We start from the raw sequence: 50,964 nt of genomic DNA on the forward strand, positions 1-50,964 counted from the left end.
CCGCGGGGGGGGGGGTCTCCTCCCCCGAACCCGGCGCGCGCCCCCCCCGCGCCCCCCCCCGGGGGGCGCCCCCCCCCCGGGGGGCCCCGCCCCGCGCGCCGTCACGCCCGGTCGACCTCGGCGCGCAGCGCGTTGTAGTCCGCGAAGGCCGCGTCGACCTCTGCGCGGGTCAGGCCGTAGCGGGCCAGGTCGTAGCTGTGCACGCGGCTGCCCCTGGGGCGGGCCACGGCCGCGGGCAGGCGGGCCGCCTCGGCCTCGGTCCAGGCGGCGCCGACGGCCGCGTAGAGCTTCGGGGCGCCCGCGGCCGGGTCGGAGCCCAGCCAGGAGTACGGCACGTCGACGAGGGACTCGCGGGGGATGCCGGCGCGGGAGGCGAGGCCGCGGGCGGCCGAGCGGGCCAGCAGCTCCAGCCAGGTGGCGCCGATCCGGTCCAGGTCGAGGGGGCGGGTGTTCACCGCCATGCCGTGCTCGACCAGGCTGCAGAACGAGGCCACCGCGGTGGCCGGATCGCGGTGCGTCCACACGATCGTGGCGTCCGGGAAGACCGCGCGCAGCGCGTCCAGGTTCTCCAGGTGCAGCGGCGACTTCAGCACCCAGCGGCGGCGCGGTCGGCCGTACTGGAGCACCTGGTAGATCTGCTTGAGGTAGCGGTAGTCGGCGCCGAAGTCATGGGCCTCGTGCCAGGGCAGGTACTCCGGGATCACCGCCTGGGACAGCGGCATCACCGTGTGCGGCAGCGCGAAGGTGCACTCCTCCGGGCCCTCGGGGCGCAGGTTGTGGATGTGGCGGAAGCGCGGGGAGAAGAGGTTGATGCCGCCGACCAGGCGGCGGGCGGTCGTGATCGCCTTCTCCCGCTCCTTGGGCGGAAGTTCGAGGTCGGGGGTGAGCAACTCCCAGAGCAGCGGGCAGCGGTGGTCCGCGGAGAGCGACAGGATGCCGTGGGTGAGCGTGGTGGCGGTGCGGGGCAGGCCCACCACGAACACCGGTCGCTCGACGGGCTCCCGCTCGATCTCGGGGTGCTCGGCGAGCAGCCGGCGGATCCGGGCCCGGTTGGCGAGATGCCGGCCGACGTGTCCGCGCGCGGACAGCCAGCCGACCGGGGTGAGATCCTCGGCTCCCGCCCAACATCGCAGCAGGTGGCGGAAGCCGTCGGTGAACGGCTCGTCGTCCGCCGTCGGCCCGGCCGCGTCGAGCAGCCGGTCGAAGGCCAGGTCCGGCGCGCGGCGGGCGCGGAAGGCGGGTCTCAGGAGCAGGTTGGCGAGCGTGAGGGGGAACGGGTCCATGGACACGGCAGCGGAACCCTTCGTGGGGGGACAGGGGAGGGGATACTGACTACCCCCTCCAACTGTCCAACCACACCGCCGAGTTGAGACATTTACCGGCCGGTAACGAGAGGCGTCGCAATCCGGCCGGACTACTCCTGCGCCACCACCGGCAGCTGCGCGCCGTCCCGCAGGAACAGCGGGATCCGGTCCAGCGGCGCGTCCACCGTCACCGCCGCACCGCCCTCGTACGACTCGCCCGTCCACGCGTCCGTCCACCGGGCGCCCGCCGGCAGATACGTCGTCCGGGCCGTGGCGCCCGCGGTCAGTACCGGCGCCACCAGGAGGTCCCGGCCGAAGAGATACGCGTCGTCGACCGTCCAGGCCGTTTGGTCCTCCGGGAACTCCAGGAACAGCGGCCGCAGCACCGGCAGGCCCTCCTCGTGGGCCTCCCGCATGACCTCGAGGACGTAAGGCCTCAGGCGCTCGCGCAGCATCAGGTACTTCTCCAGGATCGCGCCGGCCTCCGCGCCGTAGGACCACACCTCGTTCGGGCCGCCGGTCATGTCGGGGCCCAGTGGCATGCCCGGGTCGCGGAAGCCGTGCAGGCGCATCAGCGGGGAGAACGCGCCGAACTGGAACCAGCGGACCATCACCTCGCGGTACGCCGGGTCGTCCGGGTCGCCGCCGTGGAAGCCGCCGATGTCGGTGTTCCACCAGGGGATGCCGGAGAGCGCGGTGTTGAGGCCGGCCGCGATCTGGTGGCGCAGGGTCGTGAAGTCGGTGCCGATGTCGCCGGACCACAGGGCGGCGCCGTACCGCTGACTGCCCGCCCATGCCGAGCGGTTGAGGGTGACGACCTCCTCGCCCTCGGCCCGCAGGCCCTCGTGGAAGGTCCGGGAGTTCTCGGCGGGGTAGCTGTTGCCGACCTCCAGGCCCGGGCCCGCCCAGTAGCGCAGGTTCTCCTGGAAGCCCGGCTTCAGCTCGGGCTCGCAGGCGTCCAGCCAGAAGGCCGTGATGCCGTACGGGTCCAGGTAGTTCTCCTTGACCTTGGACCACACGAACTGCCGGGCGTCCGGGCTGGTGGCGTCGTAGAACGCCACCTGGACGGTCGACGCCACCTCCTTGTCCGGCCAGTCGGCGTGCGCCGTCGGGCCGTACTGGGTGCCGATGAAGTAGCCGCGCTGCTCCATCACGGGGTGGTTCTCGCTCAGCGGCGACACCGACGGCCAGACGCTCACCACCAGCTTGATGCCGAGCTCGTCCAGTTCGCGGACCATCGCGGCCGGGTCCGGCCACTCCTTGAGGTCGAACTTCCAGTCGCCCAGGTGGGTCCAGTGGAAGAAGTCGCAGACGATCGCCGAGATGGGCAGGCCCCGGCGCTTGTACTCCCGGGCCACGGCGAGGAGTTCGTCCTGGGTGCGGTAGCGCAGCTTGCACTGCCAGAAGCCCGCCGCCCACTCCGGCAGCATCGGCGAACGGCCGCTCACCGCGCTGTAGTTGCGCTGCCCGTCGGCCGGGGTGCCGACGGTGATCCAGTAGTCGAGCTGGCGGGCCGAGTCGGCCACCCAGCGGGTGCCGTTGCCGGCCAGCTCCACGCGGCCGATCGCCGGGTTGTTCCAGAGCAGGGTGTAGCCGCGGCTGGAGACCAGGACCGGGATGGAGACCTCGGCGTTGCGCTGGACCAGGTCCAGGACCAGGCCCTTCTGGTCCAGGCGCCCGTGCTGGTGCTGGCCCAGGCCGAACAGCTTCTCGCCCTCGTAGGCGGCGAAGCGCTGCTCCAGGCGGTGGTGGCCGTTGCCGACCGCGGTGTACAGGCGGGGGCCGGGCCACCAGAAGTGGGCGCGCTCCTCGGCCAGCACCTCCGAGCGGTCGTCGGTGCGCAGGAACCGGACCAGGCCCTCGGCGGACACCTCGACGGTCAGCCCGCCGACCGTCAACTGCCCTTCGCCGTCATCGACCTTGACGGTCGACCCGGTGGCGGGGGGCCCGTCGAGCAGGGCACCCGGCAGCCCCTCGAGGATCGGCCCGCCGAGCCGGGCACGCACCCGGACCGCGTCCGGCCCCCACGGCTCGATCCGCAGCGTCTCCTGACGTCCGCTCCACTCCAGGGCCCCGTCCCGCTCCCGGAACGTGCCGACGGTGGGGGAGGACTGCGCGAGGCTGACCTTGGGCTGCGGCGTGGCAGACGGGTTTTCGGCAGGCTGATTCACGTGCGCGCTCCTGGATGAGTGCAGACATGGGGGTGCCCCGGCTCGGCAGGACACGGTGAGATGGGAGAGCGGTTCAGGCCCCGGCCGGCGCCGGTCCCGTGCTCGCCCGTACCGTCAACTCGGGTGCGATCAGCACGACTTCGTCGCTGCCCCGGCCGTCCAGCTTGGCGACCAGGTGCTCCACGGCGTACCGGCCCATCTCCTGCGCGGGGATGGCGACCGAGGTCAGCCGCACCGAGGCCTGGACGGCGACCTGGTCCGGGCAGATCGCGACCACGGACACGTCCTCCGGCACGGCCCGGCCCTGCTGGCGCAGCAGCGCGAGCAGCGGCTCCACCGCGGACTCGTTCTGGACGACGAAGCCCGTGGTGCCCGGGCGCTCGTCGAAGACCCGGGCCAGCGTGGCGGCCATCGCGTCGTACCCGCCCTCGCACGGCCGGTGCAGCACCCTCAGGCCCAACTCCCGGGCCCGGGACCGGAGTCCGTCCAGGGTGCGCTCGGCGAAGCCGGTGTGCCGCTCGTAGACGGCCGGGGCCTCGCCGATGACAGCGATGTCACGGTGCCCGAGCTTCGCCAGGTGCTCCACACACAGTGCGCCGGTCGCCCCGAAATCGAGATCGACGCAGGTCAGCCCGGAGGTGGAGGCGGGCAGGCCGATGAGCACGGAGGGCTGGTCGGTCTGGCGCAGCAGCGGCAGCCGCTCGTCCTCCAGCTCCACGTCCATCAGGATCATGGCGTCGGCGAGTCCGCTGCCGGTGACCCGGCGCACCGCGTCCGGACCCTCCTCCCCGGTCAGCAGCAGGACGTCGTAGCCGTGCAGGCGAGCCGTGGTGGCGACCGCGATCGCGATCTCCATCATCACCGGCACGTACATGTCCGTACGCAGCGGGATCATCAGCGCGATGATGTTCGACCGGCTGCTGGCCAGGGCACGGGCGCCCGCGTTCGGGTGGTAGCCCAGCTCCCGGATGCTCTGCTCGACCCGCTGCCGGGTGGTGGTGGAGATGGACCGCTTGCCGCTGAGGACATAGCTCACCGTGCTCGCCGAGACTCCGGCGTGCTGGGCGACCTCGGCGAGGGTGACCATCCAGCTCTCCAAGCTTTGTGAAGCGCTTCGACAGTGCGCATTGCTGACAGGTGACGAGTGAGGGTGGTTCGACAGTAGCTTCAGTGCGGGTGGGTGTCCATAGGCTGTCGAAGCGCTTCGACAACGAATTGCTGAGGCGGCCTCGGCAACCTTTCCCGGGGCGGCGGCCACAAAGAGGTCGTACGGCCGTCTAAGGGCCGTACCCGAACCGTCCCCCGGAAGGCCCCTCCGATGCAACACCGCAGACCACGCCTGTCCAGGACGGCGAAGGCGCTGCTCGCCGCCTCGGTCGCGCTCACCGCCGCGGGCGTCACCGTGGCGCAGGCCGGCGAGCCGAGCAGGAAGTGCACCGCCTACGACACTGTCACGCTCGGCAAGTATTACCTGAGCAACAACCTCTGGGGGCAGGACAAGGGCACCGGCACCCAGTGCGTCTGGGGCAACTCCGCGGCGGGCTCCACGATCTCCTGAGGCACGTCGTACTCTTGGGCGAACGACGGCAAGGGCACCGACGCGGACGTCAAGTCGTACGCCGGCGCGGTCCTCGGCCGGCACTGGGGATGGAAGGTCGACAAGGCGACCACCTGACTGCCGATCCGGGTCGGCGACCGCAAGAAGGTCACCACCAAGTGGACCTTCTCGCTGAGCTCAAACCCCGGCACCCTGGACGTGGCCTACGACCCGATTCCGGCGCCGAGGTCTTCAAGGGCTCCGGGCGGCTGGACACCACGTCGCACTCCGTCGGCATCGGCTGAGAAGCGCGTCGGGGCGGTCGGCCCGTCAGCCGATCGGACCGCGAGGGCTGGTAGGTACGGCCCGTTTCGGGTACCAACGATCCAGTAGCACTGGTCGGTAACGAACGGTCCCAACCACCCCTTTCGTGGCGAGGTGAGCCTCAATGTCCGCCCCCACCACCAAGAAACCCACCGTCACCGAGCGGGAGGCCCGCCAGGTGGCGGAGGCCGCCCGGGAACAGGACTGGCGCAAGCCCAGTTTCGCCAAGGAACTGTTCCTCGGGCGCTTCCGGCTCGACCTCATCCACCCGCATCCGCTCCCGGCGGACGAGGACGTGCAGCGCGGCGAGGAGTTCCTGGCGCGGCTGCGCGAGTTCTGCGAGACGAAGATCGACTCGGCGCTCATCGAGCGCGAGGCACGCATCCCGGACGAGGTGATCGCCGGCCTCAAGGAACTCGGCGCCCTCGGCATGAAGATCGACACCAAGTACGGCGGCCTCGGCCTCACCCAGGTCTACTACAACCGGGCCCTCTCCCTGGTCGGCTCCGCGAACCCGGCGGTCGGCGCGCTGCTCTCCGCCCACCAGTCGATCGGCGTCCCGCAGCCGCTGAAGATCTTCGGCACCCAGGAGCAGAAGGACGCCTTCCTGCCGCGCTGCGCCCGCACCGACATCTCGGCGTTCCTGCTCACCGAGCCGGACGTCGGCTCGGACCCGGCGCGCCTGGCCACCACCGCCGTACCGGACGGGGACGACTACGTCCTCGACGGGGTCAAGCTGTGGACCACCAACGGCGTGGTCGCCGACCTCCTCGTCGTCATGGCCCGCGTGCCGAAGACCGAGGACGGCAAGGGCGGCATCACGGCCTTCGTCGTCGAGGCGGACGCGCCGGGCGTCACCGTCGAGAACCGCAACGCCTTCATGGGCCTGCGCGGCATCGAGAACGGCGTCACGCGCTTCCACCAGGTCCGGGTCCCGGCCGCCAACCGCATCGGCCCCGAGGGTGCCGGCCTCAAGATCGCCCTCACCACCCTCAACACCGGGCGGCTCTCCCTCCCCGCGATGTGCGTGGGCGCCGGCAAGTGGTGCCTGAAGATCGCCCGTGAGTGGTCGGCGGTCCGCGAGCAGTGGGGCAAGCCGGTCGCGCTGCACGAGGCCGTCGGCTCCAAGATCAGCTTCATCGCGGCGACCACCTTCGCCCTGGAGGCGGTCGTCGACCTGTCCTCCCAGATGGCCGACGAGAACCGCAACGACATCCGCATCGAGGCCGCCCTCGCCAAGCTCTACGGCTCCGAGATGGCCTGCCTGATGGCCGACGAGCTGGTCCAGATCCGCGGCGGCCGCGGCTTCGAGACGGCGGAGTCGCTGAAGGCCCGCGGCGAACGCGCCGTCCCCGCCGAACAGCTCCTGCGCGACCTGCGCATCAACCGCATCTTCGAGGGCTCCACGGAGATCATGCACCTGCTGATCGCCCGCGAGGCCGTCGACGCCCACCTCTCGGTCGCCGGTGACCTCATCGACCCCGACAAGTCCCTCCAGGACAAGGCGAAGGCGGGTGCCAACGCGGGCGTCTTCTACGCCAAGTGGCTGCCGAAGCTGGTCGCGGGACCGGGCCAGCTCCCCACGTCGTACGGGGACTTCAAGCACGGCGTGGACCTCGCCCCGCACCTGCGCTACGTGGAGCGCCACGCCCGCAAGCTGGCCCGGTCCACCTTCTACGCCATGTCCCGCTGGCAGGGCCGGATGGAGACCAAGCAGGGCTTCCTGGGCCGGGTCGTGGACATCGGCGCCGAGCTGTTCGCGATGAGCGCGGCCTGCGTCCGCGCCGAACTGCTGCGCCGCCAGGGCGACCACGGCCGCGAGGCCTACCTGCTGGCCGACGCGTTCTGCCGGCAGGCCCGCATCCGCGTCGACGAGCTGTTCAACCGGCTGTGGTCGAACACCGACGACCTGGACCGCAAGGTCGTCAAGGGCGTGCTCGGCGGCTCCTTCGAATGGCTGGAGCGGGGGATCGTCGACCCGTCGGGCGAGGGCCCGTGGATCGCCGACGCGACCCCCGGGCCGTCCCGGCGGGACAACGTCCGCCGCCCGTTCAAGTGAGGCCCCGCAAGTGAGGCCCCGCAAGGGAGGGTCCTCGGCTGAGGGCCCTCCGGTGAGCCGCTGAAGTAGCGATTCAGCAGTACTTGTCGCTCGGATCCCGCGTCGTCCAGGAGCAGGAGTCGACCTTGGCGCCGCTCGCCTTGGTCAGCGTCGCCGTGTCGCTGGTGTTGTTCCACACGTAGGCGCGGCGGTTCTGGTACTTGTCCGACGCGGTGTCCGTGCCCCGGCCGGTGTGCACCTTCATCGTCTTGTGGGCGCCGATCTTGACGCTCTTGAAGACGTAGCGGTGGTTGGAGGCGTCCTTCAGGACCCAGCCCCCCAGCGAGACGGCCGAGCCGCCGGTGTTCTTGATCTGCACCCACTCGGCGTTGAGGCTGGCGTTGGAGCGGTTGTCGCTGCCCGGGCTGTCGAACCAGACGTGGTAGATGGTCACGCCGCCGGCCGCCTGGGCCGGGGTGCTGAACAGGGTGCCGGTGAGCAGCGCGGCGCCCGCGAGCGCGGGCAGGGCGGCGCGTATGCGCGGAGTACGCATGGAGAGATCCCCCCAGGATGTCTTCCGGTCGGGCCGGTCGTCCCCGCCGGCCCGACAGAAGTGTTATCACATGATCTTCACGTGAACCTCACAAAGGGAATTCCGCTCCATACGACGCCAAGAACTGATAAGGCACCCGCGTGCGGGACGCGCTGTCCTCCCGGCCATCGAATGCGGCCACAATGGGGGGATGACCGACAGTCCCGCCAGTCCGGCACCCCTCGCCGACCCGCACCTCGTGTACGACCCGCTCGTGGGCGACGGCCCGAAGGACGTGGTGATCCTCGGCTCCACCGGATCGATCGGCACCCAGGCCATCGACCTCGTCCTGCGCAACCCCGACCGGTTCCGGGTCACCGCCCTCTCCGCCCACGGCGGCCGGATCGCCCTCCTCGCCGAGCAGGCGCACCGGCTGCGGGTGCGCACCGTCGCGGTCGCCCGCGAGGACGTCGTACCGGACCTGCGCGAGGCGCTCGCGGCGCTCTACGGCCCCGGCGAACCGCTCCCCGAGATCCTCGCCGGACCCGACGCGGCCGCGCACGTCGCCGCCTCCGACTGCCACACCGTCCTCAACGGCATCACCGGCTCCATCGGCCTCGCGCCCACCCTCGCCGCCCTGGAGGCGGGCCGCACCCTCGCGCTCGCCAACAAGGAGTCGCTGATCGTCGGCGGCCCGCTGGTCAAGGCGCTGGCCAAGCCCGGCCAGATCATCCCGGTCGACTCCGAGCACGCGGCGCTCTTCCAGTCGCTGGCGGCGGGGACGCGGGCCGACGTCCGCAAGCTGGTCGTCACGGCGTCCGGCGGCCCCTTCCGCGGCCGCACCAAGACCGACCTGGCCGATGTCACCGTCGAGGACGCGCTCGCCCACCCCACCTGGGCGATGGGACCGGTCATCACGATCAACTCCGCCACCCTGGTCAACAAGGGGCTGGAAGTCATCGAGGCGCATCTCCTCTACGACATTCCCTTCGACCGCATTGAGGTGGTCGTGCATCCGCAGTCGTATGTCCACTCGATGGTCGAGTTCACGGACGGATCCACGATCGCGCAGGCGACGCCCCCCGACATGCGGGGGCCGATCGCCATCGGTCTCGGCTGGCCCGAACGGGTCCCGGACGCGGCGCCCGCCTTCGACTGGAGCAAGGCCTCCACCTGGGAGTTCTTCCCGCTGGACAACGAGGCCTTCCCGTCGGTGAACCTGGCCCGGCACGTCGGTGAGCTCGCGGGCACCGCGCCGGCGGTGTTCAATGCGGCCAACGAGGAGTGCGTCGAGGCCTTTCGGTCCGGTCTGCTGCCCTTCAACGGCATCATGGAGACCGTGACCCGGGTGGTCGAGGAACACGGCACCCCTCGTACGGGAACTTCGCTCACCGTGCCGGACGTACTCGAGGCGGAGACCTGGGCGCGGATCCGGGCCCGGGAACTGACAGCGCAGAAGGCGACCGCGGAGGCGCGTGCATGACAGCCCTGATGATGATCCTCGGCATAGTCGTCTTCGTGATCGGCCTGCTGGTCTCGATCGCCTGGCACGAGCTGGGGCATCTCTCCACCGCCAAGCTCTTCGGCATCCGCGTCCCGCAGTACATGGTCGGCTTCGGCCCGACCATCTGGTCGCGGCGCAAGGGCGACACCGAGTACGGCATCAAGGCCGTCCCGCTGGGCGGCTACATCCGCATGATCGGCATGTTCCCGCCGGGCGCCGACGGCCGGGTCACCGCCCGCTCCACCTCACCCTGGCGCAGCATGATCGAGGACGCCCGCTCGGCCGCCTTCGAGGAGCTCCAGCCCGGCGACGAGACCCGCCTCTTCTACACGCGCGCCCCCTGGAAGCGCGTGATCGTGATGTTCGCGGGCCCGTTCATGAACCTGATCCTCGCGGTGGCGCTGTTCCTCACCGTCCTCATGGGCTTCGGCATCAGCCAGCAGACCACCACGGTCAGCTCGGTCTCCCAGTGCGTGATCGCGCAGAGCGAGAACCGCGACACCTGCAAGAAGACCGACGCCGCCGCCCCGGCCGCCGCCGCGGGCCTGAAGGCCGGCGACAAGATCGTCTCCTTCAACGGCGTCAGGACGGACAGCTGGAACCAGCTCTCCGACCTGATCCGGTCCACCCCGGGCAAGGACGTGGCGATCGTCGTCGACCGCAAGGGCCAGGACGTCACCCTGCACGCGAAGATCGCCACCAACCAGGTCGCCAAGAAGGACTCCAGCGGCCAGATCGTCGAGGGCCAGTACGTCACCGCCGGCTTCCTCGGCTTCAGCGCCGCGACCGGCATCGTGCGCCAGGACTTTGGCGACTCCCTGACCTGGATGGGCGACCGCGTCGGCGACGCCGTCGACTCGATCGTGAGCCTGCCCGGAAAGATCCCGGCCCTGTGGGACGCGGCCTTCGACGGCGCCCCGCGTCAGCCGGACTCCCCGATGGGCGTGGTCGGCGCGGCCCGCGTCGGCGGCGAGATCTTCACCCTGGACATCCCGCCGACGGAACAGCTGGCCATGGCCCTGATGCTGGTGGCCGGCTTCAACCTCTCCCTGTTCCTCTTCAACATGCTCCCGCTGCTGCCGCTGGACGGCGGGCACATCGCGGGCGCCCTGTGGGAGTCGCTGCGCCGGAACCTGGCGAAGGTACTGCGCCGTCCGGACCCGGGTCCGTTCGACGTGGCGAAGCTGATGCCGGTGGCTTATGTGGTGGCCGGGGTGTTCGTCTGCTTCACGATCCTCGTCCTGGTCGCAGACGTGGTTAACCCGGTGAAAATCTCGTAGCCACGCGGCGTTCGAGGCGGCCCGGAACACTGAGTTCCGGGCCGCTTCCATCGAGTGGGTTTACGGGTGGGGGATGTGCTCGGTCCTGTGCCGGTGCCGTAATCTCGAAGCCTGGAACCCGCTCACGACGGGACCTGGACCTAGATCCACGACTTGGGGTTGCACAGCAGATGACTGCGATTTCTCTCGGCATGCCGTCCGTTCCGACCAAGCTCGCCGAGCGCCGGAAGAGCCGGCAGATCCAGGTCGGCTCCGTGGCGGTCGGCGGGGACGCCCCGGTCTCGGTCCAGTCGATGACCACGACCCGTACGTCCGACATCGGCGCCACCCTCCAGCAGATCGCCGAGCTGACGGCGTCCGGCTGCCAGATCGTGCGCGTGGCCTGCCCCACCCAGGACGACGCCGACGCGCTCGCCACCATCGCGAAGAAGTCGCAGATCCCGGTCATCGCGGACATCCACTTCCAGCCGAAGTACGTCTTCGCGGCCATCGAGGCCGGCTGTGCCGCGGTCCGCGTGAACCCCGGCAACATCAAGCAGTTCGACGACAAGGTCAAGGAGATCGCGGGGGCCGCCAAGGATCACGGCACCCCGATCCGCATCGGCGTCAACGCCGGTTCCCTGGACCGCCGGCTGCTCCAGAAGTACGGCAAGGCGACCCCCGAGGCGCTGGTCGAGTCGGCCCTGTGGGAGGCGTCCCTCTTCGAGGAGCACGACTTCCGGGACATCAAGATCTCCGTCAAGCACAACGACCCGGTCGTGATGATCGAGGCGTACCGGCAGCTCGCCGCCCAGTGCGACTACCCGCTCCACCTCGGCGTCACCGAGGCGGGCCCGGCGTTCCAGGGCACGATCAAGTCGGCCGTCGCCTTCGGCGCCCTCCTCTCCCAGGGCATCGGCGACACGATCCGTGTCTCCCTCTCCGCGCCGCCGGTGGAGGAGGTCAAGGTCGGCAACCAGATCCTGGAGTCCCTCAACCTCAAGCAGCGCGGCCTGGAGATCGTCTCCTGCCCGTCCTGCGGCCGGGCCCAGGTCGACGTCTACAAGCTCGCCGAAGAGGTCACCGCCGGCCTCACCGGCATGGAGGTTCCGCTCCGCGTCGCCGTCATGGGCTGCGTGGTGAACGGCCCGGGCGAGGCCCGCGAGGCCGACCTCGGTGTCGCCTCCGGCAACGGCAAGGGCCAGATCTTCGTCAAGGGCGAGGTCATCAAGACGGTCCCCGAGTCGAAGATCGTCGAGACCCTCATCGAGGAGGCCATGAAGCTGGCCGAGCAGATGGAGGCCGAGGGCACGGAGTCCGGCGAGCCGTCGGTGTCGGTGGCGGGCTGAGGAAGCCCTCGGGCGGGGGCCGAGATTTTTCGCCCCCGCCGCCCCTACCCGTCCCAACCTGAAGGGGCGCTGCCCCTTCGACCCCGCGAGGGGTGCTGGCTCTTCGACCCCGCGAGGGGTGCTGGCTCTTCGACCCCGCGAGGGGTGCTGGCTCTTCGACCCCGCGAGGGGTGCTGGCTCTTCGGTTCGGTGAGGGGTGCTGGTCCTTCGGTTCGGTGAGGGGTGCTGGCTCTTCGGTTCGGTGAGGGGTGCTGGCTCTTCGGTTCGGTGAGGGGTGCTGGTCCTTCGGCCCCGCCAGGGACCCGCCCCCTCGGCCCCGCGAGGGGTGCTGCCCCCTTGACCCCGCCAGGGACCCCGCCCCTGGGACCCCGCTCCTCACACGCCAGAGGGGCTGGATCGGCTTCATGCCGGAGGGCTGCGGGCCTTCTTCCAGCCCTCGGGCGTGTGAGGGCGCGGCCGAAGACCGGGCGCACCCCCCCTTCCAGCCTGTCGGGTGTTCGAGGGTGCCGCCGGAGGCCGGAGCGTACCCCCACCAGTCAGCCCGTCCGGCGTCCGAGGACGGGGCCGGAGGCCGAAGTGGGGGTCCGGGGGCGGAGCCCCCAGGGACGGAACCCCAGGCTGCGGGCACTTCACAGCACACGGGGCGGCACGGCCAGGCTTCCGCAGGTACAGTGCGGAGATCAGCAGAACCCCTCAGCGTGAGGCCCCGCACGTGTTGACGCAGACCACCTCACGGGTGCTCGAACCGAGTGACCTGGACGCCGCGCTCGCCGTACTCGACCGCGAGCCGGTCGCGAACGCCTTCGTGACCTCACGTGTCCAGGTGGCCGGCCTCGACCCCTGGCGCCTCGGCGGCGAGATGTGGGGCTGGTACGAGGACGGCATGCTCACGTCCCTCTGCTACGCCGGCGCCAACCTGGTCCCGATCTGCGCCACTCCGCGCGCCGTCCGCGCCTTCGCCGACCGGGCCCGCCGGGCCGGCCGCCGCTGCTCCTCGATAGTCGGCCCCGCCGAGGCCACCGCCCAGCTGTGGCGCCTCCTGGAACCGCACTGGGGCCCGGCCCGCGAGGTGCGTGGCCACCAGCCCCTGATGGTCACCGACCGCATGCCCGAGGACATCGCCCCGGATCCGTACGTCCGCCGCATCCGCAAGGACGAGATGGAGGCGATCATGCCGGCGTGCGTGGCGATGTTCACGGAGGAGGTGGGCGTCTCCCCGCTGGCCGGCGACGGCGGCCTCCTCTACCAGGCGCGGGTCGCCGAACTCGTCGGTTCCGGCCGCTCGTTCGCCCGGCTCGACGACAACGGCAAGGTCGTCTTCAAGGCGGAGATCGGCGCGGCCACGGCCGAGGCCTGCCAGATCCAGGGTGTCTGGGTCGCCCCCGAGTACCGGGGCATGGGCCTGGCGGCGCCTGGCATGGCGGCGGTCCTGCGGTACGCCCTGGCCGACGTCGCCCCGGTGGTGAGCCTCTACGTCAACGACTTCAACACGGCGGCACGCAGGACGTACCTGAGGGTCGGCTTCCAGGAGGTCGGAGCCTTCATGAGCGTGCTGTTCTAGCCCGACGTCCAGGCGCCGCGCCCTGTCAGGGGCGCGGGGTTGCACTCGATGTGCGGCTGCCGCCGCGTGAGCGCGACCAGCCACCCACAGCCGCACCCGGACGGCAAACCGGAACCCCCTGTACCCTCCCCACATGACCCTCGTGATCGGCCCCCTGGACCTCCCCTCCCACGTGGACGAGGCCCTGGCGGTCCAAGCGATCGCCTTCGGCCTGGGCCCCGACGAGGTAGCCGTCCGCCGCCAGATCGTCCTCCGCCACATGCAGTACCCCGGGGCAACAGCCCTCGGCGCCACGGCCGAAGGCCGCCTCGTCGGGTTCGTCTACGGCATGCCGAACTCCCGCACCCACTGGTGGTCCACCGTCGTGGAGCCCTACCTCCGCGCCCAGGGCAACGCCGACTGGCTCGACGACTCGTTCGTGATCACCGAGCTGCACGTGCACCCCCACCACCAGAACCGCGGCATCGGCCGCCGCCTGATCACGCTCATCACCGACGGCGCCGCCGAGCCCCGCTCGATCCTCTCCGCGATCGACACCGACAGCCCGGCCCGCGGCCTCTACCACTCCCTCGGCTACGTCGACCTGGCCCGCCAGGTGCATTTCCCCAGCGCCCCGAAGCCGTACGCGGTGATGGGCGCACCCCTGCCGCTCCGCCGTAAGTGAGCCGTCGCCGCTAACCGATTTCCACCGGCACAGCGTGCCCGGCTAACCTCCTAGCCATCACCCTTTTCCGGCAGGAGTACGAGAACCATGGCGAACGCACCGGTCCAACGCATGTCCCAGTTGATGGCGAAGACGCTGCGTGACGACCCGGCGGACGCCGAGGTCCTCAGCCACAAGCTCCTCGTGCGCGCCGGCTACGTCCGCCGTACGGCGGCCGGGATCTGGTCCTGGCTGCCGCTCGGCCTGAAGGTGCTGTCGAACATCGAGCGGGTCGTCCGCGAGGAGATGGACGCGATCGGCGCCCAGGAGGTGCTGCTGCCGGCCCTCCTGCCCCGGGAGCCGTACGAGGCGACCGGCCGCTGGCAGGAGTACGGCGCCGAGCTGTTCCGCCTCCAGGACCGCAAGGGCGGCGACTACCTCCTCGGCCCGACCCACGAGGAGATCTTCACCCTGCTGGTGAAGGACCAGGCGTCCTCCTACAAGGACCTGCCGGTCATCCTCTACCAGATCCAGAACAAGTACCGGGACGAGGCCCGCCCGCGCGCCGGCATCCTGCGCGGCCGCGAGTTCCTCATGAAGGACTCCTACTCCTTCGACCTGGACGAGGACGGCCTCGCCACGTCGTACGCCCTGCACCGCGAGGCCTACCGGCGGATCTTCGAGCGCCTCGGCCTCGACTACCGCATCGTCGCCGCCACCGCCGGCGCCATGGGCGGCTCGAAGTCGGAGGAGTTCCTGGCCCCGGCCGAGGCCGGCGAGGACACCTTCGCCGACTGCCCGAACTGCGACTTCGCGGCGAACACCGAGGCGATCTCGTACACGCTGAAGCCGGTCGACGCCACCGACGTGCCCGCGCTCGAGGAGATCCCGACCCCGGACACCCCGACCATCGAGACCCTCGCCGCGCACCTCGGTGTCGCGGCCTCCGCCACCCTGAAGAACCTCCTGGTGAAGGTCGACGGCGAGATCGTGGCCGTCGGCGTACCGGGCGACCGTGAGGTCGACCTGGGCAAGGTCGAGGAGCACTTCGCCCCGGCCGCCGTCGAGCTGGTCACCGAGTCCGACTTCGCCGGCCGTCCCGACCTGGTCCGCGGCTATGTCGGCCCGCAGGGCCTCGGCGAGAAGGTCAAGTACATCGCCGACCCGCGCGTTGCCCCCGGCACCGCCTGGATCACCGGCGCCAACAAGGAAGGCACGCACGCCAAGAACGTGGTGGCCGGGCGTGACTTCGAGGTCGACGAGTACGTGGACGTCGTGGTCGTGCTGGAGGGCGACCCCTGCCCGAAGTGCGGCACCGGCCTGAAGCTGGACCGCGCCATCGAGATCGGCCACATCTTCCAGCTGGGCCAGAAGTACACCAACGCCCTCAAGCTCGACGTCCTCGGCCAGAACGGCAAGCCGGTCCGCGTGACCATGGGCTCCTACGGCATCGGTGTCTCCCGCGCCGTCGCCGCCCTCGCCGAGCAGACCGCCGACGAGCGCGGCCTGGTCTGGCCCCGCGAGGTCGCACCGGCCGATGTGCACGTCGTCGCGGCCGGCAAGGCCCTGCAGACCGAACTCGCCCTGGACGTCTCGGAGAAGCTGCGGGCGGCCGGGCTGCGCGTCCTGGTCGACGACCGGGCCGGGGTCTCCCCGGGCGTGAAGTTCACCGACGCCGAGCTCATCGGCGTACCGCAGATCCTGATCGCGGGCCGCCGCTCCGGCGAGGGCGTCCTGGAGCTCAAGGACCGCAAGTCCGGCGAGCGCGAGGAGCTGACGGTCGACGAGGCGATCGCCCGCCTGACCGCGAACTGAGCCTCAACTCCCGCCACAGCGGCCGCCGGTGACAACCGGCGGCCGCTGCGGCTTTTCAGGAACGTCTCAGACAGTTCTTTCGCTCCGTATGGGAGCCTCACAGACTTCTCTCAGGCCGGTACCCGAACGTAATGCGTGACAGAGAGTCACGCAGGAGGGGATCGGTCATGACCGAGAGAGTGCAAGGCGAAAAGTCCGGGGAAAGGGGCGCGGCCGCCGCGGTCCGCCGGGGCACCCGGCGCACGGCGGCCCTCGCGGCGGCGGTCACGCTCGCCGCGGCCGCCGGGGTGTTCGCCCTGGTCGGCACGATGCAGTCGGACGCCGAGACGACGGCGAGCAGCGGCAGCGGTACGACGTCGAGCTCCAGCAGCTCCGGGAACAGCTCCGACTCGACTTCGAACACGGACAGTTCCTCGTCCTCGACCTCCAAGTCGACCGACTCCTCGTCGTCCTCCTCCTCGTCCTCCTCCTCGTCCTCCTCGGACCTCCAGTCCTCCTCCGACGGACTCACCTCCGGCAGCGGCTCCGCCGACTCCACCTCGGGGGCGTCATGACCGCCGTCCGCACCCCGCGGCCGACGGCCGCCACCGAGTGGCGTGCCCTCGGCACCACCGTCCGCCTGGTCGTCACCGACCCGGCCCTGCTGGACTCCTGCAACCTGCTCCTCGCCCGGCAGCTCGCCGAGGTCGACGCGGCCTGCAGCCGGTTCCGCACCGACTCCGAACTCGCCGCCCTCGACACCACCCACGGCCGCCCGGTCCGGGTCAGCCCGCTGCTCGCCGAGGCCCTCGCCGTCGCCCTGCGCGCGGCCGAGGCGACCGACGGCGCGGTGGACCCGACCGTCGGCTCGGCGATGGACGCGATCGGCTACGACCGCGACTTCACCCTCGTCCGCGAGGACGACCGCCCGGTCTCCCTGCGGGTGCGCCGCGCCCCGGGCTGGCGCAGGGTCACCCTGGAAGCGGCGACCGGCACGGTCACCGTCCCCGAGGGCGTCCGCCTCGACCTGGGCGCGACGGCCAAGGCCTGGGCGGCCGACCGGGCCGCGCGGATACTGGCCGACACGGCCGGCTGCGGAGTGCTGGTGAGCCTCGGCGGCGACACCGCCGTCGTCGGCGAGCCTCCGGCGGGCGGCTGGCAGATCCGCGTCCAGGACATCACGGGACCCGTGGACGAGACGCCCGCGCAGGGGTCGTACGACACCGTCGGCCTGCGCTCCGGCGGCCTCGCCACCTCCGGTACCGGCGCCCGCCGCTGGCAGCGCGGCGGCTACGACCTCCACCACATCGTCGACCCGCGCACCGGACTGCCGGTGCGGTCCCCGTGGCGCACGGTCTCGGTGGCCGCGGCCGACTGCGCCGACGCCAACGCGGCGACCACGGCGGCCCTGGTCAAGGGCACGGGCGCGGCACGCTGGCTGACCGGCCTCGGCCTGCCCGCCCGCCTGGTCGCGCACAACGGCACCGTCGTCACCACGCCCGGCTGGCCCGCCCCCCGCGCGGCGCTGGAGGCGGCGGCGTGACCTCCGAAACCCTCTGGTACGCCAACCGTGCCACCGGCGCCGTCTGCCTGGTCCTCTTCACGGTGGTCGTCCTCCTCGGCATCGCCGTCCGCCTGCGCACCCGCCTCCCCGGCCTCCCGCGCTTCGGCACCATGGGCCTGCACCGCGCGCTCTCCCTCTCCGCCACCGCCTTCCTGGCCCTGCACATCGCCGTGGCGGTCGTCGACGGCTACGTGAACATCACGGCGCTGGACGCCCTCGTCCCCTTCGTCTCCGACTACCAGCCGCTCTGGCTCGGCCTCGGCACGGTCGCCCTGGACCTGCTGCTCGCGGTCCTGGTCACCAGCCTCCTGAGGGGTCGCCTCGGCCACCGCGCCTGGCGGGCCGTGCACTGGCTGGCGTACGCCTGCTGGCCCGTCGCCCTGGTCCACGGCATCGGCATCGGCACGGACGCCGGCACCGACTGGATGACCTGGCTGACCGCCACCTGCGTGGCGACGGTGATCACCGCCTTCGCCCTGCGCACCGCGCAAGCCGTCCGAGCCGCCCGCCAGACCCCCGCCGCACTGCTGCACACCGAAGGGGCCCACTGATGACCACGCTCTGCACCGACGTCCACATGCCCCCGCGCCTGCTGGCCCCCGGCGGCACCCCGGCCGACCGCACCACGCACGAGCAGCGCTACGGCCCCCTCGCCTACGGCGATCCGGCCGCGCTCCTCCGCACGCTGGCCGAATCCGGCCTCACCGGCCGCGGCGGGGCGGGCTTCCCGGCGTACCGGAAGTTCGTGGCGGTCACCGAAGCGGCCCGGCGCACCGGGCGCGCACCGATCGTCGTCGCGAACGGCGCGGAGAGCGAACCGGCCAGCCACAAGGACCGGACCCTGCTCCGGCTCTCGCCCCATCTGGTCCTGGACGGGCTGCAGTCGGCGGCCGAGGCGGTCGGCGCGGCGGAGGCGTACCTCGCCGTCGAGGACGGCGCCTCCTACCTGGAGTCGGTCCTCGCCCAGCGCCACGACCCGGTCCGCGTGCAGGTCGTACGCCTGCCGGCCCGCTTCCTCTCCGGCCAGGCCTCGGCCCTCGTCCAGTACCTGTCCGGCGGCCCCGCCCGCCCCACCCACCCGGTCCCGCCGGTCCGCGAACGCGGGGTGCGCCGCGCCCCCACCCTGGTCCAGAACGTCGAGACCCTGGCCCACCTGGCCCTGATCGCCCGGTACGGCGCCGACTGGTTCCGCTCGGCAGGCACCCCCGCCGAGCCGGGCAGCGCCCTCTGCACGCTGCACGTGCCGGGCCGCGAAGTCCGGGTCGTGGAAGCCCCGTTCGGCATGTCCGTCGGTCGGCTCCTCCCGCTGGAGGGCGCGTCCGCGGTCCTGGTCGGCGGCTACCACGGCACCTGGATCCCGGCCGCCGGGGCCGCCCAGGTCCCGCTGTCCTCGGCCTACTTGGGTGCGGGCGTGTTGGCGGCCCTCCCCGCCGACCGCTGCGGCCCGGCTGAAACGGCCCGGGTCCTGCGCTACCTGGCCCTGGAGTCGGCCGGCCAGTGCGGCCCGTGCCTCAACGGCCTCCCGCGCATGGCCGCCGCCTTCCAGACCCTGGCCACCCCCGGCCCCCAGGGCACCGCCCGCACGGACCTCTCCCGCTGGGCGGGCCTGGTGGCGGGCCGCGGCGCCTGCCACCACCCCGACGGCACGGTCCGCCTGGTCCGCAGCGCCCTCACCACCTTCGCGACCGAACTCGACGCCCACGCCCACGGCCACTGCACAGCGACCGACCACACCCCGCTGCTCCCGATACCGGCGGAAAGGATCTGACATGGACCAGCACCTCACCATCGACTGGACCTCCTGCCAGGGCCACGGCCTGTGCGCGGAGCTCCTCCCGGACCACATCACCCTGGACGAATGGGGCTACCCACTGGTCGACGGCCGTCCAATACCCCCACGCACAAGGAAACGAGCCCGCAGAGCGGCGGCCGACTGCCCGGTCCTGGCCCTGAAGCTGGGGGAAGGGTAATTCCCTGGGGGCGCTGGGGGTACCCCCGGCCGAAGGCTGGGGGAGGAACTGCGCGACCAGCCACAACGCGTCCGCGGCCCGAAGACAACCGAAGCCACCCCGAACACCCCGCCCTAAACCCACCCGGCGAATTCAAGCAACAGCTCCGCATCCTTCGGCCGCCCCACGCGAAGCGCCCGCACACCCGACTCCACCGCCCGGAACAACGTCCACCCCCGCAACCGCTCCTGGTCCACCTCCAGGGACTCCGCGAGCCGCTTGATGCGCCGCCGCGTGATGGACGCCCCGGACGGCGAGGCGATCAGATCCTCCACCCGGTCCCGCACCAGCCGAGCCAGGTCGAACGCGCACTCCCCGACCACGGGGTCCGGCCCCACCGCCAGCCACGGCATCCGCTCCCCGGCCAGCACCTTGCTCTGCCGGAACGTGCCGTGCAGCAGCCGCTGCTCGGGCGGCGCGGTCAGCAACTCCTCCCGGGCGGCGACCGCCGCCGCCACCAACGGCGCCACCTCGGCGTCATCGGCCGCCCAGGCCATCGCCGCGGCCTGCCGCCCCGTCCGCTCGGTCACGGTCTCGAAGACGTGCTCCTCCGGCGGCCGCACCCAGAGCCGCCGAAGGGTCCCCGCCGCCTCCAGCAACGCCTTCGCCTCGGGCAACGACCGCACCGAGACCTCCGGATGCAGCCGTTCAAGCAGCAGCACCCCCGCGGCCCCGTCGGCCTCCAGTACCTGCACGGCACCGAGCCCGCCCCAGTGCGCCAGCGCGGCCGCCTCGCTCTTGGGCCGGGCCCGCCGCGGCGCCAGCTTCAGCACGGCAGGCGTGCCGTCCGCCCGCCGCACCAGCAGCACCACACTGCTGCGCCCACCCGGCACCTGCACCCGCTCCACGGTCAACTCGCGTAGCGCGACGGCCTGTTCCACCGCACCCGGCAGCTTCTCCAGCCAGTCGTCACCGTCCGGCGCCGTCTCACCGAGCGCCCTCACCAGGCGCCGCGGCGGTTCGAAAGCCATACGCGAGTCGTTCCTTTCCTGCTCTAGGGAGTCGTCGAAGCCGAGAGCGAGGGCGAGGCCGACCCACCGGCCGCCGCCCCGGAACCCGCACCGGAACCCGCCCGCTCGGCGAGCCCAGGGAAGGCTACGCTCTCCCCGCTCCAGCGCACCGCCCGCACCGCGGCCTCCCGCAGCGCCCCGGCCGCCGAGCCGCGCCGCTCGCCGGAGGATGCCCGGACCAGGTCGGAGTACACGTCCGCCACCCGCTCCTCCAGCTCGGCGGCGAGCCGTACGGCCGTCGCCGGGTCCGTGACGGCGAACGGCAGCGCGTACGCGGCGCTCGCGGCGACGGGCGCACCGCCCAGGTCCCGAACCTCGCGGATCAGCGCGTCCCGGCCGGCGCGGTGCGCGTCGTAGGCCGAGCGTGCCTCGGCCAGCCGCTGCCCGTCGAGCCGGCCGCCGACGACGCCGTAGCCGTACACCGCCGCGTGCTCGGCCGCCAGCGCCGCCTGGAGCGCCTTGAGGACGCCGGCCTTCGCCTCGTCGCTCACCGGTCACCCTTCGTCAGCAGGTATGCGTGCGCGGCCCCGGCCGCCGCCACCCCGGCCAGCAGCCGGGCCAGTTCGCCCGGCACGTCCAGCAGCGCCTTGGCCCGCTGGTCGGCGAGGCTCCGCTCGGCGGCGGCCAGCGAGGCGAGCGCGGACTTCTCGTCGGCGGGCACGGTCGGCGAGGCCGACGCGGACGCCGTGGCCGACCGCGAACCGGTCGCCGTCGGTGAGGCCGCGCCCTCCTCGAACGCCGCCGCGTGCGCCGCCACCTCCGCCCGCAACGGCCGCAGCCGCTCCGCGAGCGTGGGATGGGCGGCGAGGACCGCGTCGTACTGCCGCAACAGCCCCCGGCTGTCCCGCGCCGCACGCGCGCGTGCCCGCGCGGACACCGACGGACTCCCACCGCTCCCGGCGGATTCCGGATCAGTGGAGCAGCCCACCAGCACGGCGGCCGAGGCCACCGAAACGATCAGGCTCCTTCTACGTACAGGGGGGAACGACACGGCAGACGTCCTCGGGGGGCTCGTACGAACACATGGGCGGACATGCACCCGACCGTGATCACGTTACCCGTGCGCCCCTCGAACTCATGTCACCGGCTCGACAGCCAACTCAAGGGGCGCGGGGAACTGCGCGACAAGCCCCCCACCGCCCGCACCCGCCCGACAACCTCAGCCCCCCGACCCCCAGGGCGATCGGCCCCCCCGGCCGGAGGCACCCGCACGCAACACCCCCCGCGACCCGATACCCTTTGACCAGACACGCGACCCATCCCACAACAGCACACGCGGCCGAGGAGTCACCCGGATGAGCACCACCCAGAGCGAGAGGCTGCGAGAGCTCCTGGAACCGCTCGTCACCTCCCAGGGCCTGGATCTCGAAGAGATCGCCGTGGACTCCGTCGGGCGCAAGCGCGTGCTGCGCGTCGTCGTCGACTCCGACACCGGGGCGGACCTGGACCAGATCGCCGATGTGAGCCGTGAGCTCTCGGCGAAGCTCGACGAGACGGACGCGATGGGCGAGGGGGAGTACACCCTCGAGGTCGGCACCCCCGGCGCGGAGCGCCTGCTCACGGAGCACCGGCACTACCTGCGCGCCGTGGACCGCCTGGTCAGGTTCCAGCTGGCCGAGGGCGGAGAACTGGTCGCCAGGATCCTGGACGTCGACGACGAGGGCGTCGACCTGGAGGTGCCCGGCGTCAAGGGCCGCAAGGCCACCGCCCGCCGGCTCGGGTTCGCCGAGATCGACAGGGCGCGTGTGCAGGTCGAGTTCAACCGCAAGGACAAGAAGGACATGACGGAAGAGGAGGAGGCGTAGCCGTGGACATCGACATGAGCGCCCTGCGGGGCTTGGTTCGGGAGAAGGAGATCTCCTTCGACCTGCTGGTCGAGGCGATCGAGTCGGCCCTCCTCATCGCCTACCACCGCACCGAGGGAAGCCGCCGCCACGCGCGCGTGGTGCTCGACCGGAACACCGGGCACGTGACCGTGTGGGCGAAGGAGGACCCCGAGGACCTGGAGGAGGGGCAGGAGGCACGCGAGTTCGACGACACCCCGTCGGACTTCGGGCGGATCGCCGCCACCACCGCCAAGCAGGTGATCCTGCAGCGGCTCCGGGACGCCGAGGACGACGCCACGCTCGGCGAGTACGCAGGCCGTGAGGGCGACATCGTCACCGGAGTGGTCCAGCAGGGCCGGGACCCGAAGAACGTGCTCGTCGACATCGGCAAGCTGGAGGCCATCCTGCCGGTGCAGGAGCAGGTCCCCGGTGAGACCTACCCGCACGGGATGCGGCTGCGGTCGTACGTCGTACGGGTGGCGAAGGGCGTCCGCGGTCCCTCCGTCACGCTCTCGCGCACCCACCCGAACCTCGTGAAGAAGCTCTTCGCGCTCGAGGTGCCGGAGATCGCCGACGGGTCCGTCGAGATCGCCGCCATCGCCCGTGAGGCCGGTCACCGTACGAAGATCGCGGTCCGTTCCACCCGTTCGGGCCTGAACGCCAAGGGTGCCTGTATCGGCCCCATGGGCGGCCGGGTCCGCAACGTGATGGGCGAGCTGAACGGCGAGAAGATCGACATCGTCGACTGGTCGGACGACCCGGCGGAGATGGTGGCGAACGCGCTGTCCCCGGCCCGTGTCTCCAAGGTCGAGGTCGTGGACCTGGCGTCCCGGTCCGCCCGGGTGACCGTGCCGGACTACCAGCTGTCACTCGCGATCGGCAAAGAGGGACAGAACGCCCGGCTCGCCGCCCGGCTCACCGGCTGGCGGATCGACATCCGCCCGGACACCGAGCAGGCGCCCGAGTAGATCACCTGGCGGGGCTCACGCCAGGGCTCGCGTCGGGGTTCACCCGGACGAGGGGAATAGTTCCAAGCCGCAGGTCGCTTGGATTACGACAACGGGCGTTCGATCTTTGCCCCGAAGGGGTGAGGTCGGTTCGGGGAGGTAGACTTAGCTGTGTCTGGCCGGACGCATGCCCGCGCATGCCCTGAGCGCACCTGTGTGGGGTGCAGGCAGCGAGCGGCCAAGACCGAACTGCTGCGGATCGTGGCGGTCGAGGACGAATGCGTCCCCGATCCTCGCGGTACGCTGCCCGGCCGGGGTGCGTATGTACACCCCGCCCAGGTCTGTCTGGACCAGGCGGTGCGCCGCCGGGCACTCCCGCGGGCGCTGCGTGCCCCGGGTCCGCTGGACGTAAAGGCGTTGCGCCGGTACGTCGAGCAGTAACACCGTAAGAAGCGTCGTACGGAACGTCCGTACGGCTCTGGTACCCCGCGAGTTGGAAGTAGGTCGAGATTGCGATGAGCACTCGATGAGCACGCGATGAGTACGCCCATGAAGTAGCGACGGTCCGGACGCACCCGGACCTAAAAGGAGCGAAGTGGCTAAGGTCCGGGTATACGAACTCGCCAAGGAGTTCGGGGTTGAGAGCAAGGTCGTCATGGCCAAGCTCCAGGAACTCGGTGAATTCGTCCGTTCGGCGTCCTCGACGATCGAGGCGCCCGTAGTACGCAAGCTGACCGACGCGTTCCAGGGCGGTGGCAAGCCCGCCCCGCGCAAGGCGGCCCCCAGGCCCGCGGCGCCCTCTCCGGCGCAGGCGGCACGTCCTGGTGCCCCGAAGCCCGGCGCCCCGCGTCCGGCCGCCCCGCAGGCGCAGGCCCCGGCCGCCCCCGCGGCTCCGCAGGCGCCCGCTGCGCCGGCGCCGGCCCCGGTCACCCCCGCGCCGGCCGCCTCCGGCCCGCGTCCCGTCCCGGGCCCGAAGCCCGCGCCGCGTCCGGCTCCGGCCGCGCCCGAGTTCACCGCTCCGCCGGCGCCTCCGGCCGCCGCGGCGCCGAGCCCGGCCGCCGCACAGGGCCAGCGTCCGCAGGGCGGCGGTCCCCGTCCGGGCCAGGGTGCCCCGCGCCCCGGTGGCCGTCCGGCCCCCGGCCAGCGCGACGCCCGTCCGGGTCAGGGCGCGCCGCGTCCCGGTGGCCAGGCCCCGCGTCCGGGCGGTGCCCGTCCGGCCGGTCCGCGCCCCGGTAACAACCCCTTCACGTCCGGTGGCTCCACCGGCATGGCCCGCCCGCAGGCCCCGCGCCCGCAGGGCGGTCCGCGCCCGGGTGGTCCCGGTGCCCCCGGCGCCGGTCCCCGTCCGCAGGCGCCCGGCGCCCAGGGCGGCGGTCCGCGTCCCCAGGCTCCCGGCGGTTCCCGTCCGAGCCCGTCCGGCATGCCCCGTCCGCAGGGCGGTCCGCGTCCCGGCGGCGGCTCCGCGGGCCCGCGTCCGAACCCCGGCATGATGCCGCAGCGTCCCGCTGCCGGCCCGCGTCCCGGCCCCGGTGGCGGCGGTCGCGGTCCCGGCGGTGCGGGTCGTCCCGGCGGTGCCGGTCGTCCCGGTGGCGGCGGCGGCTTCGCCGGTCGTCCCGGTGGCGGCGGTGGCGCCCGTCCGGGCGGCGGCGGCGGTTTCGCCGGTCGTCCCGGCGGTGCTCCCGGCGGCGGTGGCGGCGGCTTCGGCGGCGGTCCCGGTGGCGGTGGCGGCGGCGGTCGTCCCGGCTTCGGCGGGCGTCCGGGCGGTCCCGGCGGCCGTGGTGGCACGCAGGGCGCCTTCGGCCGTCCCGGCGGTCCGGCGCGTCGTGGTCGCAAGTCGAAGCGGCAGCGTCGCCAGGAGTACGAGGCCATGCAGGCCCCGAGCGTCGGCGGCGTGATGCTGCCGCGCGGCAACGGCGAGACCATCCGTCTCTCCCGCGGCGCGTCGCTCACCGACTTCGCGGAGAAGATCAACGCCAACCCGGCGTCCCTCGTCGCGGTCATGATGAACCTCGGCGAGATGGTCACCGCCACGCAGTCCGTCTCCGACGAGACGCTCCAGCTCCTCGCCGGCGAGATGAACTACGAGGTTCAGATCGTCAGCCCGGAGGAGGAGGACCGCGAGCTGCTCGAGTCCTTCGACATCGAGTTCGGCGAGGACGAGGGCGACGAGGAGGACCTGGTGGTCCGCCCGCCGGTCGTCACCGTCATGGGTCACGTCGACCACGGCAAGACCCGACTGCTCGACGCCATCCGCAAGACGAACGTCATCGCGGGCGAGGCCGGCGGCATCACCCAGCACATCGGTGCCTACCAGGTCTCGACCGAGGTCAACGACGAAGAGCGCAAGATCACCTTCATCGACACCCCGGGTCACGAGGCGTTCACCGCCATGCGTGCCCGTGGTGCGAAGTCGACCGACATCGCGATCCTGGTCGTCGCGGCCAACGACGGCGTCATGCCGCAGACGGTCGAGGCGCTCAACCACGCCAAGGCGGCCGACGTCCCGATCGTCGTCGCGGTCAACAAGATCGACGTCGAGGGCGCCGACCCGACCAAGGTGCGCGGTCAGCTGACCGAGTACGGCCTGGTGGCCGAGGAGTACGGCGGCGACACCATGTTCGTCGACATCTCCGCCAAGCAGGGTCTGCACATCGACGCCCTGCTGGAAGCGGTCGTCCTGACCGCGGACGCCTCGCTCGACCTGCGGGCCAACCCGCACCAGGACGCGCAGGGCATCTCGATCGAGTCCCGCCTCGACCGCGGCCGCGGTGCCGTGGCGACGGTCCTCGTCCAGCGAGGCACGCTGCGGGTCGGCGACACGATGGTGGTCGGCGACGCGTACGGCCGGGTCCGGGCGATGCTCGACGACAACGGCAACAACGTCGCCGAGGCCGGCCCCTCCACGCCGGTCCAGGTCCTGGGTCTGACCAACGTCCCGGGCGCCGGTGACAACTTCCTCGTGGTCGAGGAGGACCGTACGGCCCGCCAGATCGCGGAGAAGCGTGCCGCCCGCGAGCGCAACGCGGCCTTCGCGAAGCGCACGCGCCGCGTGTCCCTGGAGGACCTGGACAAGGTGCTCAAGGCCGGCGAGGTCCAGCAGCTCAACCTCATCATCAAGGGTGACGCTTCTGGTTCCGTCGAGGCCCTGGAGTCCTCCCTGCTCCAGCTGGACGTCGGCGAAGAGGTCGACATCCGCGTCCTGCACCGCGGCGTCGGTGCGGTCACGGAGTCCGACATCGACCTGGCGATGGGCTCGGACGCTATCGTGATCGGCTTCAACGTCCGCGCGGCCGGCCGCGCGGCGCAGATGGCCGAGCGCGAGGGCGTGGACGTCCGGTACTACTCGGTCATCTACCAGGCGATCGAGGAGATCGAGGCAGCCCTCAAGGGCATGCTCAAGCCGGAGTTCGAGGAGGTCGAGCTCGGTACGGCGGAGATCCGCGAGGTCTTCAAGTCGTCCAAGCTGGGCAACATCGCCGGTGTCCTCATCCGCTCGGGCGAGGTCAAGCGCAACACGAAGGCCCGCCTCGTCCGCGACGGCAAGGTCATCGCGGAGAACCTCAACATCGAGGGCCTGCGCCGCTTCAAGGACGACGTCACCGAGATCCGCGAAGGCTACGAGGGCGGTATCAACCTCGGCAACTTCAACGACATCAAGATCGACGACGTCATCGCGACGTACGAGATGCGCGAGAAGCCGCGGGTGTAACGCCCACGGTTGGTGCCGGCCGACGGGATCTCGGTCCCGTCGGCCGGCACGTTTCCCGCCGGGAGACGACCGCCGCGGGGCTCAGCCCCGGACCTCGGGCCTCCGCCCACCCACCACCCGACTCGGTCGGCCAGAAGGTACCGCCCCGGTCCGCCGAACAGGCACCGCCCGAGGGGGCGCCTTTTCAGCTCACCGAGTCGGGTGGTGGGTGGGCGAGGCCGGGGTCCGGGGCGGAGCCCCGTGGCGGCGCCTCTCGAGCCAACCGGGTCGGACGGGCGGGTGGGAGACCTCCCGGGGTCCGGGGCGCAGCCCCGTGACGGCTGGGGAAAGTCGGTCGAGCCTCCGGCAGGGACGGGGTACCGTTCCTGACAGGGCCATCGATCCCGTACCGGCGGGTTAACCGGATACATACATGTACGTGGGGACCCTGTCCTTCGACCTCCTCCTCGGCGACATCCACTCGCTCAAGGAGAAGCGCTCCGTCGTCCGCCCGATCGTCGCCGAACTCCAGCGGAAGTACGCCGTGAGCGCGGCCGAGGTGGACCACCTGGACCTTCATCGCAGGGCCGGCATCGGCCTTGCCATGGTCTCCGGCGACGCCGCGCACCTGACCGACGTACTCGACCGGTGCGAACGGCTGGTCGCCGGCCGCCCCGAGGTGGAACTGCTGTCCGTGCGACGGCGTTTCCACGGCGACGACGACTAGACCTGAGACCTGAGAACGACAAGAAGAAAGAACGGGAGACGGACCAGTGGCCGACAACGCGCGGGCTAAGAGGCTGGCGGACCTCATTCGAGAGGTGGTGGCCCAGAAGCTGCAGCGCGGGATCAAGGACCCGCGGCTCGGTACCCACGTCACCATCACGGACACCCGGGTCACGGGTGACCTCAGGGAGGCGACCGTCTTCTACACGGTGTACGGCGACGAGGAGGAGCGGAAGGCCGCCGCCGCCGGTCTGGAGAGTGCCAAGGGCATCCTCCGGTCCGAGGTCGGCCGGGCCGCCGGCGTGAAGTTCACGCCGACCCTCGCCTTCGTGGCGGACGCCCTCCCGGACACCGCCCGCAACATCGAGGACCTCCTCGACCGGGCGCGCCAGTCCGACGCGAAGGTCCGTGAGGCCTCCGCGGGCGCCGACTACGCCGGAGACGCCGACCCGTACCGGAAGCCGGGTGCGGAAGACGCCGACGAGACGGACGACGCCACCGAATGACCAGCAAGCCCACCCCGCCCGACGGCCTTGTCATCGTCGACAAGCCGTCGGGCTTCACCTCGCACGACGTCGTCGCCAAGATGCGGGGCATCGCCCGCACTCGGCGCGTCGGGCACGCCGGCACCCTCGACCCCATGGCCACGGGTGTCCTCGTCCTCGGTATCGAGCGGGCCACCAAGCTCCTCGGGCACCTCGCCCTCACCGAGAAGGAGTACCTGGGGACGATCCGCCTCGGGCAGAACACGGTCACGGACGACGCCGAGGGCGAGATCACGTCGTCCACCGACGCCTCCAAGGTCACCCGCGAGGCCGTCGACACCGGAATCGCCAAGCTGACCGGCGCCATCATGCAGGTCCCGTCCAAGGTCAGCGCCATCAAGATCAACGGCGTACGGTCGTACAAGCGTGCCCGGGACGGCGAGGACTTCGACATCCCGGCCCGCCCGGTGACCGTCTCCTCCTTCGCGGTGTACGACGTCCGGGACGCCGTCGCCGAGGACGGCACCCCCGTCCTCGACCTGGTCGTCTCCGTCGTCTGCTCCTCCGGCACCTACATCCGCGCCCTCGCCCGCGACCTCGGCGCCGACCTGGGCGTCGGCGGCCACCTCACCGCGCTGCGCCGGACCCGCGTCGGACCGTACAAACTGGACTCCGCGCGCACCCTCGACCAGCTCCAGCAGGAGCTGACCGTGATGCCGATCGCGGAGGCGGCCGGCGCCGCGTTCCGCCGCTGGGACGTCGACGAGAGGCGGGCCCGCCTGCTCACCAACGGCGTACGGCTGGAGATGCCCGACGAGTACGCGGGCACCGGCCCCGTCGCCGTGTTCGACCCCGAGGGCCGCCTCCTGGCACTCGTCGAGGAGCAGAAGGGCAAGGCGAAGAGCCTCGCCGTCTTCACCTGAGCCCGCTGAGCTCCTCGGGCCCGTCGGGCCCTGCCCGTGGAGCGGCGGCCACGGGGTCTGGCGCCGCCGCCGCTCCACGGTCCCCCCTCGGTTCCCCCACCCCTAGGGTGTATCCACCCGCCCCCGGCTATTCACCCGACCGAGCAGGCGCTCGGAGTGAACCGGGGGAGCGGAGGGGGGCGCGTTCACCGCCCGCTCTGTCCCGCTGATCATTTCGCGCCTACGGTCGAAGACAGCCGGAGACAAGGGCACGGGTGTACGGGCGGGGAGGTTCGATCATGGCGGGACGGGGCCCGCGGGCCGGGAGCGGTCGCCGGACGGCGGACGGTGCGCGGGAGGCGGGGAGGGACACGGGGCCGGGGCTCGACGAGCGGCTGGTCAGGATCCGCGATCTCGCCGGGCGCCCGCGCGGCACCGGCTTCCTGGCCGACCACCACGGGACGCTCATCACCAGTCACGAGGCCGTCGACGGCCTCGCCCGGATCGTGCTGCACGCGGCCGGGGACCGCACCTGCGTGGTCGGCTCGGACGCCGTCGTCCCGCTGCCCGCGCTCGACCTGGCCCTGGTCCGCACCGAGGGCCTCGCCGTGGACCCGCTCCCGATCACCGTACGGGAACGCATTCCCGCCGGCGCCTACGTGCGCATCGCCGCCGACCGCTGGCGCGAGGCCCGGGTGCTGGCCGCGACCCAGGTGACGTACACCGCCACCGACCGCTTCCACCTCCTCGAAGACGCCCTGGAGCTGGCCATCGGCACGGCGGGCCGGGACGCGCTGCGCCTGGGCGGCGGCGCGGCCGGCGGCCCGGTCCTGGACGCGGAGACCGGTGCCGTCCTGGCGGTCCTCGGCACCGCCCTCCAGTCCGGCCAGCGCGATGTGGGCTTCGCCGTCCCCCTCCACCATCCCGACAGCGGCCCCCTGGCCGACCTCCTGGCCGTCAACGCGGCCACGGTCCCGGCCTACGGCATCGACCTCAACCTGGCGGGCGTACTGGAACTGACGGCCACGTCCGTGGGCCAGGACGGACCCCCGGGCGCGCTGGCCGGACACATCGGCGCAACGGCCCCCCACATGTCGTCCCCCCGGGTGTCATCCCCCCACATGTCATCGCGCCCCACTGAAGCGCCCCAAAGGGGCGCGGGGAACTGCGCGACCAGCCCCCACCCACCCGCAGACGCTTCACTACCTTTCACGGCACTCACGGGCGAATACACCGACCCCGTACAACCAGTCGAACGATCGACCATCGCAAACGAACTGTCGGCCTTCGCCCAAGGCACCGGCACCGGAAAGGCCACCGGCACCGTCCTGGCCCTCGTCGGCGCCCCCGGCACCGGCCGCACCACAGAACTCGCCGCCCTCGCCGCTCGCCGCAACCGCGCAGCGCACCCCGCGCCCACCCTCTGGCTCCGCGGCGCCGACCTCAAGGACGCCGACGACTCCGTCGCCGACGCAGCCCGCCGCTCCCTGGAACGCGCGGTCCGGATCGTCGCCGCCTCCCGCTCCCAACTCCCGGGCGACCTGGGCGAATTGACCGTGGAGCGGCTGGCCCGCCTCGCCGCCCGCGCCGGACGCCCACTCCTCCTCCTGCTGGACGGCCCCGAGGAGATGCCCCCGGTCCTCGCCCACCGGCTCCCCGCCTGGACCGAGGGCACCGCGGACTGGCTGCGCGACACCGGCGCACGCCTGCTCCTGGCCTGCCGCGAGGAGTACTGGGAGCGCGCCGGCACCGAATTCCCGCCCGACCTGCTGCACCGGGGCACCGGCGACCCCGCCTGCGTCCGGCTGACCGACCTCACCCCCGACGAGGCCCGCCGCGCCCGCTCCCGCTACGGCGTCCCCGACGGCGCCCTCATCGACCGCGACGCCGGCCACCCCCTCACCCTGCGCCTGCTCTCCGAGGTCCGCGCCGCCCTCCCGGACGCCCCGGACGACGACGACCCGATCGACCGGCACGACGTCTTCGCCGCCTACCTCGACCTGATGTGCCTGCGCATCGCGGTCCGCCTGGCCGCGGAGAACGGCCTGCGGGGTACGGCCGTACGGCGGGTCGCCGCCCGGGTCGCCGGCCAGGTGCACGAGGCCGCCCGGCGCAGCCTCGGCCCCGGGCAGGGCGAGCTGGACCGGGAGTCGTTCGAAACGGTGTTCCCCTGGGGACCCGTCCCGGCCCACCTCGGCGGCGGCTCCGGCTGGGCCTCCGCCGTACTCACCGAGGGCCTGCTGGTGCCCGCCGGCGGCGGCTACCGCTTCGCCCACGAAGAGCTCGCCGACTGGATCCAGGGCATGCACCTGGACCTGGACGAGGCCCTGCGCGCCCTCGTCCACCGCCCCCGCACCCCCCTGGGCGCCCACCCCCTGCCCGTCCCGCACCACAGGGTCGGCCCGGTCGTCCAGGCCCTGCTGCTGCTCGACCACGAGTACGGGCCGACCCGACTCGCGCCGCGGCTGGACGAGTTGGTGCACGCCCTCGACCTGGACCCCGGCTCCTGGTGGGCCGCGCGCCTGCTGACCCAGACCCTGCTGCGGCTGCCCGACGCGACCCCGTACACCGGGGTGCTGCGGCTGCTCGCCGACCGGGTCGTGGGCCGGCAGCGCACCGCGCCCGCCCCGTTCGGGCCGGAGTTCGGGCCGGAATTCTGGACCGCGCTCGCCCTTCCGACCGCCGACCGCGTCGATCTGCTGCGCAGGCTCGTGCTCGCCGACGAGCCGTTGCCGGAGCCGGAGCAGCAGACCGCGGGTCTCGGCCGCTTCGGAGCCCGGCCGACCCGGCCGCCGGTGCAGCCGCCGACGGAGGAGCCCGAGGGCACGGCCCCCCGCTACCTGGACGCCGTGGCCCGGCTGCTGGCCGCCGACCCCGCCGCCGTACAGCCGTGTCTCACCCGGTGGTTCGACGACGAGCGGCCGTTGCCCGCGATGCCGCACGCCACCGTGGCGACGGCGGCCCAGGCGCTGCTGCACACCCATCGGCACCGGGCCCTCGACGAGCTGACCGAGGTGCTGGTGGACGCGGCGCACCGGCGCGGCGACGAACTGCTCGCCGTACTCGCCGAGGACGAGCCGTCGGCGGTGTGCCGGGCCGTGGACCGCTGGGCGCACGACGAGCGCCCCGCCCGCCGGGTGGCCGCCGTGGCCCACGGGCTGCGCACCGCCCCGCACGTCCACAGCGAACCCGACCGCGAACTGCTCCGCTACGCCGCGCTCGCCCTGCTCGCCCGCCCCGCCGACTGCACCCTGCACGGCGGCGCCCTCGCCCTGCTGGTCCGCGACCCGGCGACCCGCGCCCGCCATCTCCCGCAGGCGCTGCGGCACTTCGCCGACGGCGACCACCAGCTCACCCCCGCCGCCCTGGTCCCGGCCCTGGCCACCCATGCCCACGAGGTCCTGGAGGCCTTCCGCGCCCGGCTGCGCGGACCGGACGCCGGACAGGTGCTGCGCACCCTCGCCCACGTCACCGCGCCCGCACTCGCCCGGCGGGTCACCGAGCTGGTCCTGGAGGCCGCCGAGCTGCGCCCGGAGCTGGCCGGGCAGGTCGCCGGGTTCGTCGAGCGCCGCCTGGACCAGGGTGCCGGGGCCCGTACCGTCCTCCTGCCGCTGGTCACCGAGCTGCTCGACGACGGCCCGGAGCCGGTCCGGGCGGCCCTCGCGACCGTACTCGGCGCGGCCGGCACCCCCGCCTCGCGACCGCTGCGCCAGGAACTCCTGGAGTTCCTGCTGGGCCACGAGCGCGACCCGGGCGTCCTCGACGCGCTGCTGCACGCGGCCGCCGTACAGCGCGAGGACGACGGCGACGGGATGCGCGAGCTGGTCAGGCGTACCGGGCTGCTGCTGGTCCGCACCCCCGACGGGGCGACCCGGTTCGACCGCGGACTGGTCGACCTCGGCCGGCACGTGCCCGGATTCGCCGCCCTGATGGCCCGCTGGCTCACCGACACCCCGCAGGAGTGGGCCGCGGTGGTCGGGCCCAGCACCCGCCGCATGCTGGGAAACCTGGCGGGCATCCGGGTACCGGCGTGAGCGCGGACACGTGCGCCCGGTCACAGCGACCGTGCCGGTGTGAGACGGCTCCGGCAAACATGGCACCCTTAGACCTGCGTAAGACGGACAACGGACACGGGTTCGAGGAGCGGACACAGTGCAGCGCTGGCGTGGCTTGGAGGACATCCCCGAGGGCTGGGGGCGCAGCGTCGTCACCATCGGGTCCTACGACGGGGTGCACCGCGGTCACCAGCTGATCATCCGGCATGCCGTGGACCGCGCCCATGAGCTGGGCATCCCGGCCGTCGTCGTCACCTTCGACCCGCATCCCAGCGAGGTCGTCCGCCCCGGCAGCCACCCTCCGCTGCTCGCCCCGCACCACACGCGCGCCGAGCTGATGGCGGAGCTGGGCGTGGACGCGGTGCTGATCCTCCCCTTCACCACCGAGTTCTCGAAGCTGTCGGCCGCCGACTTCGTGGTGAAGGTCCTGGTCGACAAGTTGCACGCCAAGGCGGTCGTCGAGGGCCCCAACTTCCGCTTCGGCCACAAGGCCGCGGGCAACGTCGAGTTCCTCGTCGAGCAGGGCAAGGTGTACGACTTCGAGGTCGAGGTCGTCGACCTGTTCGTGCGCGGTGAGGCGGGCGGCGGCGAGCCGTTCTCCTCGACCCTGACCCGGCGCCTGGTCGCCGCGGGCGACATGGCGGGCGCCCGCGAGATCCTGGGCCGCCCGCACCGGGTGGAGGGCGTGGTCGTGCGTGGCGCCCAGCGCGGCCGCGAGCTGGGCTTCCCCACCGCCAACGTGGAGACGCTCCCGCACACCGCGATCCCCGCCGACGGCGTCTACGCCGGCTACCTGCACGCCCAGGGCGAGGTCATGCCGGCGGCGATCTCCGTCGGCACCAACCCGCAGTTCGACGGTACCGAGCGCACGGTGGAGGCGTACGCCATCGACCGCGTGGGCCTCGACCTGTACGGCCTGCACGTCGCCGTCGACTTCCTGGCCTACGTCCGCGGCCAGGCCAAGTTCGACTCGCTCGACGCCCTGCTGGAGCAGATGGCCGAGGACGTCAAGCGCTGCCGGGAGCTGGTGGCGGCCGAGAACGCCTGATCAGGCAGAGGGTTCAGCAGTACGCCGAAGGGCGGCCGGTGCGGCGAGGCACCGACCGCCCTTCGGCGTTCCCGGCTACTGCTGCGGCGGCTGGTCCTGCGGGGGGTGCGGCGGCTGCGGGGGCTGCTGCGGGTAGCCGTATCCCGGCTGCGGCTGCGGGAGCTGCTGCGGGTAGCCGTATCCCGGCTGCGGCTGCGGCTGCGGCTGCTGGGGCTGCGGAGGGTACGGCTGTCCCGGCTGCTGCGGGTAGGGCTGGGCGCCCGGCTGAGGCCCGCCGTACAGCTCCTGCTGCGGCGGCCCCTGCGGAGGCTGCTGCTGCGGGTACGGCTGCGGCTGCGCATACGGCTGACTGGGCGGGTACGGCTGCGGCTGGCCGGGTGCGTAGTACTGCTGCCCGGGCAGCGGCCGGCCGGGCATCGGCGGGGCGGCCACCGGCGGCGGGTTGCCGTCGCTGGTCCACAGACCGTGCATCTGCTGGTGCCGCACGAAGTCCTCGGCGACCATCGCCGCGAGGTTGAAGTACGCCTCCCGCACCTTCGGCCGCATCATGTCGAGGTCGACCTCGGCACCGGCGGACAGGTGCTCGTCGAAGGGGACGACCACGACACCCCGGCAGCGCGTCTCGAAGTGCTGCACGATGTCCTCGACCTTGATCATCTTGCCGGTCTCGCGGACTCCGGAGATCACGGTGATGGACCGGGACACGAGGTCGGCGTACCCGTGCGCGGACAGCCAGTCCAGCGTCGTACTCGCGCTGCTCGCCCCGTCCACCGACGGCGTAGAGATGATGATCAGCTGGTCGGCGAGGTCGAGCACCCCGCGCATGGCGCTGTACAGCAGACCGGTGCCGGAGTCGGTGAGGATCACCGGGTACTGCTTGCCCAGCACGTCGATCGCGCGCCGGTAGTCCTCGTCGTTGAACGTGGTGGAGACGGCCGGGTCGACGTCGTTGGCGATGATCTCCAGGCCGGACGGGGCCTGCGAGGTGAACCGCCGGATGTCCATGTAGGAGTTGAGGTACGGGATCGCCTGGACCAGGTCACGGATGGTGGCCCCGGTCTCGCGGCGCACGCGGCGGCCGAGCGTGCCGGCGTCCGGGTTGGCGTCGATGGCGAGGATCTTGTCCTGCCGCTCGGTGGCGAGCGTGGAGCCGAGCGCGGTGGTCGTGGTGGTCTTGCCGACCCCGCCCTTGAGGCTGATCACCGCTATCCGGTAGCAGGACAGCACCGGCGTGCGGATCAGTTCCAGCTTCCGCTGCCGCTCGGCCTCCTCCTTCTTCCCACCGATCTTGAACCGGGACGACGCGGCGGCGGGCCGGCCGCTCTTCGCCTTCTGCTTCTTGTTGTTGAGCAGCCGGTCGGAGGACAGCTCCACGGCGGCGGTGTAACCCAGCGGCGCGGCACCGGGGTTGGTCATCTGCCGCTGGTCGTGCTGGATGGGCTGCGGCCAGGCGGCACCGGCCCGGGGATCGACGGGCGGCTGGGGCTGCGCAGCCTGCGGCTCAGGTGCCTGCGGGCTCTGCGGTGCCTGCTGCGGTGCCTGCGCGGCGCGCGGGTCCTGCGGGGCGGCCTGCGGCGGTTGGGGCTGCTGCGGGTGGCCCGGTTGCGGGAACCCGTAGCCGCCGGGCTGGACCGACGCCTGCGGCTGTCCGGGCTGCGGGAACCCGTAGCCGCCGGGCTGGACCGGCGCCTGCGGCTGTCCGGGCTGCGGGAACCCGTAGCCGCCCGGTGCCTGTGGCGGCGGGACGGGGGCGCCCGGCTGCGGGAAGCCGTAACCGCCCTGCGCGTCGGGCACGGGGGGCTGCGGGGCGTACGGCTGTGGCGGTCCGGGCTGCGGGGGAGCGGGCTGGTTCCAGGCGGCGGGCGCGGACTGCGGGGCCTGCGGCTGGAACGGCTGCGGACCCGGCGCGGCGGCGGGCTGGGCCTGCGGCTGACCGGGCGCCGGCTCCGGTGCCGCCGGCTGGACCGGCCACTGGGCGGCGGGCGCGGGGGCCGCGGGCTGGTACGACGGCGGCAGCGGCGGAACCACCGCCGGAGGCGTCGGCGGGGGAGCCCAGGCGGTGGGCACGATGTCCTCGGGGGCCGGGGGCGCGTCCTGCGGCGGGACCGGAGGCGCGGGGGCGGCGGCGGGGGGCTCGACGGGGTCCACGACGGCTACGGCCTCGTCGGCCTCGGCGCGAGCCTCGTCGTCGTTGGCGCTGTCGTCGCCACGCGCGTCCACGGCGACCGCGTCCTGGGACTCGGCTTCGTCCGTGTCACCCGCCGGCACGGCTGCCTGCACGGGCTCGTCCGCCTCGGCCTTACCGTCGGCATCGGCATCGGCATCGGCATCGCCGTCGGCGTCCACGGCCTCGAACTCGTCGCGCGGATACCTGTCCTCGGCCGCCTCCTCGCCGGTGTCCTCGGCGTCCTCCGTGTCCGCCTCGGAGTTCACCGGGAGCGTGACGACCTCGGCCTCCGATTCGGGGTCCTCTCCCTCCTCTTCGGCGGCGGCCGGCTCGGCGGTCTCGGCCAACTCACGCTTCAGCGCGACGGGGGAGAACCGCATGGTCGAACCGCTCTCCAGGTCACCGTTGTCCTCCTCGGACTCCGGCGCCGGCTCCTCGACGGCGGCCGACTCCTCGTCCGCGGTCGGCTGCGGCTCGAAACCGACCGGCAGCTGCGGTACGGCCGCCGGGCCACCGACAGGCGGCGCGGGCGGGGCCGGGACCGGGGCCGGAGTGAAGGGCGCCGCGGGCGGGGCGGCCGGCGCCCCGGCGTCCGCGCTCGGCGCGGGCGGCGTGAACGGTGCACCCGGCGTGGAGGAGGGCGGCGGGGTGAACGGTGCCCCTGGCGTTGACGCGGGCGCGGGAGTGAACGGCGCTCCGGGAGTTGACGCGGGCGGCACCGTGAAGGGTGCACCCGGCGTCGAGACGGGCGGCGGTGTGGCCGGCGCAGCCGGAGCCGAGGCCGCCGGAGGAGTGAAAGGCGCCCCGGGCGTCGCGCTGGGCGGCGGAGTGAACGGTGCCCCCGGAGTCGACGCGGGCGGTGGTGTGAACGGCGCGCCCGGAGTCGACGTCGGCGGCGGTGTGAACGGGGCGCCAGGAGCAGACGCCGGCGGAGACGCCGGTGGCGGGCTGAAGGGCAACCCGGGGCCCGGCCTCCCGCCCCCCTGCTGGGCGTGCGGAGGAGGGGTCAGGCCAGGGATCGGCGCCCCCGGCGGGAACGGCGAACGAGGCTGAGCGGCAGGCCCCGCACCGGTACCGGCATCGGCACCCGGCCCGTGCTCCGCGCCGGACGTAGCCGCGGGCCCCGAGCCGCCCGGTCCGCCGGTCGCACCGGAGCCGTCGGCCGCGTTCTGCGTGTACCAGGCGGGCGGCGCGTAGTCGATCGTGAACTCGCCCGTGATCTCGTTGAGGGACTCCGCGTCGGGCTGGTCATCGCCGGGTGTGGCCCAGCCCCCGCGGATCCCGTCCCGATCGCTGCTCACAGTTCCTCCTGGTGTGGTCGAGCACCCTCATGCCGTGCCGGCGCGACGACCGTGTCGTGTCGTTCTCAGCATCCGTATTCGTGTGAGGTAGTCCGATCCACCGGCTCTCCCCCTCGGGACACCGGCGTCCTGTTCACGGTCCGGACGTCGTGCCCCCCTCCCAGCCTAATCACCGCGAGCCGCACCTCGGCAGGCCCGTCCGCCTCTCGTCAGAGGTCCGCCTGGTCACACCCTGCCCGGAAGTGGTGTGCGGAGCCTTCGTATTGCCGAACAATCGGTGAACAAAACGGGCAAGTACCGTCAGTTCGGGTGTCAGTTGGCGTCCGTGATGCTGCCTGCCCTTGCCATGAGCCCCCTGTGAGGCGGGGGTTTAGGGTGAGCCCATGTTCGCGTGAGCACACACGAAACAGATGAACTCGGCCCGGAAAACGGGACATTGCGCGCGGATGCCACGGGGGACGGGGGAGTACGAGGTGAGTACGGCGAACGGTGAACGCCGCGGCCTTCCCGGAAGTTCCGCCGTACGCGGAGCGCGAAGCAGAGCGGGAAGGGATCGTTCGGCGTGAGCTTCGGCCCACCTCCATCCATCTACACGCAGTCCGCGCTGGCCGCCGACGGCGAGCGCAGGAAGCGGCGCAGGCGACTGTTCGGCACGGTGGCGGCCGCAGTCGTGGTCCTCGCGGCGGTCGCGGGCGGCGCGCTGGTGCTGGCCGCGGGGGACGACACGTCGTCCGGTCCCCGGCAGGCCGCCGCCCCCGCCCCGGACGCGATACGCCAGACCACCGAGACGGCCCCGGCGTCGCCCGAGGGCCAGGTGGTGGTCGACCACTACGAGGAGAACCTGCCCAGGGAGAGCGACCCCAGCCCGCGTTACGCACCCGGCACCTGGGCCACCGGCAAGATCCTGGCCAAGGGCATCGGCACGAGGATCATCGGCGTCAGAACAGAACCCGGCGCCGACGAAACGGCCTGGACCCTCCAGCTGGAAGGTCACCTCTGCGCCACCAGCGGCCACGTCACCGTCGACGGCCGAACGGCGGTCGTCGTACAGCCCGCCGAGCGCAAGGGCACCAAGGATGCCGGTATCTGCGACGAGGTCGTCCTCGTCGACCTGAACACCGGCAAGAAGCTGTGGACGGCCCGCATGCCCTCGGCGCGCGAGGCCTACGTCACCAACACGAACCTGACGCTGACCAAGGGCGTCGTCGCCGTGGCCTGGGGGCATGGTTCGGTGGCGTACGACATGGAGCGCGGCAAGCGGCTCTGGAGCAGTGCGACCGGCGAAAAGTGCGTCGACAAGGGCTTCGCCGGCGGGGGCGCCCTGCTCGCCCTGGAGAGCTGCGGCGAGGGAGCCGACACCACCTACCGGGTGCAGAAGCTCGACCCGCGCACCGGCAGGGCCCGGTGGACGTACAAGGTGGCCGCCGGTGTCCAGGACGTCCACCTGCCCTCGGCCGATCCGCCGGTGCTCGCGGTCGCCGCGGGCGACACCCTCGTCACCGACCTCATCACCCTCGACGGCGACGACGGCGGCACACTCGCCACCATCTCCATGGGCGGCGACGCCTACGACCCCGAATGCGGCGACCGCTACTTCTCGTCGGGATACTTCGGCGACATCGAGAACTGCGACGGCGTGGTCGTCGGGCGCGACCAGGTCTTCGTCACCAGCAAGGACCGGTCCGAGATCGGCCAGCCGGAGAACTGGATCGTCGCCTTCGACCGCACCACCGGCAAGACCGAGGCCAAGCTCGACGGGCGGTCCCTGGAGCCCGTCGTCCCGCTGCGGATGAGCGGCGACCGGTTGCTCGTCCTCCGCAGCAGCCTCAGCGACATCGAACCCTCCGCCGTACTGAGCTGGGACCCGCACACCGGCAGGCGGACCCCGTATCTGCTCTTCGGCCTCCCGGCCGACGACGAGGGCGAACTCAGCGACCCCACACGGTCGGACATCCTGGTGGAACAGGGCAGGGTCTTCTTCGCGAAGCGGGAACTCGCCGCCGACGACAAGCATCCCAAGGACGCCGTGCTGTCCGTGCTCGGCATCGGCAGCGCCGGCAGCGGTTGACCGGGAAGCAGGGGAGGGGCGGCACGCGCGCGTGCCGCCCCTTCGCGGCCGCCGGTCACTGGGCGGCCAGACCCCCGTTGCGCTCGTTCGGCTCCAGGTCGAACTCCCCGTCCCGCGCGCCCAGCACGAACGCCCGCCACTCCGCCTCCGTGTACCGCAGCACGGTGCCGTGGTCGAGCGACGACCGCATGGCCACCGCACCCTCGGGCAGGTAGGCGATCTCGACCCGCTCCTCGTCCTTCTCGGTACCGGGCGCGCAGTGCCACTCGACGCCCGAGATGTCGAGCGCGTAGAGCTCGTCCCGTTCCCGCTCCTTGCGCGCCTTCATCTCCTCAGCCGTCTCGCTCATCCCGCAGCGACCCCTTCCCGTCGTACATGGGCTGTGACGGTCACACTACTGGCGGTCGCACCGGGCTCGTGGTTTCTTCCGGATCCCCGGGACAGAGCCCCTCACCGGCACTGGTACCCTGGACGACGGCCGTTTGTGTACGCACCCCCGGAGTCCCCTGCGGACCCTGGAGGCAGCGCCCAGCGGATCCCCGCCTCCCGAGTAACGGAAGCTCCCCCGAGACAAAGACCGGGGGCACTCGGTGGCCGTTCAGACTACGAGGAGTACGAGTGTCGCTCGACGCCGCAGTGAAGAAGCAGATCATCTCCGAGTTCGGTACCAAGGAGGGTGACACCGGCTCCCCCGAGGTCCAGGTCGCTCTGCTGTCCCGTCGGATCTCCGACCTGACGGAGCACCTCAAGACCCACAAGCACGACCACCACTCCCGTCGTGGTCTGCTGATCCTGGTCGGTCAGCGCCGTCGCCTCCTGCAGTACCTGGCGAAGAAGGACATCCAGCGCTTCCGTGCGCTGGTCGACCGCCTGGGCATCCGTCGCGGTGCGGCGGGCGCCAAGTAAGACGCCGTGAAGGGAGCGGTTCCCGGAGAGACACCCCGGGGCCGCTCCCTTTGCCGTACGTGCGGAAACGTGCGGAGTGTCACTCACGCTTTGTAGTGTGGTAGCACAACGCAATACGCACGACACAGCACGACAGCGAAGAGTGAAGAAGGAGAAGCGCACCCAAGCCGCCGCCGGTCCTCGGTAGTGGCCCCCGGGGGGAAGCGAGCCCCGGGTGCTTCGATCGAAGACCGGCCCGCACAGCACGGCGCGCTTCTCCGTAACCGTCCTCCCGCCACACGGGCGGATCAGGACAAAAGACGTAACGCAGACGAAAGTAACGGAGAAAACGCTAGTGGAGAACGAGACCCACTACGCCGAGGCCGTCATCGACAACGGCGCCTTCGGCACCCGCACCATCCGCTTCGAGACGGGCCGCCTGGCCAAGCAGGCCGCCGGCTCCGCCGTGGCGTACCTGGACGACGACACCATGGTGCTGTCGGCCACCACCGCCTCCAAGAACCCCAAGGACCAGCTCGACTTCTTCCCCCTCACGGTGGACGTCGAGGAGCGGATGTACGCCGCCGGCAAGATCCCGGGTTCCTTCTTCCGCCGTGAGGGCCGGCCGAGCGAGGACGCGATCCTCACCTGCCGTCTGATCGACCGCCCGCTGCGCCCGTCCTTCAAGAAGGGCCTGCGCAACGAGATCCAGGTCGTCGCCACCATCATGGCGCTCAACCCCGACCACCTGTACGACGTCGTCGCGATCAACGCCGCGTCCGCGTCCACCCAGCTGGCCGGTCTGCCCTTCTCCGGCCCGATCGGCGGCGTCCGCGTCGCGCTGATCAACGGCCAGTGGGTCGCGTTCCCGACGCACACCGAGCTCGAGGACGCCGTCTTCGACATGGTCGTCGCCGGGCGCGTCCTGGAGGACGGCGACGTCGCGATCATGATGGTCGAGGCCGAGGCCACCGACAAGACCATCCAGCTGGTCAAGGGCGGCGCCGAGGCCCCCACCGAGGACGTCGTGGCCGCCGGCCTGGAGGCCGCGAAGCCCTTCATCAAGGTCCTCTGCAAGGCGCAGGCCGACCTCGCCGCGAAGGCAGCCAAGCCGACCGGCGAGTTCCCGATCTTCCTCGACTACCAGGACGACGTCCTGGAGGCGCTGTCCGGCGCCGTCCGCCCGGAGCTCGCCTCCGCGCTGACCATCGCGGGCAAGCAGGAGCGCGAGGCCGAGCTGGACCGGGTCAAGGGTCTGGCCGCCGAGAAGCTGCTCCCGGAGTTCGAGGGCCGCGAGAAGGAGATCTCCGCCGCGTACCGCTCGCTCACCAAGCAGCTGGTCCGCGAGCGCGTGATCAAGGAGAAGAAGCGCATCGACGGCCGTGGCGTCACGGACATCCGTACGCTCGCCGCCGAGGTCGAGGCCATCCCGCGCGTGCACGGTTCGGCGCTGTTCGAGCGTGGCGAGACCCAGATCCTGGGCGTCACCACCCTGAACATGCTCCGGATGGAGCAGCAGCTGGACACCCTCTCCCCGGTGACCCGCAAGCGCTACATGCACAACTACAACTTCCCGCCGTACTCCACCGGCGAGACCGGCCGCGTCGGTTCCCCGAAGCGCCGCGAGATCGGCCACGGCGCCCTCGCCGAGCGCGCCCTGGTCCCGGTCCTGCCGTCCCGCGAGGAGTTCCCCTACGCGATCCGCCAGGTGTCCGAGGCCCTCGGCTCCAACGGCTCGACGTCCATGGGCTCCGTGTGCGCCAGCACCATGTCGCTCCTGAACGCCGGTGTGCCGCTGAAGGCCCCGGTCGCCGGTATCGCCATGGGCCTGATCTCCCAGGAGATCGACGGCGAGACGCACTACGTCACCCTCACCGACATCCTCGGTGCGGAGGACGCCTTCGGTGACATGGACTTCAAGGTCGCCGGCACCAAGGAGTTCGTGACCGCCCTCCAGCTCGACACCAAGCTGGACGGCATCCCGGCCTCCGTCCTGGCCGCCGCCCTCAAGCAGGCCAGGGACGCCCGCCTCCACATCCTCGACGTGATGATGGAAGCGATCGACACGCCGGACGAGATGTCCCCGAACGCCCCGCGGATCATCACCGTCAAGATCCCCGTGGACAAGATCGGTGAGGTCATCGGCCCCAAGGGCAAGATGATCAACCAGATCCAGGAGGACACCGGCGCCGAGATCACCATCGAGGACGACGGCACCATCTACATCGGTGCCGCCGACGGCCCGTCCGCCGAGGCCGCCCGTACGACCATCAACGGCATCGCCAACCCGACGATGCCCGAGGTCGGCGAGCGCTACCTGGGCACGGTCGTGAAGACGACGACGTTCGGCGCCTTCGTCTCCCTCCTCCCCGGCAAGGACGGTCTGCTGCACATCTCGCAGATCCGCAAGCTGGCCGGTGGCAAGCGCGTGGAGAACGTCGAGGACGTCCTCGGCGTGGGCCAGAAGGTCCAGGTCGAGATCGCCGAGATCGACTCCCGCGGCAAGCTCTCCCTCATCCCCGTGATCGAGGGCGAGGAAGAGGCCTCCTCCGAGGACGCAAAGGACGACACCGACAAGTGACGTCGAGCAGCTCTACGACGACGGCCCGCACCTCCTCGGAGGCGCGGGCCGTCGCCCGTACCCAAACCCTGATCAAGGGCGAGAACGGCATCGGCACGGTCCGCAAGACCACCCTCCCGGGCGGCCTGCGCGTCGTCACCGAGACCCTGCCCTCGGTCCGCTCCGCGACCTTCGGCATCTGGGCCCACGTCGGCTCCCGCGACGAGACCCCCGCCCTGAACGGCGCCACCCACTACCTGGAGCACCTGCTCTTCAAGGGCACGACCCGGCGCAGCGCGCTGGACATCTCCTCCGCCATCGACGCGGTCGGCGGCGAGATGAACGCGTTCACGGCGAAGGAGTACACGTGCTACTACGCGCGCGTGCTCGACACCGACCTGCCGCTCGCCATCGACGTCGTCTGCGACATGCTCACGGGCTCCCTGATCCTCGAGGACGACGTCAACGTCGAGCGCGGCGCGATCCTCGAAGAGATCGCGATGACCGAGGACGACCCGGGCGACTGCGTGCACGACCTGTTCGCGCACACCATGTTCGGCGACAACGCCCTCGGCCGCCCGGTCCTCGGCACGGTCGACACGGTCAACGCCCTCAGCGCCGACCGCATCCGCCGCTTCTACAAGAAGCACTACGACCCCACCCACCTGGTGGTCGCGGCGGCGGGCAACATCGACCACAACAAGGTCGTACGGCAGGTCCGCGCGGCCTTCGAGAAGTCCGGCGCCCTCAAGAGCTCCGACGCGCAGCCCATCGCCCCGCGCGACGGCAGCCGCACCATCCGCACCGCGGGCCGCGTCGAACTGCTCGGCCGCAAGACCGAACAGGCCCACGTCGTCCTCGGCATGCCCGGCCTCGCCCGCACCGACGACCGCCGCTGGGCGCTCGGCGTGCTCAACACCGCCCTCGGCGGCGGCATGTCCTCCCGGCTCTTCCAGGAGGTCCGCGAGAAGCGCGGCCTGGCCTACAGCGTGTACTCCTACACCTCGGGCTTCGCCGACTGCGGCCTGTTCGGCGTCTACGCCGGATGCCGGCCCTCGCAGGTGCACGACGTGCTCAAGATCTGCCGGGACGAACTCGACCAGGTCGCCGCACACGGTCTGCCGGACGAGGAGATAGGGCGCGCCATCGGCCAGCTCCAGGGCTCCACGGTCCTCGGCCTGGAGGACACCGGCGCGCTGATGAACCGTATCGGCAAGAGCGAACTGTGCTGGGGCGAGCAGATGTCCGTCGACGACATGCTGGCCCGGATAGCCGCCGTGACCCCGGACGAGGTCCGCTCGGTCGCCCGCGACATCCTGGGACAGCGCCCGTCGCTGTCGGTCATCGGCCCGCTGAAGGACAAACAGGCCGCACGCCTGCACGACGCCGTCGCCTGACACACCACCGGTAAGGAACGAAGAAGATGAGCAAGCTGCGCGTGGCGGTCCTCGGCGCCAAGGGCCGGATCGGGTCCGCGGCGGTCCAGGCGGTCGAGGCCGCCGAGGACCTGGAGCTGGTCGCCGCCCTCGGCCGGGGCGACAAGCTGGAGGCGCTGGAGGCGTCCGGCGCCCAGGTCGCGGTCGAACTCACCACCCCCGCCTCGGTGATGGGCAACCTCGACTTCTGCGTGCGCCACGGCATCCACGCCGTCGTCGGCACGACGGGCTGGACCGACGAACGCCTCGCGCAGCTGCGGGGCTGGCTCGCCCAGTCCCCGGAGACCGGCGTGCTCATCGCCCCGAACTTCTCCATCGGCGCCGTGCTGACGATGAAGTTCGCGCAGATCGCCGCGCCCTGGTTCGAGTCGGTGGAGGTCATCGAACTCCATCACCCGAACAAGGTGGACGCGCCGAGCGGCACGGCCACGCGCACGGCCCAGCTCATCGCCGAGTCCCGCCGCGCGGCCGGCACCGCCCCGGCCCCGGACGCCACGGTGACCGCCCTGGACGGCGCGCGCGGCGCCGACGTCGACGGGATCCCCGTCCACGCCGTCCGCCTCCGCGGCCTCCTGGCCCACCAGGAGGTCCTGCTCGGCGGCGAGGGCGAGACCCTCACCATCCGCCACGACTCCCTCCACCACAGCAGCTTCATGCCGGGCATCCTGCTCGGCGCCCGCCGCGTGGTGACCACTCCGGGCCTGACCTTCGGCCTGGAGAACTTCCTGGACCTGAGCTGAGCCGGACGACATGCGCGCGAAGCTCTCCTACGCCCTCACGGCCGCCGTCCTCCTCTTCTACTTCGTCCTGGTCGGCAGCCGGGGCGTGATGCTCATCCAGACCGGCACGGTCCTCACCGTCACCTTCGGGGTGGCGGTGCTGATCCTGCCGGTCATCGGCCTGTGGTTCCTGTGGAAGAACACCCAGTTCGTCCGCCGGGCCAACGCCCTCGCCGCCGAGCTCGACGCCGAGGGCGGCCTGCCCGTGGACGAGCTGAAGCGCACGCCCGGCGGCCGCATCGACCGGGACTCCGCCGACGAGGTCTTCGCCAAGCGCAAGGCCGAGACCGAGGCCGCTCCCGACGACTGGCGCAGCTGGTTCCGCCTCGCCGTCGCCTACCACGACGCCCGAGACACCCCGCGCGCCCGCAAGGCGATGCAGCGCGCCATCGCCCTGCACGACGGCAGGCCGGTAGAGGCCTGATCACTGCACCCGTATGGGGCGCTGGGGGTACCCCCGGCCGAAGGCTGGGGGAGGAACTGCGCGACCAGCCACAACGGCGCCGCACACGGCACTCGACACATCACGGCGCTTCCAGCGGAGCTACTCGCGGAGCTACCCGCGCCGGTACTCCGCCGCCCACGCCTCCACCACGTCCGCCGCACGGTCGAAGGCCGACGCCCGGCCGACGAAGTCCATCCCGTGCGTGGTCAGCAGCGGCTCGGTGTCCGCCGGGGCGCGGTCCTTGCGTACGAGGGTCAGTGCCTGCCCCTGCACGGTCCGCGGCAGGCCCAGCCAGCGCACCGGCTGCTGCGCCGTACGCACCTCGACGACCCGCTTCCAGGGCACCGTCCGCGTGTGCAGCAGACCCACCTGGCGAACTCCGCGCGCGCTCACCCACACGCCCATGCGCAGTATCCGCAGCGCGGCGGCGATGATCAGCAGGGCGATGCCGAGGACCGTCCCGGCGGAGGACATCGAGCCGGTCAGGGCCAGTGCGACCGCCGCGAACAGCACGAACGAGGCGAGCAGCAGCCACAGGGCGGCGCCGCCGACGCGCCACGGCCCGGGCCGGTAGGGGCGCCGCCAGCGGTCGCGGTCGTCGTAGGGCAGGGCGTTGTCGAGTGCCGCGTCATAGGTGCGGTCGGCCGTCAGGAAGGGCAGGGGCACGGCTGGTCCTCACTCAATCCATGCATGGGCTGTGCCCGGTGAGGCTATCCGCCCGTGTTCCGGCCCACCACTCACGGGGGTCCGGAAGAGTCAGTGCCCCTGGGAGGCCTGCGACTGCTGGGTCCCCGAGTCGGACGGCGTGGACAGCGCCGGCATGCCGAGGACCAGCGAGCCCACCAGCCCGGCCACGATGGTGAGCCCGAGCAGCCAGCGCCCGGCTATCTGGCTCACGGACGACCGCTGCCGGGGCGGGGGTGTGACATTGCTGCGGAACCTGTCGGCTTCGGCGAGGAAGGCGAACGGGACCGGTTCGCGCCGACCGAACATGGGCGGTGCATCCCCTCTCGGGATCGAACGACTGTCTGTCATCTACACAGACGGGCGAGTGGCCCGAAAGGTGCCCGGTTTCACCGAATTCACAGAAATTCGCTGCCGTATGTCGCGCCCCGGCACCGAACGCCCCGATGTCGGTACCGGGCCGTAGAGTGGGCGCCGCCCGAGAGAAGTGATGGAAGGACCCTCCGAGCCGTGACCGACACCCCAGCCGACGACCTCAAGCCCAGCTTCCGGAGCGATGTCACCGTCGACCTCGTCAAGCACAGCGCGGCCGACTCCGACGTGCTGTGGGCCGCACGCGTCTCCACCGCCGGCGAGCAGTCCCTGGACGAGCTGAAGAAGGACCCGGAGCGCTCCAAGGGCCTCATCAACTACCTGATGCGGGACCGTCACGGCAGCCCCTTCGAGCACAACTCGATGACCTTCTTCATCAGCGCCCCGATCTTCGTCTTCCGCGAGTTCATGCGGCACCGGGTGGGCTGGTCCTACAACGAGGAGTCGGGTCGCTACCGTGAGCTCCAGCCCGTTTTCTACGTCCCCGACGAGTCCCGCAAGCTTGTCCAGGAAGGCCGTCCCGGCAAGTACGTCTTCGTCGAAGGCACCCAGGCCCAGCAGGAGCTGGTCGGCCGGGTGATGGAGGACTCCTACCGGCAGGCGTACGAGGCCTACCAGGAGATGCTCGCCGCCGGCGTCGCCCGCGAGGTCGCCCGCGCGGTGCTTCCCGTCGGTCTCTTCTCCTCGATGTACGCCACCTGCAACGCCCGCTCGCTGATGCACTTCCTGGGGCTGCGCACCCAGCACGAGCTGGCCAAGGTGCCGTCCTTCCCGCAGCGGGAGATCGAGATGGTCGGCGAGAAGATGGAGGCGCAGTGGGCCAAGCTCATGCCGCTCACCCACGCGGCCTTCAACGCCAACGGCCGGGTCGCGCCGTAGCACGGCCCGCGGATCGCGCTTCTTGTCGTGTTCGGCACTGATGTACGGATCAGCCTCGCGAGGTGTCCGTATTGCGGCATTTAGAGAAGTTCATCTAGCCTGATCAAACGGACCCGGCACTGCTTGAACCCCCGAGCAGGCAGTGCCGGGCTCCGCATTTGTCCGGACTTTCCCCGCACCCCGAGGGCAGACCGCGCCGTGAGCACCGAGTAGCGTGTAACCCATGGCTCCGACCTCCACTCCGCAGACCCCCTTCGGGCGGGTCCTCACCGCCATGGTCACGCCCTTCACGGCGGACGGCGCACTCGACCTCGACGGCGCACAGCGGCTCGCCACCCACCTGGTGGACGCAGGCAACGACGGCCTGATCATCAACGGGACCACCGGCGAGTCCCCCACCACCAGTGACGCGGAGAAATCGGACCTGGTACGAGCCGTACTGGAGGCGGTCGGCGACCGCGCCCACGTCGTGGCCGGTGTCGGCACCAACGACACCCACCACAGCATCGAGCTGGCCCGCCAGGCCGAGCGCGACGGCGCCCATGGCCTGCTGGTCGTCACGCCCTACTACAACAAGCCCCCGCAGGAGGGCCTGTACCGGCACTTCACGGCCGTCGCCGACGCCACCGGGCTGCCGGTCATGCTCTACGACATCCCCGGCCGCAGCGGCGTCCCGATCAGCACCGAGACGTTCGTCCGCCTCGCCGAGCACCCGAGGATCGTCGCCAACAAGGACGCCAAGGGCGACCTGGGCCGTGCGAGCTGGGCCATCTCGCAGTCCGGCCTCGCCTGGTACTCCGGCGACGACATGCTGAACCTGCCGCTGCTCTCCGTGGGCGCGGTCGGCTTCGTCTCGGTCGTCGGCCACGTGGTCACGCCCGACCTGCGGGCCCTCGTCGACGCGTACGCCTCCGGTGACGTCGTCAAGGCCACCGAGATCCACCAGAAGCTGCTCCCCGTCTACACCGGCATGTTCCGCACCCAGGGCGTCATGACCACCAAGGCCGCGCTCACCCTCCAGGGACTGCCCGCGGGGCCCCTGCGTGCCCCCATGGTCGAATGTTCGGCCGAGGAGATTGCCCAGCTCAAGATCGATCTTGCCGCCGGCGGGGTACAACTCTGACAACAGACTTCTGCGCGGCCGTCCGCGCAGCAACGCTTCACAACTGAATAAGCGGGACCACGGTGCCCGCAGCCCACCAAGACAACGACAACTGCTTATGCACGAACGTCACGCACGCCACGTGCCCGACCGGTACGTGGCGTGCGTGGTCAGGAGAGTCTTTTGAGTCATCCGCATCCTGAACTCGGCCCGCCGCCCCAGCTCCCCGAAGGCGCCCTCCGCGTCACGCCGCTCGGCGGTCTCGGCGAGATCGGCCGGAACATGACCGTCTTCGAGTACGGCGGCCGCCTGCTGATCGTCGACTGCGGAGTGCTCTTCCCAGAGGAGGAGCAGCCCGGAATCGACCTGATTCTGCCCGACTTCTCGTCCATCCGGGACCGCCTCGACGACGTCGAGGGCATCGTCCTCACCCATGGCCACGAGGACCACATCGGCGGTGTCCCCTTCCTGCTCCGCGAGAAGCCGGACATCCCGCTGATCGGCTCCAAGCTGACCCTCGCCCTCATCGAGGCGAAGCTCCAGGAGCACCGCATCCGCCCGTACACCCTGGAAGTGGCGGAGGGCCAGCGCGAGCGCGTCGGCCCCTTCGACTGCGAGTTCGTCGCCGTCAACCACTCCATCCCGGACGCCCTCGCGGTCGCCATCCGCACCCCGGCCGGCATGGTCGTCCACACCGGCGACTTCAAGATGGACCAGCTCCCGCTGGACCACCGCCTCACGGATCTGCACGCCTTCGCACGACTGAGCGAGGAGGGCATCGACCTCCTCCTGGCCGACTCGACGAACGCCGAGGTCCCCGGCTTCGTCCCGCCCGAGCGCGACATCTCGAACGTCCTGCGCCAGGTCTTCGGGAGCGCCCGCAAGCGGATCATCGTGGCGAGCTTCGCCAGCCACGTCCACCGCATCCAGCAGATTCTGGACGCGGCCCACGAGTACGGCCGCCGGGTCGCCTTCGTCGGCCGCTCCATGGTCCGCAACATGGGCATCGCGAGGGACCTCGGTTACCTGAAGGTCCCGCCGGGCCTGGTCGTCGACGTCAAGACGCTCGACGACCTCCCCGACCACGAGGTGGTCCTGGTCTGCACGGGCTCCCAGGGCGAACCGATGGCCGCCCTGTCCCGGATGGCCAACCGCGACCACCAGATCCGCATCGTCGACGGCGACACGGTCATCCTGGCCTCGTCCCTCATCCCCGGAAACGAGAACGCGGTCTACCGCGTCATCAACGGCCTGACCCGCTGGGGCGCCAACGTCGTCCACAAGGGCAACGCAAAGGTGCACGTTTCCGGCCATGCCTCCGCCGGCGAGTTGCTGTACTTCTACAACATCTGCCGGCCGAAGAACCTGATGCCGGTCCACGGCGAATGGCGCCACCTGCGCGCCAACGCCGAGCTCGGCGCCCTCACCGGTGTCCCGCACGACCGCATCGTCATCGCCGAGGACGGCGTCGTCGTCGACCTTGTCGGTGGCAAGGCCAAGATCTCCGGCAAGGTCCAGGCGGGTTACGTGTACGTCGACGGCCTCTCGGTCGGTGACGTAGGCGAGCCGGCTCTCAAGGACCGCAAGATCCTCGGCGACGAGGGCATCATCTCGGTGTTCGTGGTCGTCGACTCGTCCACCGGCAAGATCACGGGTGGACCCCATGTCCAGGCCCGCGGCTCCGGCATCGACGACTCGGCGTTCTCCGCCGTCATCCCGAAGATCGCGGAAGTCCTGGAACGCTCGGCCCAGGACGGCGTCGTGGAACCCCACCAGCTGCAGCAACTCATCCGCCGGACCCTCGGCAAGTGGGTCTCGGACACGTACCGGCGCAGGCCGATGATCCTCCCTGTGGTCGTGGAGGTCTGACGCACGTACAGCATGCGTACGACCTGTCGTACGCATCAACCTGGAGCGGGGGGGGGGGGGGGGGGGGGGGGGGGGGGGGGGGGGGCGGGGGGGGGGGGGGGGCGCCCGCGCCCCCCCCCCCCCCGCCCCCCGCGAGCGCCT

At 71.8% G+C, this 50,964-nt stretch carries 42 protein-coding genes; 31 read left to right on the plus strand and 11 right to left on the minus strand.

Going from position 1 to position 50,964, the window contains the following annotated elements; translation table 11 throughout:
• Nucleotides 1-101 precede the first annotated feature (101 nt).
• The 3 genes from ACFY0P_RS37620 to ACFY0P_RS37630 form a co-directional block, all read right to left on the minus strand.
• The gene (locus ACFY0P_RS37620) at nt 102-1,283 is read right to left on the minus strand and encodes a sulfotransferase family protein (RefSeq protein ID WP_388923944.1); all 1,182 of its coding nucleotides are present in this window, start codon (nt 1,281-1,283) and stop codon (nt 102-104) included.
• A 131-nt stretch (nt 1,284-1,414) separates the two neighbouring features.
• A complete protein-coding gene (locus ACFY0P_RS37625) occupies nt 1,415-3,475 on the minus strand; it encodes a TIM-barrel domain-containing protein (protein ID WP_388923822.1) in 2,061 nt (686 codons plus the stop codon).
• Nucleotides 3,476-3,548: 73 nt separating this feature from the next.
• Nucleotides 3,549-4,562: a LacI family DNA-binding transcriptional regulator gene (locus ACFY0P_RS37630; RefSeq protein ID WP_388923825.1), complete on the minus strand. Its 1,014-nt coding sequence runs from the start codon at nt 4,560-4,562 to the stop codon at nt 3,549-3,551.
• A gap of 231 nt (nt 4,563-4,793) precedes the next feature.
• On the opposite strand from ACFY0P_RS37630, the gene ACFY0P_RS37635 reads away from it, so the two are divergent.
• Entirely contained in the window at nt 4,794-5,033 is a 240-nt protein-coding gene (locus ACFY0P_RS37635; protein WP_388923828.1) for a hypothetical protein, read from the plus strand.
• A 427-nt stretch (nt 5,034-5,460) separates the two neighbouring features.
• Nucleotides 5,461-7,395 (plus strand): acyl-CoA dehydrogenase family protein, encoded by a 1,935-nt coding sequence (locus ACFY0P_RS37640; protein WP_388923830.1) that lies wholly within the window; start codon nt 5,461-5,463, stop codon nt 7,393-7,395.
• A 73-nt stretch (nt 7,396-7,468) separates the two neighbouring features.
• On the opposite strand, the gene ACFY0P_RS37645 is transcribed toward ACFY0P_RS37640, so the two are convergent.
• A complete protein-coding gene (locus ACFY0P_RS37645; RefSeq protein WP_388923833.1) occupies nt 7,469-7,927 on the minus strand; it encodes a lamin tail domain-containing protein in 459 nt (152 codons plus the stop codon).
• 190 nt (nt 7,928-8,117) lie between these two features.
• On the opposite strand from ACFY0P_RS37645, the gene dxr reads away from it, so the two are divergent.
• The 11 genes from dxr (at nt 8,118) to ACFY0P_RS37700 (ending at nt 19,550) form a co-directional block, all read left to right on the plus strand.
• A complete protein-coding gene (gene dxr / locus ACFY0P_RS37650) occupies nt 8,118-9,389 on the plus strand; it encodes a 1-deoxy-D-xylulose-5-phosphate reductoisomerase (RefSeq protein ID WP_388923836.1) in 1,272 nt (423 codons plus the stop codon).
• A gap of 8 nt (nt 9,390-9,397) precedes the next feature.
• Entirely contained in the window at nt 9,398-10,690 is a 1,293-nt protein-coding gene (locus ACFY0P_RS37655; RefSeq protein WP_388923947.1) for a M50 family metallopeptidase, read from the plus strand.
• Between the two features lie 170 nt (nt 10,691-10,860).
• A complete protein-coding gene (gene ispG / locus ACFY0P_RS37660; RefSeq protein WP_388923839.1) occupies nt 10,861-12,018 on the plus strand; it encodes a flavodoxin-dependent (E)-4-hydroxy-3-methylbut-2-enyl-diphosphate synthase in 1,158 nt (385 codons plus the stop codon).
• 712 nt (nt 12,019-12,730) lie between these two features.
• The gene (locus ACFY0P_RS37665) at nt 12,731-13,579 is read left to right on the plus strand and encodes a GNAT family N-acetyltransferase (RefSeq protein WP_388923842.1); all 849 of its coding nucleotides are present in this window, start codon (nt 12,731-12,733) and stop codon (nt 13,577-13,579) included.
• A gap of 133 nt (nt 13,580-13,712) precedes the next feature.
• Nucleotides 13,713-14,243, plus strand: a complete 531-nt coding sequence (locus ACFY0P_RS37670) for a GNAT family N-acetyltransferase (protein WP_388923845.1) — start codon at nt 13,713-13,715, stop codon at nt 14,241-14,243.
• A gap of 87 nt (nt 14,244-14,330) precedes the next feature.
• Nucleotides 14,331-16,037: a proline--tRNA ligase gene (locus tag ACFY0P_RS37675; RefSeq protein ID WP_388923848.1), complete on the plus strand. Its 1,707-nt coding sequence runs from the start codon at nt 14,331-14,333 to the stop codon at nt 16,035-16,037.
• Nucleotides 16,038-16,204: 167 nt separating this feature from the next.
• Complete coding sequence (locus ACFY0P_RS37680; protein WP_388923851.1) at nt 16,205-16,591, plus strand: hypothetical protein; 387 nt, start codon at nt 16,205-16,207, stop codon at nt 16,589-16,591.
• Nucleotides 16,588-17,559 (plus strand): FAD:protein FMN transferase, encoded by a 972-nt coding sequence (locus tag ACFY0P_RS37685; protein ID WP_388923853.1) that lies wholly within the window; start codon nt 16,588-16,590, stop codon nt 17,557-17,559. Before ACFY0P_RS37680 ends, ACFY0P_RS37685 begins: the two co-directional genes overlap by 4 nt.
• A complete protein-coding gene (locus tag ACFY0P_RS37690) occupies nt 17,556-18,131 on the plus strand; it encodes a ferric reductase-like transmembrane domain-containing protein (protein ID WP_388923856.1) in 576 nt (191 codons plus the stop codon). The genes ACFY0P_RS37685 and ACFY0P_RS37690 overlap by 4 nt, the downstream gene beginning before the upstream one ends.
• The gene (locus ACFY0P_RS37695; RefSeq protein ID WP_388923859.1) at nt 18,131-19,348 is read left to right on the plus strand and encodes an NADH-ubiquinone oxidoreductase-F iron-sulfur binding region domain-containing protein; all 1,218 of its coding nucleotides are present in this window, start codon (nt 18,131-18,133) and stop codon (nt 19,346-19,348) included. Before ACFY0P_RS37690 ends, ACFY0P_RS37695 begins: the two co-directional genes overlap by 1 nt.
• Before the next feature lies 1 nt (nt 19,349).
• Entirely contained in the window at nt 19,350-19,550 is a 201-nt protein-coding gene (locus tag ACFY0P_RS37700) for a ferredoxin (RefSeq protein ID WP_388923862.1), read from the plus strand.
• A gap of 113 nt (nt 19,551-19,663) precedes the next feature.
• On the opposite strand, the gene ACFY0P_RS37705 is transcribed toward ACFY0P_RS37700, so the two are convergent.
• The 3 genes from ACFY0P_RS37705 to ACFY0P_RS37715 are packed head-to-tail and all read right to left on the minus strand — an operon-like array spanning nt 19,664 to nt 21,638.
• The gene (locus ACFY0P_RS37705; protein ID WP_388923865.1) at nt 19,664-20,560 is read right to left on the minus strand and encodes an aminoglycoside phosphotransferase family protein; all 897 of its coding nucleotides are present in this window, start codon (nt 20,558-20,560) and stop codon (nt 19,664-19,666) included.
• Between the two features lie 23 nt (nt 20,561-20,583).
• Entirely contained in the window at nt 20,584-21,090 is a 507-nt protein-coding gene (locus tag ACFY0P_RS37710; protein ID WP_388923868.1) for a ferritin-like domain-containing protein, read from the minus strand.
• A complete protein-coding gene (locus ACFY0P_RS37715) occupies nt 21,087-21,638 on the minus strand; it encodes a hypothetical protein (protein WP_388923871.1) in 552 nt (183 codons plus the stop codon). Before ACFY0P_RS37715 ends, ACFY0P_RS37710 begins: the two co-directional genes overlap by 4 nt.
• Nucleotides 21,639-21,894: 256 nt before the next feature.
• Between ACFY0P_RS37715 and rimP the strand changes: the two genes are divergently transcribed.
• From rimP to ACFY0P_RS37760, 9 genes are all read left to right on the plus strand, one after another.
• Complete coding sequence (rimP, locus tag ACFY0P_RS37720) at nt 21,895-22,404, plus strand: ribosome maturation factor RimP (RefSeq protein WP_388923874.1); 510 nt, start codon at nt 21,895-21,897, stop codon at nt 22,402-22,404.
• Nucleotides 22,405-22,406: 2 nt separating this feature from the next.
• On the plus strand, nt 22,407-23,393 hold the full coding sequence (gene nusA, locus ACFY0P_RS37725) for a transcription termination factor NusA (protein WP_351719893.1): 987 nt from the start codon (nt 22,407-22,409) through the stop codon (nt 23,391-23,393).
• A gap of 150 nt (nt 23,394-23,543) precedes the next feature.
• Nucleotides 23,544-23,813 carry a YlxR family protein gene (locus tag ACFY0P_RS37730; protein WP_294004377.1) on the plus strand — a complete coding sequence of 90 codons (270 nt, stop codon included), beginning with the start codon at nt 23,544-23,546 and terminating at the stop codon, nt 23,811-23,813.
• A 154-nt stretch (nt 23,814-23,967) separates the two neighbouring features.
• Nucleotides 23,968-27,081: a translation initiation factor IF-2 gene (gene infB / locus ACFY0P_RS37735; protein WP_388923878.1), complete on the plus strand. Its 3,114-nt coding sequence runs from the start codon at nt 23,968-23,970 to the stop codon at nt 27,079-27,081.
• Between the two features lie 412 nt (nt 27,082-27,493).
• A complete protein-coding gene (locus tag ACFY0P_RS37740) occupies nt 27,494-27,787 on the plus strand; it encodes a DUF503 domain-containing protein (protein WP_046732584.1) in 294 nt (97 codons plus the stop codon).
• 46 nt (nt 27,788-27,833) lie between these two features.
• On the plus strand, nt 27,834-28,292 hold the full coding sequence (gene rbfA, locus ACFY0P_RS37745) for a 30S ribosome-binding factor RbfA (protein ID WP_388923882.1): 459 nt from the start codon (nt 27,834-27,836) through the stop codon (nt 28,290-28,292).
• A complete protein-coding gene (gene truB / locus ACFY0P_RS37750; protein WP_388923885.1) occupies nt 28,289-29,194 on the plus strand; it encodes a tRNA pseudouridine(55) synthase TruB in 906 nt (301 codons plus the stop codon). Before rbfA ends, truB begins: the two co-directional genes overlap by 4 nt.
• A gap of 278 nt (nt 29,195-29,472) precedes the next feature.
• Nucleotides 29,473-33,207 (plus strand): trypsin-like peptidase domain-containing protein, encoded by a 3,735-nt coding sequence (locus ACFY0P_RS37755; RefSeq protein ID WP_388923888.1) that lies wholly within the window; start codon nt 29,473-29,475, stop codon nt 33,205-33,207.
• A 118-nt stretch (nt 33,208-33,325) separates the two neighbouring features.
• Entirely contained in the window at nt 33,326-34,276 is a 951-nt protein-coding gene (locus ACFY0P_RS37760; protein ID WP_388923891.1) for a bifunctional riboflavin kinase/FAD synthetase, read from the plus strand.
• Between the two features lie 75 nt (nt 34,277-34,351).
• On the opposite strand, the gene ACFY0P_RS37765 is transcribed toward ACFY0P_RS37760, so the two are convergent.
• Nucleotides 34,352-37,744 carry an SCO5717 family growth-regulating ATPase gene (locus ACFY0P_RS37765; protein WP_388923894.1) on the minus strand — a complete coding sequence of 1,131 codons (3,393 nt, stop codon included), beginning with the start codon at nt 37,742-37,744 and terminating at the stop codon, nt 34,352-34,354.
• Between the two features lie 562 nt (nt 37,745-38,306).
• Between ACFY0P_RS37765 and ACFY0P_RS37770 the strand changes: the two genes are divergently transcribed.
• Nucleotides 38,307-39,812 carry a PQQ-binding-like beta-propeller repeat protein gene (locus ACFY0P_RS37770; RefSeq protein ID WP_388923897.1) on the plus strand — a complete coding sequence of 502 codons (1,506 nt, stop codon included), beginning with the start codon at nt 38,307-38,309 and terminating at the stop codon, nt 39,810-39,812.
• Between the two features lie 55 nt (nt 39,813-39,867).
• Here ACFY0P_RS37770 and ACFY0P_RS37775 read toward each other — a convergent pair whose 3' ends face one another.
• The gene (locus ACFY0P_RS37775) at nt 39,868-40,161 is read right to left on the minus strand and encodes a DUF397 domain-containing protein (RefSeq protein WP_388923900.1); all 294 of its coding nucleotides are present in this window, start codon (nt 40,159-40,161) and stop codon (nt 39,868-39,870) included.
• 269 nt (nt 40,162-40,430) lie between these two features.
• Here ACFY0P_RS37775 and rpsO point away from each other — a divergent pair, with 269 nt between their 5' ends.
• The 5 genes from rpsO to ACFY0P_RS37800 all read left to right on the plus strand — a co-directional run bounded on the left by rpsO (nt 40,431) and on the right by ACFY0P_RS37800 (nt 45,896).
• Nucleotides 40,431-40,718, plus strand: a complete 288-nt coding sequence (rpsO, locus tag ACFY0P_RS37780; protein ID WP_004924725.1) for a 30S ribosomal protein S15 — start codon at nt 40,431-40,433, stop codon at nt 40,716-40,718.
• Nucleotides 40,719-41,052: 334 nt separating this feature from the next.
• Nucleotides 41,053-43,278 carry a polyribonucleotide nucleotidyltransferase gene (locus ACFY0P_RS37785; protein WP_388923903.1) on the plus strand — a complete coding sequence of 742 codons (2,226 nt, stop codon included), beginning with the start codon at nt 41,053-41,055 and terminating at the stop codon, nt 43,276-43,278.
• Complete coding sequence (locus ACFY0P_RS37790) at nt 43,275-44,654, plus strand: M16 family metallopeptidase (protein WP_388923906.1); 1,380 nt, start codon at nt 43,275-43,277, stop codon at nt 44,652-44,654. The genes ACFY0P_RS37785 and ACFY0P_RS37790 overlap by 4 nt, the downstream gene beginning before the upstream one ends.
• 26 nt (nt 44,655-44,680) lie before the next feature.
• Nucleotides 44,681-45,433, plus strand: coding sequence for a 4-hydroxy-tetrahydrodipicolinate reductase (gene dapB / locus ACFY0P_RS37795; RefSeq protein WP_388923909.1), 753 nt, complete (start codon nt 44,681-44,683; stop codon nt 45,431-45,433).
• A 10-nt stretch (nt 45,434-45,443) separates the two neighbouring features.
• A complete protein-coding gene (locus ACFY0P_RS37800; RefSeq protein ID WP_388923912.1) occupies nt 45,444-45,896 on the plus strand; it encodes a hypothetical protein in 453 nt (150 codons plus the stop codon).
• Nucleotides 45,897-46,028: 132 nt separating this feature from the next.
• On the opposite strand, the gene ACFY0P_RS37805 is transcribed toward ACFY0P_RS37800, so the two are convergent.
• Together ACFY0P_RS37805 and ACFY0P_RS37810 are read right to left on the minus strand one after the other, a co-directional pair.
• Nucleotides 46,029-46,583 (minus strand): hypothetical protein, encoded by a 555-nt coding sequence (locus ACFY0P_RS37805; protein ID WP_388923914.1) that lies wholly within the window; start codon nt 46,581-46,583, stop codon nt 46,029-46,031.
• Between the two features lie 90 nt (nt 46,584-46,673).
• Entirely contained in the window at nt 46,674-46,910 is a 237-nt protein-coding gene (locus tag ACFY0P_RS37810) for a hypothetical protein (RefSeq protein WP_388923917.1), read from the minus strand.
• 201 nt (nt 46,911-47,111) lie between these two features.
• On the opposite strand from ACFY0P_RS37810, the gene thyX reads away from it, so the two are divergent.
• From thyX to ACFY0P_RS37825, 3 genes are all read left to right on the plus strand, one after another.
• Entirely contained in the window at nt 47,112-47,852 is a 741-nt protein-coding gene (thyX, locus tag ACFY0P_RS37815) for an FAD-dependent thymidylate synthase (RefSeq protein WP_388923920.1), read from the plus strand.
• A gap of 223 nt (nt 47,853-48,075) precedes the next feature.
• The gene (gene dapA, locus ACFY0P_RS37820; RefSeq protein WP_388923923.1) at nt 48,076-48,975 is read left to right on the plus strand and encodes a 4-hydroxy-tetrahydrodipicolinate synthase; all 900 of its coding nucleotides are present in this window, start codon (nt 48,076-48,078) and stop codon (nt 48,973-48,975) included.
• A 162-nt stretch (nt 48,976-49,137) separates the two neighbouring features.
• On the plus strand, nt 49,138-50,823 hold the full coding sequence (locus ACFY0P_RS37825) for a ribonuclease J (protein ID WP_388923926.1): 1,686 nt from the start codon (nt 49,138-49,140) through the stop codon (nt 50,821-50,823).
• The last annotated feature ends 141 nt before the right edge of the window (nt 50,824-50,964 follow it).

This window comes from Streptomyces sp. NPDC001714, from assembly GCF_042892755.1.
Taxonomy (GTDB): Bacteria; Actinomycetota; Actinomycetes; order Streptomycetales; family Streptomycetaceae; genus Streptomyces.

Excerpts from the sequence above, each read along its gene's own strand:
- ACFY0P_RS37620 (WP_388923944.1), bottom strand. The coding sequence starts at position 1,283 with ATGGACCCGTTCCCCCTCACGCTCGCCAACCTGCTCCTGAGACCCGCC.
- ACFY0P_RS37630 (WP_388923825.1), bottom strand. The coding sequence starts at position 4,562 with ATGGTCACCCTCGCCGAGGTCGCCCAGCACGCCGGAGTCTCGGCGAGC.
- ACFY0P_RS37635 (WP_388923828.1), top strand. The coding sequence starts at position 4,794 with ATGCAACACCGCAGACCACGCCTGTCCAGGACGGCGAAGGCGCTGCTC.
- ACFY0P_RS37640 (WP_388923830.1), top strand. The coding sequence starts at position 5,461 with ATGTCCGCCCCCACCACCAAGAAACCCACCGTCACCGAGCGGGAGGCC.
- ACFY0P_RS37645 (WP_388923833.1), bottom strand. The coding sequence starts at position 7,927 with ATGCGTACTCCGCGCATACGCGCCGCCCTGCCCGCGCTCGCGGGCGCC.
- dxr (WP_388923836.1), top strand. The coding sequence starts at position 8,118 with ATGACCGACAGTCCCGCCAGTCCGGCACCCCTCGCCGACCCGCACCTC.
- ACFY0P_RS37655 (WP_388923947.1), top strand. The coding sequence starts at position 9,398 with ATGATGATCCTCGGCATAGTCGTCTTCGTGATCGGCCTGCTGGTCTCG.
- ispG (WP_388923839.1), top strand. The coding sequence starts at position 10,861 with ATGACTGCGATTTCTCTCGGCATGCCGTCCGTTCCGACCAAGCTCGCC.
- ACFY0P_RS37670 (WP_388923845.1), top strand. The coding sequence starts at position 13,713 with ATGACCCTCGTGATCGGCCCCCTGGACCTCCCCTCCCACGTGGACGAG.
- ACFY0P_RS37675 (WP_388923848.1), top strand. The coding sequence starts at position 14,331 with ATGGCGAACGCACCGGTCCAACGCATGTCCCAGTTGATGGCGAAGACG.
- ACFY0P_RS37680 (WP_388923851.1), top strand. The coding sequence starts at position 16,205 with ATGACCGAGAGAGTGCAAGGCGAAAAGTCCGGGGAAAGGGGCGCGGCC.
- ACFY0P_RS37685 (WP_388923853.1), top strand. The coding sequence starts at position 16,588 with ATGACCGCCGTCCGCACCCCGCGGCCGACGGCCGCCACCGAGTGGCGT.
- ACFY0P_RS37695 (WP_388923859.1), top strand. The coding sequence starts at position 18,131 with ATGACCACGCTCTGCACCGACGTCCACATGCCCCCGCGCCTGCTGGCC.
- ACFY0P_RS37700 (WP_388923862.1), top strand. The coding sequence starts at position 19,350 with ATGGACCAGCACCTCACCATCGACTGGACCTCCTGCCAGGGCCACGGC.
- ACFY0P_RS37705 (WP_388923865.1), bottom strand. The coding sequence starts at position 20,560 with ATGGCTTTCGAACCGCCGCGGCGCCTGGTGAGGGCGCTCGGTGAGACG.
- rimP (WP_388923874.1), top strand. The coding sequence starts at position 21,895 with ATGAGCACCACCCAGAGCGAGAGGCTGCGAGAGCTCCTGGAACCGCTC.
- ACFY0P_RS37740 (WP_046732584.1), top strand. The coding sequence starts at position 27,494 with ATGTACGTGGGGACCCTGTCCTTCGACCTCCTCCTCGGCGACATCCAC.
- truB (WP_388923885.1), top strand. The coding sequence starts at position 28,289 with ATGACCAGCAAGCCCACCCCGCCCGACGGCCTTGTCATCGTCGACAAG.
- ACFY0P_RS37755 (WP_388923888.1), top strand. The coding sequence starts at position 29,473 with ATGGCGGGACGGGGCCCGCGGGCCGGGAGCGGTCGCCGGACGGCGGAC.
- ACFY0P_RS37775 (WP_388923900.1), bottom strand. The coding sequence starts at position 40,161 with ATGAGCGAGACGGCTGAGGAGATGAAGGCGCGCAAGGAGCGGGAACGG.
- dapB (WP_388923909.1), top strand. The coding sequence starts at position 44,681 with ATGAGCAAGCTGCGCGTGGCGGTCCTCGGCGCCAAGGGCCGGATCGGG.
- ACFY0P_RS37800 (WP_388923912.1), top strand. The coding sequence starts at position 45,444 with ATGCGCGCGAAGCTCTCCTACGCCCTCACGGCCGCCGTCCTCCTCTTC.
- ACFY0P_RS37810 (WP_388923917.1), bottom strand. The coding sequence starts at position 46,910 with ATGTTCGGTCGGCGCGAACCGGTCCCGTTCGCCTTCCTCGCCGAAGCC.
- dapA (WP_388923923.1), top strand. The coding sequence starts at position 48,076 with ATGGCTCCGACCTCCACTCCGCAGACCCCCTTCGGGCGGGTCCTCACC.